The following is a 56753-nucleotide window of genomic DNA, read 5'->3' as shown; positions in this document are numbered from 1 at the left end:
GCCGGGCGGTGAACAGCGGTACGTCCCCCGCCCACAACTGGGCGATCTCCTCGTCCTCCAGTCCCGGATGCCCGGCCGGTCCGAACCGGTCGGTGCGCAGTGTCTCCAGGATCCGCTGCCGTTCGGCGGCGTCCTTCATCAGCGCGGGGTGCGTCGACTCGTCGAGCAGGGTGCTGTACACCCACGTGGGGCGGGCCACCACGCGTACCTCGTCGTCCGCGAACGCCCGCAAGGGGCCATCCGGGCGGAGCAGTTCCTCACGAGCCCGGACGAGTGCCGTGTACCCGGCGCGGAACCCGGCGCACAGCGCCTCGACGTGGGCGCCCGGATCCACCGGCCTTCCGTCCTCCAGGCGCGGCCGGTTGGCGGACTCCCCGAGCGTCCCGGGCCTGCGCACCAGGCGCATCCGGTCGGTGCCCGCGTCGGCCCAGTCGGCCCGGACCACCGGGGACACCGCCTCGCGGCCCCCGCCGACCGCCGACATGTCCAGCGCCTCCTCGTCGCCCACCAGCAGCTGGGGCAGCAGCCCGACCCGGTGCACCGAGTCGTGCAGGGCCCGCGCCGCCGGGTCGTCGGCCGCCGCGCCCGGCAGCGGCGGATGAAACAGCGTCTCCACGTCGACCAGCACCGGGTCGTCACCGACGGCGATGAGGTTCTCGTGGTGCAGGTCGGTCCCGTCCAGCAGGTGCAGCAGCGCCAGCAGCGCTCCCTGACGGCGGTAGAACGTCTCGATCCCCGCCTCCGACGCGCAGGGCCGCGCCGCCACGAACTCGACCCAGCCGTAGCGTCCCCGGTCGAGCAGTCCGAGGGTCCGCAGACCGACGGTGCCCGGCAGCCGGCCGAACCAGGCGACAAGGTGGTTGAAGTGCCGGTGCACGGCCTGCGGCCGCGGCTTGTACACCAGCCTGGCCCCGCTCGCGAACGTCAGCAGCATCACGCTCCGGCCGCCCCCGTGGCCGTCCCCGGCGCCCGGCTCGACCCCCACCAGGCGCCCCGGATCCCCGTCGGGCTCCCACGGCAACTCCGCCTTCAGCAGCCGGTGGTCGTCCGCCAGCCGCTCCAGCATCTCCGCGACCGCCCCGGCCGCGTCGAGTGCCGCCCGCCCCAGGATCCGTGCCAGCACCGGCCGCCCGGCCAGCAGCGCCGCCAGCCCGCGCCGCGAGCCGGTGTGCCGCAGGAAGTCACGGAACCGGGCACGGGCGTCCGCCCCTTCGAGCCGCCCGGCGCGCCGCGCCTCGTGCAGGTCCAGGACGAGCGTGCGAGCCGCCATCCTGGCCAGTCTGCGGCTCAACTGCCGCTCCATGTCGCAGCGTACGGCCGGGAGGTCCACCAGCGGCCGTACCCGCTCGGGAACGGCCCGCTCCAGGCGGTCCCCCGCTCCGCCCGTGAGCGGGGCCAGCACCCGCTCGAACCCGGTGAGCCCCGGAAGGTCTCGACCGGGAAGCTCCGCTGCCTCCGGCGCGCCCGCCACGGCCTGCTGGACGAAATCGGCCCAGTCCGGAAGGGATCCGGCCACCGGCCCCGGCCCTTCACCGTCCGGTACGGCGACGAGCCCCGGTTCCCACCACCGCGCGGTGAACCATCCCTGCTCCGCCACCCCGCCGGCACAGCCGGGTCGGGCCCCCGTGGGCGGCTGCGGACGGCCCAGGACGGTTCCCGCCCCGCCACGTGCGCTCTCGGCTGCCATCGCCCCTCCTCCGCCGCTCCCGGACCGGCCGGCCCCCGTCGTGTCCCCATCCTGTGACGGGCGACGCCGCCGGGACATGGGGGAGAACCCCCCATCTTTCCGGGGTCGGGGGCGGGCCCGGCTCAGGCAGGGGGCGGGGGAGCGGGGAAGACCGCGTCCACCTCGGCACGGGTGGGCGGCTCGGCTCCCCGCCGCGTGCAGGTGAGGGCGGCGACGCCTGACGCGGCCCGCAGCGCCCCCCGCAGCTCCTCCGCCCCGATCACGGCCAGCCGCGCCCGCCCGTCGCCGCCGAGCAGTCCGGCCCGGCCGAGCCGGTCGAGCAGCCCGGCGGTGAAGGCGTCCCCGGCGCCCACCGTGTCGACGACGTCGACCGGTGACGCGGCCACCCGCACCTCCCCGGCCGCCGCCGTCATTCCGTACGCGCCCGCCCGGCCGAGCGTGACCACGACCAGACCGGGTCCGGAGGCCAGCCACCGCCGGGCCACGTCCGTGTCCGGTACCCCCGGATACAGCCAGCCGAGGTCCTCGGCGCTGACCTTCACCACGTCCACCATCGCGACCTGCCGCTCGACCCGGGAGACGACCTCGCGCCGCTCCGGCAGCAGCGACGGCCGCACGTTGGGGTCCAGCGACAGCGTCACGGCGCCCCGCGCCCGCTCGGCGGCGAGAAACGCCTCCACGGCGTCCGCGCCCGGCGCCAGCCCGGCGGCGAGGGACCCGGTGTGCACGGCCAGGCAGCCCGGGCCGGGCGGGGGAGGGGTCCGCACGTCCCAGGTGATCCGGAAGTCGTAGTCGGCGCGGCCCTCGCCGTCGACGGTCGCGATGGCCAGGCTGGTCGGCGCGGGCGCCCCGCCGAGCTGCCGCAGCACGACCCCGCTGCCCTCCAGATGCCCGCGCACCAGGTGGCCGAGGGTGTCGTCGCCGAGGTGGGTGGCCAGGACCACCTCCTGTCCCAGCCTGCCGAGCCCTACCGCGACGTTGGCGGGGCTGCCGCCGGGAAGGGCGGTGAAGTCCCGCGGTCTGCCGGCTGTGCCGACCAGGTCGACGAGGGCCTCGCCCACGACAGTGATCACGTCAGCTCGCTCCTTCGCGGTCCGGCCCGCCCGGAGTCCGAGGTGCCGGGTCCGGTCCCGGGCGGGGGAGAATCCCCCCGTCCCCAGCCTCCCGCACATGCCGCCCGATGCGGGCGACGGCGCCCTCCACGCCCTCGTACAGGTGCCCCCGCATCCCCAGCGCCCGCGCCGCCTCGACGTTCACCGCCGCGTCGTCGACGAACAGGCAGTCCTCCGCCCGCACGCCCAGCCTGCCGAGCACCAGGTCGAACGCCCGTCGGTCGGGCTTGTTCACGCCGGTCTCGTGCGAGTAGACGATCACCTCCACCAGCGCGTCGAAGCCGTACGCCGCCGCCTCCCGCTCCCTGGCCCCGACGAAGCTGTTGCTCAGGATGCCGAGGCGGCAGCGCCCTCGCAGCCCCCGTACGTACGCGAGGAGTTCCTCGTTCGGCGTGCCGAGGTACTCCTCCCACAGGTCCTCCATGAAGGCCTCGGTCTGCCGCGCGTCGAGGCCGAGCCGGGCCGCGGCCTGCTCATGGACCTCCCGCTCGCTGACGTCCCCGACGGCGCCCGCCGCCCAGACGTCGTGCATCCGGTCCCGCACGGCGCCGGGCGCGAGCCCCAGCCGTCGCTCCCAGCGGTCCACCCAGCCGGTGTCGGGAGTGAGTTCCAGTGCGCCGCCGATGTCGAGGATGACGCAGGGCGTGGCCGTTCCGGTCGCGGGCATGGTGGTTCCCCTTCACTCGTCCCGGCAGTCTGCCGTGACGTTCGTCTGAGCGGCGTCAGGATGCGGAGCACCGGCACGCGTCCCACACTGGCGGGAGGCGCCGAGAGACCGGAGGGGCAGGACGTGACCAGCGAGAACCGGAACCAGGGCCCCGGCGCACCGGGAGACGCCCCGCCCGCGCGGAAGCGGATCGTCGTGCGGGGCGTGGTGGCTGCCGACCCGCCCTTCCGCGTCGTCGAGATCAACGGGGAGGTGGCCGGGACGGCCCACGACCTGATCGACGTGGTGAAGATCGCCCACCAGTCCGGTATCACCCACCTGGACGTCGACGACCCCGCCTCCGTGCGCTGGGTCGGCGGTGGCAAGTACCACTGGAAGGCGTGACCGCGGCACCGCGGTTCGTCACCCGGACGCCGAGGCGAGCTGCTTCAGACAGCCGGCCAGGCTGCGCGTGAACTCCTCGTGCCGTTCGACGAGATAGAAGTGCCCGCCCGAGAACACCTCAAGGCCGAACGGCCCCTCCGTGCACTCCGCCCAGTGACGTAGTTCCGCCACCGGCACGCGCGGGTCCGAGACGCCGGTGAAGGCGTGCACGGCGCAGTCCAGGAGCGGTCCCGGGGCATGGCGGTACGAACCGACCGCCCGGTAGTCGCTGCGGATCGAGGGCAGCACCATCTCCAGCAGCTCGGGGTCGTCCAGCACACCTGCCGCGGTGCCGCCGAGCGCCAGGACGTCCTCGACCAGCTCCCGGTCCGAGAGCTCGTGCCGCCCGTGGTCCACGCTCCGGTGAGGCGCGGTCCGCGCCGACACGAACAGCGCCGCCGCTCCACGTCCGTCGGACCGGAGCCGCCGCGCGACCTCGTACGCGAGCGTCGCGCCCATGCTGTGGCCGAAGAGCGCGAAGGGCGCCGTCCCGCTCAGCGCCGGGCGCAGGGCCTCGGCGGCGCGGTCGGCCAGCCCGGCCAGGTCCGGGATGTTCGGCTCGCCCCGCCGGTCCTGCCTCCCGGGGTACTGCACCGCCAGCACCTCGGCCCCGGGCGCCAGGTCCCGGGACAGCCGGTGGAAGAACCCGGCCGAACCTCCCGCGTGCGGAAAACACACGAGCCGGACACCGGCGTCGGGAGACGGATGGAACCGCCGTATCCAGGCACCGCCACCGGCATGACTCTCGGACATCGCCACCTCGTTCGGATCTCGTCGCTCGGGCCTCAGGACGATGGCAGGCCGGAAGCGCTCACCGCAACTCGCACCGCAGGTCAGCACCCATGAACCGGACGGCCGGCGTCCGTGACGGCGACGCGGGTACGGGGAAGGCTGGCGGTGGCGGAACCGCGCGGCCACGCTCGCGGACGGCGCCCGTGCACGCGGCGACGAGACGGAGACGTACATGCCCATCCCCGTGATCCTGGACTGCGACCCCGGCCACGACGACGCCTTCAACATCCTCCTGGCCGCCGCCCACCCCGCCGTCCGGCTCCTCGGCATCACCACCGTTGCGGGCAATCAGACGGTGGACAGGACCACCCTGAACGCCCGCCGTGTCTGCACCGTCGCCGGCATCCGCGGTGTGCCCGTCGCCGCCGGGCTGGCCCGGCCGCTGCACGGGCCCGGGATCGCCGCGCCGGACATCCACGGCGAGTCCGGGCTCGACGGGCCCGGGTTCGGTGCGCCGACCGTTCCGGTGGACGGCCGCGACGCCGTCACGTTCCTGAGGGACACGCTGCTCGCCCACCCCGAACCCGTGACGCTCGTACCCACCGGACCGCTCAGCAACATCGCCGCGCTGCTGCTCGCCCACCCGGAGGCGGAGGCCCGGATCGAGCGGATCGTGCTCATGGGCGGCTCCACGGGGCGCGGGAACCGCACACCGGCCGCCGAGTTCAACATCCTCGCGGACCCGGAGGCCGCCGACATCGTCTTCAGCAGCGGTCTGCCCGTCACCATGATCGGTCTCAACGTCAGCCACCGCGCCCTGGCCACCCCCGACGTCGTGGCCCGTATCCGGGCGCTCGGCACACCGCTGGCCCGGTGGTGCGGCGAGCTGCTGACGTACTTCGGCGCCGCCTACCGCGAGGTGTACGGATTCCCCGCGCCGCCCCTGCACGACCCGCTCACCGTCGCCCATCTCGTCGACCCGGACCTGATCACCCTGGTCCACGCTCCCGTGGCCGTCGAACTCACCGGCACCCACACCCGGGGCGCCACCGTCGTCGACCTCGACGGTGTCACGGGCGCCCGCCCCAACGCGTACGTCGGCGTCGACGTGGACGTCCCCGCGTACTGGGACCTCGTCACCGACGCCGTACGCACGCTCGGCGGGTGACGGCAGGCGGCCGGCGCGCCGAGGGCACAGACTGGCGGTGACCCCCTGACCGGGAGCGAGGAGGTGGCGACATGGCGGCGATGCGTGTGGTGCGCCGGCCGGAGCTGCCGGGGGACGCCGTGCTGTGGGAGCCGAGCGAGAGGTGGGTGCGCGGGACCCGGGCGGGGGTGACCGTGGTGGACAGCAGACGGCCGGTCCTCGTATGGGAACCGGACCGGCCCGTGCCGCTGTACGCGTTTCCGCCGGACGACGTCCGGATGGACCTGCTGCGCCCTGCCGAGCGTCCCCCGGCCGGCCGGCACGCCCGGGCGGCGGGCTTCCACGACCTCGTGATGGGCGTCGACACCGTCCCCAACGCCGCCTGGTCCCTCCCGGACGACGACGCGGCGGTCGGCGGGTACCTGGTCTTCGCGTGGTTCGGCCGGAGCGTCCTCGACCACTGGTACGAGGAGGAGACCGAGATCTTCGTCCACCCCCGCGACCCGCACAAGCGTGTCGACGCGCTGCCGAGCAGCCGCCATGTGCGGGTCGAGATCGAGGGCATCACCGCCGCCGAGAGCCGGGCGCCCGTGGTGCTCTTCGAGACGGGCCTGCCCGAGCGGTACTACCTGCCCCGGGACGCCGTACGGTTCGAGCTGCTCGCCCCCACCGGTCACCGCACCCGCTGCCCCTACAAGGGCGTGGCGAGCGACTACTGGTCCTGGACGGGCCCCGGGCGGGTGCCGCCCCATCTGGCCTGGAGCTACCCGGACCCGCTGCCCGCCGTCGAGGTGATCACCGGCATGGTCGCGTTCTGCAACGAGTTCGTCGACCTGACCGTCGACGGGGAGCGGCTGGAGCGCCCGGTCACCCACTTCAGCCGACTGGCGGGCGGAGGCCCGGCGCCCCGTCAAAGCTGAGGAGCCGTCAGGGGATGTGACCCGTCGGACCCGAAGGCCCGTCCCCTGACGGCTCCCGGAGCGTGCCGTGTTACCAGGTCGCGCCCATGAACGAGCCCTCCTTGGCGGCGGCGCCCGCGATGACGGCACCGCCCGCGGACTCCAGGTAGTGCATCTTCGAGGCGCTGTACTCGCCGGCGTGGAAGCTGCCGCCGCCGTCGTCGCTCGCCGCGGCGGGGGCGGCGGCGACGGCCATGGCGGCGGTGACGAGGGCCGCGCAGGCAAGGGCCTTCCTGATCATCTGTTCTCCTCCGAATCCTCGGTACCCGACCGGGCCTGCCGATCGGGCGGTTCCGGAGTCAGGGGTTCCCGCACCCCGGGCGCGTCAGGGGTGTACGGGCCGAACCCCACTCTTTCGTGCGCCGCCCGCCCGTGTGGCCCGCGCCTCCGCGCCCGGTCCGGCACGGATCGCGTCACGCCATCTGGCCCCGTCGGCGGGCCCGCGGGCTGGACCGCCGCGGCATCCGCAGCTCGTCGCCGTCGATCAGGACGGTGCACTCCGGGGTCCCGATGCCCGGCACGGGCTGCCGGATCCGGAGGGTGAACGGGCGGACCGGGTCCCCGGCCAGCTCGCCCTCGACGAGGGTGGTCCGGCTCGCGCGCTCGCGCACATAGCCGATGACCTTGCCGTCGACGAGCAGCTCGGCCCAACCAGCGCGACCGGGCCCGAGGTTCAGGGTGACCGAGTGGTCACCGATGTCGATGTGGAACTGGCGGCTGCCGTGCATGGCGTACCTCCGTGGCTGCCCGTGCCTCCAGCGTAGAGCGGCCGGTGACCGGTGGCACACCGCGGGACTCGGTCCGGTCACCCGGCGGCCGGAGGCCCGGGAGGATGACGGCCGGTGAGGGACGCTAGAGTGCCCGGGCGCGTATGGATGTTCGAGGCGATGGTGTGGTGGAGGCGGAGGTCATGCACACGGAGCTGCGAGAGGCGGCGGCCGAGCTGGGCTTGCTGCTGTGGCGGGAACACACGCTCTACCGTGAGCGGGGCGGTGGTGTCGTCATTCGCGGCGAACACGTCGCCCGCTGGATCAGCCTCGCACCCCGGGGCACCCGCGACGAGATACTCGTCCGTGCCGGGCGCATCCTGGACGGCGGTACGACGGCACCCGCGCGCGCCGAGACGGTGGTGAGCCTGAGCGTGAGCCGCGCCGAACTGGCCGCGGTGTGCCGCCGCCTGCTGGCCGACACCGCGCACGGCTCCGAGCCGCACCGGTCCGGCGCCGCTTCCGGGCCCCGGGCCGGGGCGAAGGGCCGCACCCGGGGCGAGCGGCGGTCCGCGAAGGCGGCGGCCCGGGACGAGCGGCGAGCCGCGCGCGAACGGCGGAAGGCGGTACGCGCCGCACGGTCGCCGCACACGAGCCCGTCGTCCTGGCTGATCCTGATCGCCATCGCGAGCGCGGTGCTGGGCGGCCTGTACGTGTACCTGGTGGCATAGATCCCGGGACGGGAGTCCTGTGCCCCTGGGCGGCCCCGCCCGCCTCGCCGCACGGTTCGTGCCCGCGGGGCCGGGGGCCGGCCCGCCGTCCTGTCCGGGCGCCGGGGGCGGGGCGCGCCCGTCCAGGCCAAAAGCCCCGCCTCAGCCCGGCGGCGCCGCCCGCAGCCGCCCCGCCACCGTGCCGATCGCCTCCGGGCCCACCCGGCAGCAGCCGCCGATCAGCTGTGCTCCCGCACGCCGCCACCGCTCCGCCCGGTCCGCCGTGAACGCCGGCCGCCCGCGCCAGCGCCGTGCCGCCGCGTCCCAGGCCTCGCCGCTGTTCGGGTACACCACCACCGGCTTCCCGGTCACCCGCGCCGCCACCTCGACCGCCGGCCGCGCCTCCTCTGGGGCGCAGCAGTTGACGCCCACCGCGACGATCTCGTCGCCGCCGGCGTCCGCGAGGAGCCCGAACGCCTCCTCCAGCGGCTGCCCCGCACGCGTACGGCCCCCGGCGACCGTGTACGAGAGCCAGGCCGGCACGCCCAGCCCGCGCACCGCCCGCAGCAGGGCCCGTGCCTCGTCCGTGTCCGGCACGGTCTCCAGGGCCAGCACGTCCGGGCGGGCGGCCGCCAGGACCTCCAGGCGCGGGCGGTGGAACGCCTCCAGTTCGGCCACACTCAGGCCGTAACGGCCCCGGTACTCCGAGCCGTCCGCCAGCATGGCCCCGTACGGCCCCGCCGACGCGGCCACCCACAGAGGGCGGGTCACCCCGCGCGCGTGCGCCCGGCGGGCGGCCTCGCGGGCCAGGTCCACGCTCAGCGCGATCAGCTCGGCGGCCCGCTGCCGGCCGATGCCACGCCGGCCGAACCCCTCGAAGGTGGCCTGGTAGCTCGCGGTGGTCGCCACATCGGCCCCCGCCCCGTAGTACGCGAGGTGCGCGGCGACCAGCGCCTCCGGGGCCTCCGCGAGCAGCCGAGCCGACCACAGCGCATCGCCCAGATCGTGGCCCGCGGCCTCCAGTTCGTTGGACAGACCGCCGTCCAGGACGACGACGGAGCCGGGAGCGGCGACGGCCCCGACGAGGGACGGGGGAGGGACGGCAGCGCTCATGAGACCGACGGTAGCGCGGTCGGAGGCCCGGACGGCGGCTCGGCCTCGGCCTCAGGAGCGCGACCCGACCCCCGGCACCGTCCACGCCGGGGCGGTCCCCGTGAGCTGGCAGACCATCAGGTAGAGCGGGATGGGCGGAGTGTACGGGGACGTGCAGTCGGCTCGCCGGATGAGCCGGGGCCGCCGGTCCGGGACGAACGCGTCCGGCGCGTAGCAGGAGGGCAGTGGCCAGCGCAGGTCGGCGTCGGACCCGGCGGGTACGAGCCACCACCACCAGTCGGGGTCCGCGAACACGCAGCCGTTGCCCGGCAGCCTGGCGAACAGCCGTGCCCCGTGCCGCGCGGGCACCCCGACTGCGTCGCACCCCAGCGTGGCGGCCAGGTCTCCCGGCGGCGCCAACTGGACCTCCCCAGTGCCCGAGGTCCCGCCGGCCCCCCGGATCACGGCGATTCCCCTCATGGATCCCCCGACCGAACCGGTCTTCTCCACCCCACCTCCCGACGGCGTCCCCGTCCTCACCCTCCCGGCCCGCCTCGCGGTCCCGGCGGGTTCCGCCACCCCGGTGTGCCCTCGCGTCCCGGTGGCTCCCGCCCTTCCGGGCCGTGCAGGGCCGGCTTCCGGTGCCGTCCCGCCCCCGCCGGTCCCGGGTGTCCCCGCGAGCCCCGTCCGCTCCCCGCGGTCCCGTCCTCGCGCCAGCAGGCTGATCACGGACCTCAGCACGGGCCGGGCCTCAGCACGGCTCCGTCCCGTCGTGTGTCAGTTCCGCCCATACGACGCGGCCCGCGTCGTACCGCGCGTCGTGCGCCCCCCACGCGCTGCACACCGCGTCGACGATCAGCAGGCCCCGGCCGCACTCCTCGGCCGCCACCGGGCGTGGGCGCGGGGTGTCCACCGGGAGGCCCTCGTCGTGCACCGCGAGCCGCAAACGGTCGCCGCGGTCCCGGAGTTCGCACACGACCCGGCTGCTCGCTGTGTGCAGGACCGCGTTGGTGAACAGCTCGGAGACGACGAGTTCGGCCGAGTCCCGCAGCCGCTCCCCGACCTCCCACCGCCGCATCCGGTCACCGATCAGCTCCCGGGCGCGGGCCACCGACTCGGCGCGGGCGGGCAGTTCGAAGGCGAATCGCCGCAGGTCGGCGTCCTGTCCCGGCTCGCCCGCACGGCCGGTCACCGGACCGGCGGCCACGGCGGGAGCGGCGCGCAGCCGGGTCCGCGGCTGCGGGATCGCGCTGTCCGGCCGTGGCGCCATGAGCTGGGGGGTGAGCGCGTTACCAGGTGCCACGACCGATTCCTCACATGGGGGCGCGGCCACAGCCCGCCACGTCGTCCCGGAGCGCAGCGAGCGGCAGCCGCGTGAACAGGTTCACGAACTGGTTCAGCGGAATACTTTCCTCCCGTCACGGACACTTGGCAAGTGGCACTCTGAAAATTGCAGAGTGCTGTGTTCTCTCTGGCGATCACATGGCACACTCGACGCACGCATCCGCACGTGGGAGGTCAGAAGTGAGCGAGCCGCGGTCCGCCCCCACGGTCGGACAGGTCGTCCTCGGCCGACGCCTCCAGGATCTGCGCGAGGGCGCGGGACTCAAGCGTGAGGAGGCCGCCAAGATCCTCCGCGTCGCCCCCGCCACCATCCGCCGGATGGAGACCGCCGAGGTCGCGCTGAAGATCCCGTACGTCCAGCTGCTCCTCCAGGCGTACGGCGTCGCCCCCGACGAGGCGGACGGCTTCGTCCGGCTCGCCGAGGACGCCAACAAGCCCGGCTGGTGGCAGCGGTTCCACGACGTCCTGCCCAGCTGGTTCAGCATGTATGTGAGCCTGGAGGGCGCCGCGAGCCTGATCCGGGCCTACGAGCCGCACTTCGTCCCGGGACTCCTCCAGACCGCGGACTACGCCAGAGCCGTGCTCCGGGCCGGGGCGGTCGGCCAGGTCGGCCCGGACGAGACCGAACGCCATGTGGCCCTGCGCATGGAACGGCAGGCCCTGCTCACCCGCGAGGACCCCCCGCGGTTCTGGGTGATCATGGACGAGACGGTGCTGCGCCGTCGCCCGCCGGGCACCGGCCCCGCCGTCATGCGGGCCCAGACCGACCGGCTGCTGGAGGCCGCCGAGCTGCCGCACGTCACCCTCCAGATCGCGGAGTTCGCGACCGGCCACCACCCCGGCACGTACGGCCCGTTCGTGCTCTTCCGGTTCGCCGTGCCGGAGCTTCCGGACATGGTCTACAGCGAGTACCTGACCGGCGCCGTCTACCTGGACGCGCGGCCCGAGGTGGCCTCCCACCTCGAGGTCATGGACCGCATGGCGGCCCAGGCCGCCACAGCGCAACGTACGAAGGAGATCCTCCGGGCTCTCCGCAAGGAGCTGTGAATGGACCGCATCTACAACGGCATGCCGGCCGCCGACCTCGGCGCCGAGGGGTGGCACAAGCCGTGGAGCGGCGGCAACGGCGGCAACTGCTTCGAGGCCATGAAACTGGCCGACGGCAGGGTCGCCGTGCGGCAGTCCGCCGACCCGGACGGCCCCGCCCTGATCTACACCCCCGACGAGATCGCCGCCTTCATCGAGGGCGCCAAGTCCGGACAGGCCGACTTCCTGCTCACCCCGGCCAGGTGAGCCGGCCGCACCGGAGTGCATGATGGTGCGTCAACCGAACACGTAAGCCCACAGCGTGACGTGCAACCGTGATCCACGACCATGACCACGGCTGTGACCCCGACCCCACACCACGGGAGCGTCAGATGACCGGTACCGACGACGCCGTACGGCCCGCCCCTCTCATCGACACGAGCAAGCCGCACCCTGCCCGGATGTACGACTGGTTCCTCGGCGGCAAGGACAACTACCCGGTCGACGAGGAGATGGCGCGTCAGCTCCTCACCATCGACGCGCGCGGTCGCGACATGGCCCGGGTCAACCGGGCCTTCATGCACCGGGCGATCCGCTGGCTCGGCACCGAGGGCGGCATCCGCCAGTACCTCGACATCGGCACCGGCATCCCCACCGAGCCCAACCTGCACCAGATCGCCCAGCGGACCGAGCCGACGTCGCGGATCGTCTACTGCGACAACGACCCGATCGTGCTGGCCCACGCCGAGGCGCTGCTGCGCTCCACGCCCGAGGGCGTCACCTCGTACATCCAGGCCGACGCCCGCGAACCCGACGCCATCCTGGAACGCGCGGGCGACGTCCTGGACTTCAAGCAGCCGATGGCGCTGTCGCTGCTGGCACTGCTGCACTTCGTGGACGACGAGGACGGCGCCTACGAGCTGGTGGGGCGGCTGGTGGAGCGGCTGGCGCCGGGCAGCTACCTGGTGCTGTCCCATGTGACCGGCGACTTCGACCCGGAGGGCGCGGCCAAGGCACGGGCCGTGTACCAGGGGCGCGGGCTGACGCTCCGGCCGCGCAGCCGCGACGAGTTCGCCCGCTTCTTCGACGCGCTGGACCTCGTCGAGCCGGGGGTGTCGCTGACCGCCGAATGGCATCCGGAGCTGGGCGAGGCCGTCCCCGTCGCCGGAGACGGCCCCATCCCGGGCTACGCGGCTGTCGCGCGCAAGAGGTGACACACCCTCAGGACTGCGCCGGGGGCACCAGTGTGACGAGGAACCTTCCCGCCGTACCGGTGTTCCCGGCCGGGTCGACCGTGCGGTACTCCACGGTATGCGTGCCGTACTCCGGTGTCGCGTCGTCCCAGGGCACCACACGCGCCGTGCCCAGCTTCCCGTACACCAGCCCGTCGATCTCCGTCCCTGACGGGGTGAACAGGAACGGCGCCCCGGCGTCCGTGGGCCAGCCGTAGTAGCTGTACCAGCCGTCGCCGTTCACCCGGAACTCGGTGACGACATGGCCGTCCTGGTCGTCCCGGGCGCTCAGCCGCATCGTGAACGGCCCGTCGTACACGTACTCCACGGGCCGGCCAGGCTCACGCACGGTCCGCAGCGGCTCCGACAGCTCGTACGAGGCGGAGGCCGGCGTCGCGTCGACGGTCCACCGCAGCATGGGTCCGGCCCCGTCCCCGATGCGGGCGGTCAGGGCGTGCGTGCCGGGGGAGAGCCCCAGCGCCGACAGGTCCAGGTCCCGGTCGTTGCCCGGGTTCGCGACCGGCCGCCCGTCCAGCGCCCAGCGGACGGTGAGCGCCCGGTCGTAGGGGTGCGTCGTGTCCGCGTACACCGTCGACCACGCGCCCACCGGCTCCCCGGTCGGCGTGTGCCCGGTGAACGAGGCCGTCACAGGCGGTTCGGGCCGGGTCACCGCCCGCGTGTGGACCGTCCACGACACCGTACGGGTCAGCGCCTCCGTCCCGCGCAGCGCCGGGTCCCGGACGAACGGCGTCGGGTCCGTCACCGTCGTCGTCAGTGTGTGCCGCCCTGCCGGGATGCTGAGCCCCCGCAGGTCGAGCGTCCGCGCTCCCTCCACCGGCAGGGGGCGGCCGTCCAGCCGCCACACCACGTCCAGTTCACCGCCCTGCGGGTGCAGTGTGTCGACCCACACCGTGCGGTCCGTGCCGATCGGTGCCGCGTTCGGGGTGTGCCCCTGCACCAGATCCACCTTTCCCGAGATCGCGCCGACCATCACCTCCCGCCCCACCTGGTCGAACGCGTAGCCGAGCGTCTTCATGATCGAGTGTGCGCTGGGCCGCCAGACGCCCTTCGTGGAGTACAGCCCGCCCTCGTGGCGGCCGATCGCCCCGCCCGACACGCTCTTCTCGCCCAGCCAGCGCCACCACTTGGCGCGCTGTTGCCGCATCTGTTCCTCGGTGAGCGTGGTGTGGTGTGCCGACGAGGGCTCGGCGCCCGTGTACGCCCCGCCGGGCACGCCGCGCCCGTAGTAGTCGTACTCGTCCTGGAGCCCGCCGAGCGAGTGGCCGATCTCGTGGGGGGTGATGAGCGCCGACAGCGCGTTCCCGCCGGAGGCCGTCGCGTAGGCGCCGCCCGCACCCCCGTACGTACCGCTGTTGGCGAGGGCCACGATCTGCCGGTTCCCGGCGGAGGTCCCCGCCACCAGGTCCGCGTACCGCCCCGCGGCCCCGCTGTCCACGCTCAGCAGCCGCTGCACGCTCCGCGCGTCGCAGCCGCCCCAGAACCCCATGTCCAGCGGCGTGTCCCGGCGCGGCGCGTCCAGCGACGGGTCGCAGTCGACACCCGACTCGCGGGACGGTGTCTCCACCGCCCACACGTTGATGTACGAGCGGTACGAGCGGAAGGGCTCGATGCTCCACAGCACCTTGAGGTGTCTGTCGACATCCGTCCGGAACCGGGGCAGCTCCCCGGCGGTGTACCCGTCCCCGAGGAAGATCATGTTGAACCGTTTCGCCGCGGGCCCCGTGATCTCCAGGGGCACCACGGCCGCCGCGGCGTCGGGGGGCGCCGCGGCGGCCGTGCTCTGCCGGGCGGCGGACGCCCCGCCACCCAGCATCCCGCCCCACAGCAGGCAGGCCGCGGCGAGCAGCGCGGCGCCCCTCCTCACCGAACGAAACGGACGGTGCCGTGCTCCGTCAGCAATCATGGGGACGGAGCGTAGGGGTGCTCGAACTCCCCGTAAAGTAGCGGGTATTGGCCGTCAGGCCGACAGGTGCGCCAGCTCCGGGTGTTCGGCGGTGTACGCGGCCAGGAGCCGTCGGGCCACCGCCACCGAGTCCACCAGCGGGTGCAGCGCGAAGGCCTTCACCGCCGCATCGCGTGAACGGCTCTCCGCCGCCGTCAGGACCTCGCGCTCCACCGCCTTGACCGCCGTCACCAGGCCCACCGCGTGGTAGGGGAGCGGGGTCACGGTCACCGGGTGGGCGCCGTTCGCGTCGACCAGGCACGGCACCTCCACCACCGCGTCCGCGTCCAGTTCCCGCAGCGCGGACCGGTTGCGGACGTTCAGGATCAGGGTGGCCCGCTCGTCGCGGGCGATGGCCCGCATGAGCGCCAGCGCCACCTGCTCGTAGCCGCCCGGCTCCAGGTCCGCCTCCGCGCGGCCCGCGCCGTCACCGGCGGCCTCCCGGTTGGCCGCCATGTAGGTGGCCTCCCGGTCGGCCAGCGTCCGGAGCCATGCGTCCAGGGCGGGCACGCCGGGAGCGAGCGCGTCCCGGTAGAACCCGGCCTGCTGCTCCCGCAGATACGCACCGCGCGTCCCGCCCGTCCGCAGGGCGTCCTGGTAGGCCCCTACGGTCTCCCGGCCGAAGTAGTAGTAGTGCAGGTACTCGTTGGGCACGGCGCCCAGCGACCGCAGCCAGTCCGCCCCGAACAGCCTGCCCTCCTCGAACGATCCGAGCCGCTCCGGGTCCGCCAGCAGCTCCGGCAGCAGGTCGCGGCCGCCCGCCTTCAGCCCGCGCAGCCAGCCCAGATGGTTCAGGCCCGCGTAGTCGAACCAGGCTTCCGCCGGGTCCACGCCCAGCACCCGGGCCACCCGCCGCCCCAGCCCGACCGGCGAGTCGCAGATGCCGATCACCCGGTCGCCCAGCACCCGCGACATCGCCTCCGTCACCAGGCCCGCCGGATTGGTGAAGTTGATGACCCAGGCGTCCGGCGCCAGCGCGGCCACCCGCCGGGCGATCTCCACCGCGACCGGCACGGTCCGCAGCCCGTACGCGATGCCTCCCGCGCCGACGGTCTCCTGGCCCAGCACCCCCTCCGCCAGCGCCACCCGCTCGTCCGCCGCCCGGCCGGCGAGCCCGCCGACCCGGATGGCCGAGAAGACGAAGTCGGCTCCGCGCAGCGCCTCGTCGAGGTCCGTGGTCGCCGTCACCGCGGGTGCGTCCGGCACGCCCTCCGCCTGCGCGGCCAGCACCTTCCCGATCGCCGCCAGCCGGTCGGCGTCCACGTCGTGCAGGACCACCCGGGTGACCCGCCCCTCGGCCCGGTCGGCCAGCAGCGCCCGGTACACCAGCGGCACCCGGAAACCGCCGCCGCCAAGAATCGTCAGCCTCATGCCCGTACGCTACTGGGCCCCGCCGGCGCCCGGGCGGCGCCGCCCGGCGGTGAGCGGGGCTGCCACGGTCCGTCCGGTCCGCTGCCGGTGTCCCCGGCGGCGCCGTGGTCCAGTGGATCAGAGGTCACCCCAGGTCGAGTGCGTTCGGCAGTCCCAGGCGGTAGCGGAGGAGGTCGTGGCGGCGGGCGGCCGTCAGTTCGGGCGGGCGGAACAGGGAGTGGACGGCGCAGCGCGGGGCGTCGGAGGCGATGCGGTCCAGGAGGGCGTTGACCGCCTGGCGGGCGGAGGCGTTGGCGCCCTCCATGGTGGCCAGGTCGATGTCGACCGCCACGTAGTCCCCTGCCAGGAAGAGGTTCGGGACGCGGGTCGTCGCCCGGGGGCGGTTGTGCAGGGTGCCCACCGGGTGGATCAGCAGCTCGTCCTCGTTCGTCGGGTGCGGGGTGCCCAGGCCGTCCACGGCCGGGTCCAGGAACCAGGAGTGCAGGGCGCCGTCCTTGAGCGCCGGGTGCCCGGTGTCGTTGAGGGCGGCCTTCAGCTGTGCCCACACCTCCCGCGCCACCTGCTCCCGGGTGCACTGCTTCGCGGTCTTCCCGTACAGGATCCCGGGCCGGTCCCACTCCGAGATGTCCACGGACAGACAGTCCACGGCCACCCCGTCGCCGTAGTCGGCGGGGAAGTCCCGCCCGGACCAGTGGTGTGCCTGCGCGATCGCGGTCAGGGCCCACGGCGAGTCCAGGCAGTTGACATGGCCCCGGACCAGCGGGGGCCGCTCCGTCAGATAGAACTGGATGCCCGTCATCCAGTCCGTGCGGAGCCGGTCGCACCGCGCCAGCTGAGGATCCGCCGCACGCAGCGCGGGCCCCCAGGTCCGCCGGGCGTGCTCCACCGGCAGCGCGCAGACGTAGTGGTCGGCCGTGACGCCGTGCCGTACGCCCTGCGGGTCGTCGACGACGGCCGCGGTGATCCGCCCTTCCCCGTAGGCGAGTTCACGCAGCGTCCAGCCGATCCTGAACTCGACGCCCAGCGAGCGCAGATGGGCTTCCCACGGATCGATCCACGCCTCGTTCGTGGGTGCGTCGAGGATCCGGTCGGGCGGGCCGTCCGCGCCCCGGCCGAGCGCGTTGAACACGAACGCCTCGCCGAGCGTCCCCACCGTGCGGGTGCTGGCCTCCTCCGCCTTGGTGGCGACGATGTTGCGGGTGACGCCGATCGCCAGGATCCGCTGGTAGTCCACCGACATCCGGGCCGCGCGAGTGAACTCCCACCAGGGCACGCGCTCCCACTCGTCGTCGCGCCGCTCCGCGCAGCTCGTCAGGAAGACCAGCGCACGGCCCACGAAGTACGCCGCCTCGTGGAGGGGGAGGTGGACGGCCGTCTCGACGAAGGCCGTCAGCGCGCGGCGCAGCTCGTCGAGCGTGAGCTGCCCGGGCCGGTGGCCGGGCCACGGGACCGGAAGACGGAGGTCCTCGCGCCCGTTGCGGGCGAACATCATCTCGCGGGGCGCCACGAGGTTGTCGAAGACGCCGTTCGGGTTCCCGGGGAACGGGATGCGGCGCATCGTGTCCGGGAGGTTGTGGTAGATGCCCGGGATGAACCGGAAGCCGTGTTCGGCGGGAAGCGGCCCGCGCCCGCCGCGCGCGCTGCCTGGTACGCCCATGCTGCGGGCCTTGCCGCCGAGGGCGCGGCGCTCGAAGACGGTGACGCGGAAGCCCCGTTCGGCCAGCTCGTGCGCGGCCGTCAGACCGGCGACGCCGCCGCCGAGGACGGCCACGGAAGGGGTCTCGGCCCTGGTCGCCTGCGCCGCCTGGGCGGTGCCCGGGGTGAGCCCCGCGGTTCCTGCTGCGGTGACGGCGGCGCCCGCCGCCATGAACGTGCGGCGCGTCGAACCCCTGTGCTCCATGTCCCACCCCTTTACCGGCGGTAACTACCCTGTGTGGCGCAGGAGAATAGAGCGGCGAGGCAGGACTCGGAAGCACCCTGCGGGCAGCTCCGCAGAATGGCCGGTTCCGCGTACCGCGGGGGACTCCGGTCCCGCCGTGCCTGTGCGGGTGAGCAGCGGAGCCGCGAGGTCCGGGTGCCCGGGTGCCCCGCCCCTTCACGCGGCGGAGGCGCGGTTCGGCGCAGCCGGGGAGGGGCGGGGAGGCGGACGGGCCCGGCCGGGCACAATGGCGGCATGTCCCGACGCAAGGCCCGCCCCCCGAGGCGACCGACCGCTCCCGCCGCACCCGCCGTCCCGGGCGACGCGCCCTGCCCGTGCGGACTCCCCGCCCCGTACCGCGCCTGCTGCCACCGCTTCCACACCGGCGAGGCGACCGCCCCGACGGCCGAGTCGCTCATGCGCTCCCGGTACAGCGCCTTCGTCGCGTGTGACGAGCCGTACCTGCTCCGCACCTGGGCGGCGGCCACCCGCCCCCGCACCGTCGAGCTCGACCCGGACACGCGCTGGACCGGCCTGGAGATCCTGGACACCACGGACGGCACCCTGTTCCACACCACCGGTACCGTCACCTTCGCCGCCCACTACACCCACCAGGGCCGCCCCGGCGCGCTCCGCGAGCGCAGCCGCTTCGAGAAGGCCGGCGGCCGGTGGGTGTACGTGGACGGTACGTTCGACTGACCTCAGCGGATCCCGCCGCCGGGCTGCAGCACCAGCCCCGGGTTGTACGCGGCGAGCACCTTGTTCGCCCGGGCCAGCGTCGACAGTGCGTGCTCCCGGTCCGCCTGGTCCTCCGGGCACAACGGCCCCCGGAACCGCCGCACCTCGCGGGCCGCGCACTCCGCGTCCATCTCGGCGTGCAGGACACCCAGCGGCATGCAGGACCCGATCATGGCGGCGACGCTGTCGGGGATCGGGACGGGGATGAGACGCGACACGGTCACGTGAGGTCCTTCTCTGCTGCTGTCCTGCTTGTGGCAGGCGTCCGGCTGCTGGGTGTACCCCTCCATGGTGACGGTTCCCGGGCCCCGGTTTCGCCCCGGGGCCGTATCAGTCCCGCAAGGGTTTCGTCCGCGGGCCGTCCGCGATCACCGTCGCGCGGCGCCAACGCGTCCGCCCCGCAACACGGCTGACACGGCAGGGGCGTGCCTCAGCCGCCCGACAGCACCTCGTCCAGGTCGTACGAGACAGGTTCCTCAAGCTGCCCGTAGCCGCAGCTCTCCGGTGTGCGGTCCGGCCGCCAGCGGCGGAACTGCGCCGTGTGCCGGAACCGGTCGCCCTCCATGTGGTCGTACCCGACCTCGCACACCCGCTCCGGCCGCAGTGCCACCCATGACAGGTCCTTCTTCCCCGACCAGCGGCTCGGCGCCCCCGGCAGCCGCCCCTTCTCGCGTGCTGCCGCGTCCGCCCAGGACGCCCACGGGTGCCCGTCCGGCGGGTCCATCACCAGCGGCTCCAGCTCCGCCACCAGTTCCGCGCGGCGCCGCGCGGTGAACGCCGCGCACACACCCACATGCTGGAGGGCGCCCCGCTCGTCGTACAGCCCCAGCAGCAGCGAGCCGACGACGGGTCCGCTCTTGTGGAGGCGGTAGCCGGCCACCACCACATCGGCGGTCCGCTCATGCTTGATCTTGTACATGACCCGGGCGTCCGGCCGGTAGCGCAGATCCAGCGGCTTGGCGATCACCCCGTCGAGCCCGGCGCCCTCGTACCGCTCGAACCATTCCTGGGCCACCGCCACCTCCCGCGTCGCGGGCGCCAGGTGCACCGGAGGCCGTACGCCCGCCAGAACGCGCTCCAGCTCCGTGCGCCGCTCCGTCAGCGGGGCGTCCATCAGCGACCGGTCACCCAGCGCCGGCAGGTCGAAGGCCACGAACCGCGCCGGGGTCCGCTCGGCCAGCATCCGGACCCGGGAGTCGGCCGGGTGGATCCGCTCGGTCAGCCGGTCGAAGTCGAGCCGGCCGCCGTGGGCGACGACGATCTCGCCGTCGACGACGCAGCGCTCCGGCAGCCGCTCCCGCACCGCCTCCACCAGCTCCGGGAAGTAGCGGGTCAGCGGCTTGCCCGTGCGGCTGCCGATCACCACCTCGGCCCCGTCGCGATGCACGATGGCCCGGAAGCCGTCCCACTTGGCCTCGTACTGCATCCCCGGCGGGATCGTCTTCACACTCCTGGCCAGCATCGGCTTCAACGGCGGCATCACCGGCAGGTCCATGGCACGATTCTGCCCGAGTCACCCGGAGGTCACCCGATATGCGCGCTCTGTCCCGGCCGCATACCGTGGCGCGTATGGCAGATGCGGTGGAGTTGGAGGCGGGCGGCCGGAAGGTGCGCCTCACCAACCCCGACAAGGTCTACTTCCCGGAGCGCGGCTTCACCAAGCTGGACGTCGCCCGCTACTTCCTCGCCGTCGGAGACGGCATCACCCGGGCCCTGCGCGACCGGCCCACCACCCTGGAGCGCTTCCCCGACGGAGTCGCGGGCGAGTCCTTCTTCCAGAAGCGTGCCCCGAAGAACCTCCCCGACTGGATCCCCACCGCCCACATCTCCTTCCCCAGCGGCCGCTCCGCCGACGAGATCCGCCCCACCGAGACCGCCGCCGTCCTGTGGGCAGCCAACCTCGGCACCCTCACCTTCCACCCCTGGCCGGTGCGGGGCGACGCCACCGAACGCCCCGACGAGCTGCGCATCGACCTGGACCCCCAGCCGGGGACCGGCTTCACCGAGGCGGTGCGCACAGCGCACGAGCTGCGCGCCCTGCTCGACGAGTACGGGCTGCGCGGCTGGCCCAAGACCTCCGGCGGGCGCGGGCTGCACGTCTTCGTGCCGATCGAGCCGCGCTGGACGTTCACACAGGTGCGCCGCGCCGCCATCGCCGTGGGGCGGGAGCTGGAGCGGCGGATGCCCGGGCGGGTCACCACCGCCTGGTGGAAGGAGGAGCGCGGCGAGCGGATCTTCGTCGACTACAACCAGACCGCCCGTGACCGGACCGTCGCGTCCGCCTACTCCATCCGCCCCCGGCCGCACGCCCCGGTCTCGGCGCCGCTGCGCTGGCACGAGCTGGACAGCGTCGACCCGCGCGACTTCGACCTGGCGACCATGCCGGTGCGGTACGCGGACGAGGGCGACGTCCACGCGGACATGGAGGAACACGCGTTCGCCCTGGACAGCCTGCTGGAGCTGGCCGAACGGGACGAGCGCGAGCACGGCCTCGGCGACCTGCCGTATCCGCCGGACCACCCGAAGATGCCGGGCGAACCCAAGCGGGTGCAGCCGAGTCGCGCGAAGAAGGACCAGTAACCCCCGGGCGCGGCCCCCGACCGCCGCCGCAGACACACGAAGGAGTGCCGCTCCCATGCTCACCACCCGCTTCGTCACCGGCTCCCCGAACTGGGTCGACCTGGGCACCCCCGACCTCGACGGCGCCCGGTCCTTCTACCGGGGACTCTTCGGCTGGACGTTCCAGGACTCCGGGCCCGACTTCGGCGGTTACGGCATCTTCCAGCGCGGCGGCAGCACCGTCGCAGGCGCCATGACCATCCCGGCGGAACACGGCCGTTCCGCGTGGACGCCGTACTTCCAGACCCCGGACGCCGAGGCCACCGCCACCGCCGTGCAGGAGGGCGGCGGCAGCGTCGGCATGGAGCCCATGGAGGTCAGCGACCTCGGCCGGATGGCCCTGTTCAGCGACCCGACCGGGGCCGGGTTCGGCGTCTGGGAGCCCGGCACGAACAAGGGCCTCGACGCGGTCGGGGAGCCGAACGCGCTCTGCTGGGTGGAGCTCTACACGCCGGACCCGGTGGCCGACCTCTCGTTCTACGACATGGTCTTCGGCACCGAGGCGCATACGGCAGGGGCGCCGGTGACCGGTGCCGGATACACGCTGCTCCAGCCGTCCGGCACCGGCCGCGCCTCGATGGAGGACGCGTTCGGCGGGGTCGTCCCGCTGGGCGACGACCCGTCCGAGGCCGAGAGCGGTCCGTCCTGGGTCCCGTACTTCGAGGTGGCGGACCTGGCCGGGGCGCTCTCCCAGGCCGAACGGCTGGGCGGCGAGGTGCGGCGCGGACCGGGCGACCTGGCAGGGCTCGGGCGGTCGGCCAAGCTCACGGACCCGTACGGGGCGCGGTTCGCGATCCTGGAGCGGGCGGCGCGCACCCCGTGAGCGGGCGGCGCCGCGTCCGGCCGCTCACGGACCCGGTTCCCGGACCCGGGACACGCGCGGGAACTCCTTGCCCGGCCGCCCGGCGCGGGCCCATGCTGGCAGGGCGCGAGCGGCCTTCTCCGCCGCGCCCGGGCCGTTGAACATCTGTTGACCGGTCGTTTATCGGCGTGGGGCAGCGTGTGGGACATGCCGATCAACCCCGCCGCAGACCGCACCATGTCCAGCCTGACGCTCGTCCCCGACTCCGGCGCCGGATCCGAGCTGCCCTGGCAGGAGACCGCCCTGTGCGCCCAGACCGGGCCGGATCTGTTCTTCCCGGAGCCCGGCTCGTCGACCAGGGAGGCGAAGTTCCTCTGCGGGCGCTGCCCCTCCCGCGGCGCCTGCCTGGAATACGCGCTGACGCACGACGAGCGGTTCGGGGTGTGGGGCGGGCTGTCGGAGCAGGAACGGCGCGCGTTGAGGCGGAGCCGCCGCCAGGGCGCCCCGAGGCCCGAGCGGCAGCCCGCCTGACCGCCGCTGCGGATCACCTCAGGCGTGCGGGCGTCAGCTCGCGGCGGCGCGGGCCGCCAGCCGGGCCTTGCGGGCCGCCAGCTTCTCGTCCAACTTCGCCGCCTCGGTGTCCAGGCCGCCCATGAACAGGCCCAGCTCCTCCTGCGCCTTCAGGCCCTCCGGGCCGAGGCCGTCGATGTCCAGGACCCGCAGGAAGCGCAGTACCGGCTGGAGCACGTCGTCGTGGTGGATCCGCAGGTTGTAGATCCCGCCGATGGCGATCTGGGCGGCGGCCCGCTCGAACCCGGGAATGCCGTGGCCGGGCATCCGGAAGTTCACGACGACGTCCCGGACCGCCTGCATGGTCAGGTCGGGCGCGATCTGGAACGCGGCGCCCAGCAGGTTCCGGTAGAAGACCATGTGCAGGTTCTCGTCGGTCGCGATCCGCGCCAGCATCCGGTCGCACACCGGGTCGCCGGACTCGTGCCCGGTGTTTCGGTGCGAGATCCGGGTCGCCAGCTCCTGGAACGCCACATAGGCCACGGAGTGGAGCATCGAGTGCCGGTTGTCGGACTCGAACCCCTCGCTCATGTGGGCCATCCGGAACTGCTCCAGCTTGTCCGGGTCGACGGCCCGGGAGGCCAGCAGGTAGTCCCGCATCACGATGCCGTGCCGCCCCTCCTCGGCGGTCCAGCGGTGCACCCAGGTGCCCCAGGCGCCGTCCCGGCCGAAGAGGGTCGCGATCTCGTGGTGGTAGCTCGGCAGGTTGTCCTCGGTCAGCAGGTTCACCACCAGGGCGATCCGGCCGACGTCCGAGACCTTCGACTGGTCGGGGGCCCAGGCCTCCCCGTCCTCGAAGAGCCCCGGGAAGTTCCGGCCGTCCGACCACGGGACGTACTCGTGCGGCATCCAGTCCTTCGCGACCTTGAGGTGGCGGTTCAGCTCCTTCTCGACCACCTCTTCCAGCGCGTACAGCAGCCGGGCATCGGTCCACTCCGCCGAACTGCCGAGGTGAGGAGAGGTGAGGGTCACGGGGGCTCCTGGGAACGGGTTCACTACCTACGGATTCGTAGGTTACGAAACCGTAGGTTAAGCGCCCCGTAAGGGTGTGGCCAATACCTGCCGTAGCATTGCCCCATTACATTCAGTTATGTGTAGAGGTGTCCGGTCCTCCTTGCATGCCCAGTGTCACCGACGTGTTCTGCGTCACAGCCCATCCAGTGACAGCCTGCGGGTGACGCCGATGGACTCCAGGAACGGCTCGTCGTGGCTCGCCACGACCAGCGCGCCCTCGTACGCCTCCAGCGCCCCCGTCAGGCTTCGCGCGCTCGCCAGGTCCAGGTTGTTCGTCGGCTCGTCCAGCAGCAGCAGCTGCGGCGCGGGCTCGGCCAGCAGCAGCGCCGCCAGCGCGGCCCGGAACCGCTCGCCCCCGGACAGCGTCCCCGCCCGCTGGTCCGCCTTGGCGCCCCGGAACAGGAACCGCGCCAGGCCTGCCCGGATCTGGTTGGGTGTCGCCCGCGGGGCCCGCAGCGCCACGTTCTGCGCCACGGTCAGCTCGTCGTCCAGGACGTCGAGCCGCTGCGGCAGGAAGCGCAGCGGCACCCGGGCCTCGGCCTCACCCGCCAGCGGGGCGAGTTCCCCGGCGACGGTCCGCAGCAGCGTCGACTTGCCGGACCCGTTCGGCCCCACCAGTGCGACCCGCTCCGGCCCGCGTATCTCGAACACACCTTTCAGACGCGTACCGTGGCGGAGCGTCAGTTCGCGCAGCAGCAGGACGTCACGGCCCGGCGGCACGGCGGTGTGCGGCAGCTCGACCCGGATCCCGTCGTCGTCCCGAACCGCCTCCGCCGCCTCGCCCAGCCGCTCCCGCGCCTGCTCCAGCCGCTGCTCCTGCACGGCGCGGTGCCGGCCCGCCGACACCTGGGCGGCGCGCTTGCGCTCGTTGGCGACGATGCGGGGGACCACCTTGTTGGCTGATGCCTTCTGGCCGGTCCTCTTGCGCTTCGACAACTTCTGCTGTGCCTCGGCGAGTTCGCGCCGCTGGCGCCGTACGTCGGCCTCGGCGGCGCGCACCGTCCGCTCGGCGGCCTGCTGCGCCACGGCGAGGGACTCCTCGTACGCGGAGAAGGGACCGCCGTACCAGCTGACCTCGCCGTCGCGCAGCTCCGCGATCCGGTCGACCCGCTCCAGCAGCTCCCGGTCGTGGCTCACCACGACGAGGACGCCCGGCCAGGCGTCGACCGCGGCGTAGAGGCGGCGCCGGGCCCGCAGGTCCAGGTTGTTGGTCGGTTCGTCCAGCAACAGCACTGAGGGCCGGGCCAGCAGCAGCGCGGCGAGCCGCAGCAGCACACACTCGCCGCCCGACATCTCCCCGACCGCACGGTCCAGGCCGATGTGACCCAGAGTCAGTTGGTCGAGCACGGCGAGAGTCCGTTCCTCCACGTCCCAGTCGTCGCCGACGGCCGCGAAGTGCTCCTCGCCGGCGTCGCCCCGTTCGATGGCGAGCAGTGCGGCCCGGGTGCGGGCGATACCGAGTACCTCGTCGACGCGCAGCGCGGTGTCGAGCGTGGCGTCCTGCGGCAGGTATCCGACCTCGCCCGCCGCGCGGACGGACCCGCCGCCCGGGGTGAGCGTCCCGGCCAGCAGTTTCAGCAATGTCGATTTCCCGGACCCGTTGCGCCCGATCAGCCCGGTCCGTCCGGCCCCGACGGACAGGTCGAGCCCGTCGAACGCGACGGTGCCGTCGGGCCAGGTGAAGGAGAGGGCGGTGCAGGTCAGGGCGGGGGCAGCGGTCACAGGGGTCTCCCGGTCGCGTGAGAAGGAGGAAGGAGAAGGGGACAACGGTGAGACACCGGGAGAACGGCGTGGGTGCGGCCCCGGACCTCCGGCCCCTCGTGCGCCCCGGGCGCCGGGACATCAGGCCGTCCCGCGTTCGGGGGTGAGCGCCGTTCCGGGGCGCCCTCTGCTCGAAGCGCTTGGGGAGCGGTACGGGGGACGGGGCGCGAAGGCCCCGGTTCCGGGAGGGAGGGCGATCGGGGAAAGACCCGTCACCGGACATGCTCGGACGTCCAGGCCGCACACGGCGTCAGGCAGGCTCGGCGCAAAGAAGGCGCGCGGCCACGCGGCGTCTCAGGACCTCAGTCGAGCAACGTCCACTCCGATCGGCGGCAACAGGGCGTGGACGACGTTAGAGGTCACGCGCCGCGTCCGGCAACGCATTTACGGATCAGCGCGCATCCCTCAGCAGCCGGGCCAGGTCATGGTCCAGGTCCAGGTACAGATGCTCGAAGCCCACCGGCACCACCTGCAGTGTCCGCTGGGCGAACCGCCACAGCTCCGAGCGGCACACCTGCACCATCGCGACACCCTCGGGCACGTGGAACTCCAGCACCGCCCGGTCCCGGCCCCACGGCCGCACCCGCACGTCACCGGACCCGGCAGGCCGCCTCAGGCCCGCAAGGAGCAGCTCGCGCGAGAACTCCCAGACCACCTCGACGCCCTCCAGCGCCGCTGCCGCCGGGAAGGACATCCGTACCGCGAAAGGATCGCGCCGGTCGTACCGCAGCGTGGCGGGGACGGTCTCCATGCGGGGCGCGGACGCGACGAGGCGGGCTTCCACGGCCTGCTCGATGACGGTCGACAAGTCCTGCTCCCTGAATCGGTCTCCCTCGTACCCGGAAGGACGAGCGTTCGGGGCGAGGCGTGCACCGTGAAGTCATGTGACCTGCATCACAGTACGGGGTGTCCTCACAGGGTGCCCCGCCGTAAGGTGAGGTTCATCATGAAGATCATCGAAACGCCTGCCGACTGGCCCTCCGACGAGACGGAGGCGCTCGCGGCGCAGGACGCGCTGCGGGGCCGCGTCGTCCTCGACGAGCCCGGACCGCCGCCCGGCAGGGGGCTGGTGACCGGCGTGGACGTGGCGTACGACGACGAGCGCGACCTGGTCGCGGCGGCGGCCGTCGTACTGGACGCGCGCACCCTGGAGGTCGTGGACCGCGCCACCGCCGTCGGGCGGGTCTCCTTCCCGTATGTCCCGGGGCTGCTGGCCTTCCGGGAGCTCCCGGCCGTGCTCGCCGCGCTGGAGGCCCTCAGCGCCGCACCGGGGCTCGTCGTCTGCGACGGATACGGGCGGGCCCATCCGCGCCGGTTCGGGCTCGCGAGCCATCTGGGCGTGCTGACCGGGCTGCCGGTCATGGGTGTGGCCAAGAACCCCTTCGCTTTCACCTGCGAGCCGCCGGGGGAACGGCGCGGCGCCTCCTCGCCGCTGCTCGCGGGAGACGAGGAGGTGGGGCGGGCGCTGCGTACCCGGGACGGGGTGAAGCCCGTGTTCGTCTCCGTCGGTCACCGCGTCACGCTGGCGAACGCCTGCGCCCACACTCTGGCCCTCGCTCCCCGCTACCGCCTCCCGGAGACCACCCGTCACGCCGACTCGCTGTGCCGCGAGGCGCTGAAGGAGGCGACGGCGGGGGCGGCGTGACGGGGGCGGCGTGACGGGCGCTCCGGCTCGGCGGGGTTGGCCACAGGCCTTGTGTGCGGGGGGACGCGTTTCTAGCATCATCACTGTTACAGCAGTACTGTCACAGTGACGTGGCGGTGGCGAGGGGAGCCGGAGCCTCATGACGACCACGACAGCCCGCCCTCAGGGCGAGGGCCATGGGCAAGGCCCGCTCGCCGGCGTGCGCGTGGTCGAGCTGGCGGGCATCGGTCCGGGTCCCTTCGCGGCCATGCTCCTCGCGGACCTCGGCGCCGACGTGGTCCGGGTCGACCGCCCCGGAGGCCCGGGCCTCGGCATCGACCCGGCGTACGACCTCACCAACCGCAACAAGCGCTCCGTCCTCGTCGACCTCAAGGCCGAGGGCGGACCGGCCCGGGTCCTCGACCTGGCCGAGCGTGCCGACATCCTCATCGAGGGCTACCGGCCCGGCGTGGCCGAACGCCTCGGCATCGGCCCGGACCCCTGCCTCGCCCGCAACCCGAAGCTGGTCTACGGCAGGATGACCGGCTGGGGCCAGGAAGGCCCGCTCGCCCCCCGCGCCGGCCATGACATCACCTATCTCGCCGTGAGCGGCACACTCTCCCTCACCGGCGGCGCCCCGGGCACCCCGCCCCCCGTGCCCGCGAATCTCCTCGGGGACTACGCGGGCGGCGCCCTCTATCTCGTCACCGGCGTCCTCGCCGCCCTGCACCACGCCCGCACCCCCGGGGGCACCGGACAGGTCGTCGACGCCGCCATCGCCGACGGTGCCGCCCACCTCGCCACGATGATCCACGGCATGCTCGCCGCGGGGGGCTGGCAGGACGGCCCGCGAGGCGGCAACCTCCTCGACGGCGGCTGCCCCTTCTACGGCACGTACGAGACCGCCGACGGCCGCCACATGGCGGTGGGCGCGCTGGAGGAGCGCTTCTACGCCGAGTTCGCACGGCTCCTCGGCCTGACTCCCGGGCAGGCCGGGGCCCGCGACGTCCCCGCCCGGTGGGGCGAACTCCGCGAGGCGGTCGCCGCCAGGTTCCGCACCCGCACCCGCGCCGAGTGGTCGACTGTCTTCGCGGGCACGGACGCCTGTGTGGCGCCCGTGCTGTCGCTGCGGGAAGCACCCGCGCACCCGCACCTGGCGGCCCGGGGCACGTTCACCGATCACGGCGGCCTCACCCAGCCCGCCCCCGCGCCCCGGTTCTCCGCCACGCCCGGTGCCGTACACCGCCCGCCCGCCCGGCCGGGCGCCGACTCCGCCGAGGTCGCCCGCGACTGGGACGTACCGAGCGTCACCACCGAACCCCACAGGAGGCCGCAGTGAAGCGCCGGATCTACAGCGACGGACACGACGCGTTCCGCGGTACCGTCCGTACCTTCCTCGCCAAGGAGGTCCTGCCGCACTACGCGCAGTGGGAGAAGGACGGCATCGTGTCACGTGAGGTGTGGCGCGCCGCCGGCCGGCAGGGACTGCTCGGCCTCGCCGTCCCCGAGGAGTACGGAGGCGGCGGCACTCCCGACTTCCGCTACAGCGCCGTCCTCGCGGAGGAGTTCACACGCGCGGGCGTGCCCGGCCTCGCCGTCGGCCTCCACAACGACATCATCGGCCCCTACCTCACGTCCCTCGCGACCGACGAGCAGAAGAGACGCTGGCTGCCCGGCTTCTGCAGCGGCGAGACCATCACCGCCATCGCCATGACCGAGCCCGGCGCGGGCTCCGACCTCCAGGGCATCCGCACCACCGCCGAGGACAAGGGCGACCACTGGCTGCTCAACGGCTCCAAGACGTTCATCTCCAACGGCATCCTGGCTGACCTCGTCGTCGTCGTCGCGAAGACCACCCCCGAGGGCGGCGCCCACGGGCTGTCCCTCCTCGTCGTCGAGCGCGGCACGGCCGGATTCGAACGCGGCCGCAACCTCGACAAGATCGGCCAGAAGGCCCAGGACACCGCCGAGCTGTTCTTCCACGACGTCCGCGTCCCCAAGGAGAACCTGCTCGGCGAACTGAACGGCGCGTTCGTGCACCTGATGACCCAGCTCCCGCAGGAGCGGCTGGCCATCGCCGTCGCCGCTGCGGCGGGCGCCGAACACCTGCTGGAGATCACCACCGCGTACGTCAAGGAGCGCGAGGCGTTCGGCCGCCCCCTGGCCGGGCTCCAGCACATCCGCTTCGAGGTGGCGGAGCTGGCCACCGAGTGCGCCGTGACCCGGGCCTTCGTCGACCGCTGCATCGAGGACCACGCGGACGGTGCCCTCGACGCGGTACACGCCTCCATGGCCAAGTGGTGGGCCACCGAACTCCAGAAGCGGGCCGCCGACCGTTGCCTCCAGCTGCACGGCGGATACGGCTACATGACCGAGTACCCCGTCGCCCGCGCGTTCACCGACGGCCGGATCCAGACCATCTACGGCGGCACGACCGAGATCATGAAGGAGATCATCGGCCGCTCCCTGCTCGGCTGACGCCCACCGCCCGCGCGCCCACTCTCCGCCCCCCCGCACCACCCTCCCCTCGCGACGCGAAAGGCCCGACCAGTGACCACCGAAGCGTACGTGTACGACGCGATCCGCACCCCCCGCGGCCGCGGCAAGGCCAGCGGTGCCCTGCACGGCACCAAGCCCATCGACCTCGTCGTGGGGCTCATCCACGAACTCCGCGGCCGCTTCCCCGGTCTCGACCCGGCCGCGATCGACGACATCGTCCTCGGCGTCGTCGGCCCCGTCGGGGACCAGGGCTCCGACATCGCCCGGATCGCGGCCATCGCCGCCGGGCTGCCCGACACCGTCGCAGGAGTCCAGGAGAACCGCTTCTGCGCCTCCGGCCTGGAAGCCGTCAACCTGGCCGCCGCCAAGGTCCGCTCCGGCTGGGAGGACCTGATCCTCGCGGGCGGCGTGGAGTCGATGTCCCGCGTCCCCATGGCCTCGGACGGCGGCGCCTGGTTCGCCGACCCGATGACGAACCTCGACACCAACTTCGTCCCGCAGGGCATCGGTGCCGACCTCATCGCCACCATCGGCGGCTTCACCCGCCGCGATGTCGACGAGTACGCCGCGCTGTCCCAGGAGCGCGCCGCCGCGGCCTGGAAGGGCGGACACTTCGAGCGCTCCGTCGTCCCCGTCACGGACCGCGCCGGACTGACGGTCCTCGACCACGACGAGCACATGCGCCCCGGCACCACGGCCGACTCCCTCGCCGGGCTCAAGCCGTCCTTCGCGGACATCGGCGAACTCGGCGGCTTCGACGCCGTCGCCCTCCAGGAGTACCACTGGGTCGAGAGGATCGACCACGTCCACCACGCCGGCAACTCCTCCGGCATCGTCGACGGAGCCTCCCTCGTCGCCATCGGCACCAGGGAGGTGGGGGAGCGGTACGGGCTGACGCCACGCGCCCGGATCGTCTCCGCCGCCGTCTCCGGCTCCGAGCCCACCATCATGCTCACCGGCCCCGCCCCCGCCACCCGCAAGGCCCTCGCCAAGGCCGGGCTCACCATCGAGGACATCGACCTCGTCGAGATCAACGAGGCGTTCGCCGCCGTCGTCCTGCGCTTCGTCAAGGACATGGGCCTGTCCCTGGACAAGGTCAACGTCAACGGCGGTGCCATCGCCATGGGCCACCCGCTGGGCGCCACCGGTGCCATGCTCCTCGGCACCCTGGTCGACGAACTGGAGCGCCAGGACAAGCGGTACGGACTGGCCACGCTCTGCGTCGGCGGCGGCATGGGCATCGCCACGGTCGTCGAGCGCGTCTGACCCCGTCCCCTCCCACAGGCCGTACCCGGCCGGACCTCTTACGGAGAACCAGGAATGAGCGAGAGCACCACCATCCGCTGGGAGCAGGACGAGACCGGCGTCGTCACCCTCGTCCTCGACGACCCGAACCAGTCCGCCAACACCATGAACCAGGCGTTCCGCACGTCGATCACCGCCGTCGCGGACCGTGCCGAGGCGGAGAAGGACTCCATTCGCGGCATCGTCTACACCTCTGCCAAGAAGAGCTTCTTCGCCGGCGGCGACCTCAAGGACATGGTCAAGGCGGGTCCCGCCGAAGCCCAGGAGGTCTTCGACGCCGCCGCAGGGATCAAGGACGCGCTGCGCCGCATCGAGACCCTCGGCAAGCCCGTCGTCGCCGCCGTCAACGGCGTCGCGCTCGGCGGCGGCTACGAGATCGCCCTCGCCTCCCACCACCGCATCGCCCTCGACGCACCCGGTTCCAAGATCGGCCTGCCCGAGGTCACCCTCGGCCTGCTTCCCGGCGGCGGCGGGGTCACCCGCACCGTCCGCCTCATGGGCATCGCGGACGCCCTGCTGAAGGTCCTGATCCAGGGCACCCAGTACAGCCCGCGCCGCGCCCTCGAGAACGGCCTTGTCCACGAACTGGCCGCCACGCCCGAGGAGATGACGGCCAAGGCCCGCGCCTTCATCGACGCCCACCCCGAGTCGCACCAGCCCTGGGACGTCCCCGGCTACCGGATCCCGGGCGGTACACCGTCCAACCCGAAGTTCGCCGCGAACCTGCCCGCTTTCCCCGCGAACCTGCGCAAGCAGCTGGGCGGTGCCCCCTACCCGGCCCCGCGCGCCATCCTGGCAGCGGCGGTCGAGGGCTCCCAGGTCGACTTCGAGACCGCCCTGACCATCGAGGGCCGCTACTTCACGGAGCTGGTCACCGGCCAGATCTCGAAGAACATGATCCAGGCGTTCTTCTTCGACCTCCAGGCCGTCAACGCGGGCCGCAGCCGTCCCCAGGGCGTCGAGCCCCGGACCGTCCACAAGGCCGCCGTGCTCGGCGCGGGCATGATGGGCGCGGGCATCGCGTACGCCTGCGCGAAGGCGGGCATCGACGTGGTCCTCAAGGACGTGTCGGCGGAGGCGGCCCGGAAGGGCAAGGCGTACTCGGAGAAGCTGTGCGCGAAGGCCGTGCAGCGGGGCCGCACCACCCAGGAGAAGGCCGACGCGCTGCTCGCCCGGATCCACCCGACGGCCGAGGCGGCAGACCTGGCGGGCTGCGACGCCGTGATCGAGGCGGTCTTCGAGGACACCGCGCTCAAGCACAAGGTGTTCCAGGAGATCCAGGACATCGTCGCCCCCGACGCCCTGCTCTGCTCCAACACCTCCACCCTCCCGATCACCTCCCTCGCGGAAGGCGTGGACCGCCAGGCCGACTTCATCGGTCTGCACTTCTTCTCGCCCGTCGACAAGATGCCGCTCGTCGAGATCATCAAGGGCGGGCGGACCGGCGAGGAGGCCCTGGCCCGCGCCTTCGACCTGGTCCGGCAGATCAACAAGACGCCGATCGTCGTCAACGACTCGCGCGGTTTCTTCACCTCGCGGGTCATCGGCCAGTTCATCCACGAGGGCGTCGCGATGGTGGGAGAGGGCGTGGAGCCCGCCTCCATCGAGCAGGCCGCCGGTCAGGCCGGATACCCGGCCCGGGTGCTCTCCCTGATGGACGAGCTGACCCTCACCCTCCCCCGCAAGATCCGCAACGAGTCGCGGCGCGCGGTGGAGGAGACGGGCGGCACCTGGCAGACGCACCCGGCGGAGGCCGTCATCGACCGCATGGTCGACGAGTTCGGCCGCCCCGGCCGCAGCGGGGGCGCCGGCTTCTACGACTACGACGAGAACGGCAAGCGGACGGCCCTGTGGCCGGGCCTGCGCGAGCACTTCGCGAGGACCGGCACGGACATGCCCTTCGAGGACATGAAGGAGCGCATGCTCTTCTCGGAGGCCCTGGACTCGGTCCGCTGCCTGGAGGAGGGCGTCCTCACGTCCGTAGCGGACGCCAACATCGGATCGGTCATGGGCATCGGCTTCCCCGCCTGGACCGGCGGCGTCCTCCAGTACGTCAACGGCTACGACGGTGGCCTCCCCGGTTTCGTGGCCCGGGCCCGCGAGCTGGCGGCCCGCTACGGCACCCGCTTCGAGCCCCCGGCGCTGCTGCTGGAGAAGGCGGAGAAGGGAGAGACGTTCAGCGACTGACGTCAGCCCGTCGGGGCCCCTCCGCCCGGGGAGCCTGAGTGGGGGCGGCGAAGCCCCGCCGTGGTTCCCGGGGGCCGGAGCCCCCGGTTCCCGGAAGGCGGGGGCGCGGGGAGAACGCCACCCGCGCTCCTACCGCCCGCCCTCTCCCGGCGCGCGGAACGCGCCCCGCAGCTCGTCCTTCAGCGACCGCTGGAACGCCGTGACCAGCGCCTGGACCACCAGCGGCTGCATATGCGCGGACAGCGACTTCATCGCCCGCACATGGGCAGGGTCCTCCGGGTCCGCCTCCCGCTCCCGGTACGGGTTCCACACCTCCTCCCGGAACAGCCGGGACAGCTCCTGGGCCGTGGCCCGCGCGTGATCCAGCAGGACCGTGCGGGCCGTCAGGATCGTCTCGTGCGCGATCGGCACGTCCAGCAGCTGCACACCCAGTCGCAGCGTCCCGAGATCGACCCGGTAGAGGCCGCCGTCCGCGCTGTCCGCCCCCTCGACCGGATGGAGCACGTCCATGGCGGCCAGCCGGTCCAGGTCCTCGCCCGACAGGCCGCGACCCGCCCGCCGCTCCAGCTCGGTGTGGCTCAGCTCCTCGGTGGTGTCGGGCGCCCAAGTGGCCACGAGGGCCCGGTGGATCGCCAGGTCCTGCGGGTTCAGCTCGGGCGGCAGCCGCTCCAGGTACCGCTCGATCGCCGCGAGAGTCATGCCCTGCTGCTGCAGTTCCTCGATCAGGGCGAGCCGCGCCAGGTGGTCGTGCCCGTACCGGCCGATCCTGCGGGGCCCGATCACCGGGGGCTGCAGCAGGCCCCGCGTGCTGTAGAAACGGATGGTCCGCACGGTGACCCCGGCACGGGCGGCGAGTTCGTCGACGGTGTAGGCCGGCTGCGGCTCGGTGTCGGTCGCCATGGATGCCTCGCTTCCGCTGTGGTGTCGCACCAGTGCAACAGTATTGCTGTCTCACCACAGCTGCGAAATGCCCTGGGCGATGTCAGTGTCCTCTCGTACGGTAGTTCGCATGACGGGGATCACGTACGTACGAGGCGACGCCACGGCTCCGACCGGCAAGGGCGTCAGGATCATCGCGCATGTCTGCAACGACATCGGCGGCTGGGGCAAGGGCTTCGTGCTCGCCCTCTCCCGCCGCTGGCCGGAGCCGGAGGCCGCCTTCCGCCGCTGGCACCGCGACCGCGCCCGCAACGACTTCGCGCTGGGCGCCGTCCAGCTGGTTCAGGTGGGCCCGTACCTGTGGGTCGCCAACATGGTGGGCCAGCACGGCATCCGCAGCGTCCGCACGGGCGGCGAGGGGGTCCCGGTCCGGTACCGGGCCATCGACACGGCCCTCACCGCGCTGGCCGGCCGCGCCGCCGAGCTGGACGCCTCCGTCCACATGCCCCGGATCGGCTGCGGTCTGGCGGGCGGCAGATGGTCTCGCGTCGAGCCCCTGGTCCACAACCGCCTGGCCGCCCGCGGCATCCCGGTCACGGTCTACGACCACGGGGGCTGAGGTCCGGCTCGCGGCGGCGGTTGCCGTCCCCGGGCCGTTCCCGGCCGGGGCTTCCCGGAGCCCCCGGGGCGACGCCGGGGACGCGGGCCGCCCGGCTCGGGCGGCCCGGCACCGCCACCCCGTGCCACTACGAGCCCGCGACCACCGGGTAGTGGTCCGACAGGTTCGTGTACGTGTATGACTTGCCCCAGCTGGACACCGTCCAGGGCGCGCTCTGTTCCTCGACCACGTCGTTGGTCCAGCCGGCCGGGCGGGCGTGACCGGCGCGATGCAGCACGTAGTCCAGGTCCTCGCGCGGGTCGCTCGGGTAGCGTTCCGCCGCGATGGAGTTGTCCCGGGTGTCGAAGGAGTACGGGTGCCCGGTGCGCGCGTCCGCACCCACCAGGCCGGCGTCGGTGAGCATCGTCCCGTACTCGGCCGTGCGCGAGTCCACGTTGAAGTCGCCCGCCACGAGGACCTGCTCGGACGCCGGGATGTTCTTCCGGTCCAGGAAGGCGTCCAGCTCCTTGAACTGCTTGCTGCGGACCTGCGCCGCCTCGCCCGCCGCGCAGCCCGGGTCGGTGGACTGCGCGTGCGTGCCCACCACGTGCACCCGGGTCCCGTTCACGTCCAGGACCGTGTACACGAACCCCTTGTTCGAGTACCAGTCGGCGCCGCACGCGTCCTTGTAGACGTACTGCTCCTTGCGCACGATCGGCCACTTGCTGAGCACCGTGACCCCGCCGTCCTCCGGGGTGAACGACGAGTACGCCCCGCCCGTGGCGTCCCAGCCGCTCTTGCCCCGCCCCATCACGGGCGTCTGGTGGGGGTACTGCGCGCGGGCGTTGTCCATCAGCGCCTCCGACGAGGAGTTGTCGAAGGCCTCCTGGAGCACGACGACGTCGTTGCCCTGGAAGAACGGCGTCTTCGGGATCTCCTTCGCCCGGTGGTCCTGCCCCCAGTTCGGGTACAGGCTCTTGCTGAACAGGAAGACGTTGTAGGAGAGGACCCGCAGCTCCGGCGTCGTCCCGGTGGCGGCGGCCGGGGGAGCGGCGGCGGTCAGTCCGGCGGCGGCGAGCACCGCAGAAGTCGCTGCGGACATGACAATAGATCCGATTCGCGGCACGGGAACTCCCAAGGAAGAGTGGGGGGGTTTGTGTGTGGCGCCGCACATCAAATCAGCCGCAGTTACCCCCGGGTAGCCCTCGGGTGGAGAAAATCTTGCGACGGCGGGGCGCACGGAAGAAGAACCCTCCGGCCGCGCCCGCGCCACCTCCGCCTGGCAGTGATCGCATACTGGAAGAAGACCGCCAGGCGACCACCACGAGAACATCCGGAGCAGCCCCCATGACCGAGGCCGAAGCAGTCCACCCCGCCCCGCCCCCGCCCGGCGGCGTGCTGTGGACCCTGGCAGGCGACATCCGCGCCCTGCTGATGCTGCCGGCCGCGCTCGCCCTCCAGGTGGCCCACCCCGCCGTCGGCGCCGGAGTCGACGACCACTCCGTCTTCCGCACCGACCCCTGGGGCCGGGCCGAGCGCTCCCTGCGCTCCCTCCAGCTCTGGACGTACGGCGGCGACGAAGCCGCCGAGGAGGGGCGTCGCCTGCGCCGCCTCCACCGCACCATCCAGGGCACCGACACCCGGGGCCGCCCGTACCACGCCCTCACCCCTGCCCACTACGCCTGGGTGCACGCCACAGGCTTCCCGGTCCAGCACCACGCCTTCCGCTACCTCGTCCGTCCCCTGACCGAGGCACAGGAGCGCCGGCTCTACGCCGAGTGGCTCCAGGTCGGCCGGATCCTCGGCATCCGGGACCGGGACATGCCCCAGACGATCGAGGAGTTCTGGCCCTACTACCGCAAGGTCCTCGCCGACGAGATCGAGCCGACCCCCGTCCTGCGGGAGCTGGTGGCGACCGACACCCGGGTCCCGCCCCCGGACCGGGGACCGCTCCCCGTCCTGATCCTCCTGCGCGCCCTGTGGCCGGTCCTGGGCCCCCGTTTCGTCCGGCTGCGTGCGTTCCTCACCATCGGTTTCATGCCGCCCGAGGCCCGCGAGGCCCTCGGGCTGGAGTGGACGGACGCCCAGGAGCGGACCCTTCGGCGCTTCGCCCGGGCCGTACGCCTCGTGGTGCCCGCGCTCCCCGAGCGGCTGCGCTACCTCCCCTACGCCTACCGGGCCCGCAGGGCACGCCGGCTCAGCCGTCGGTGAGCCCGTTGTGTGCGATGACCTGCGCGTACCAGCGGGCGCTGTCCTTCGGGGTCCGCCGCTGCGACGCGAAGTCCACGTGCACGATGCCGAACCGCTTGCCGTAGCCGTACGCCCACTCGAAGTTGTCGAGCAGCGACCACAGGAAGTACCCCCGCACGTCCACACCCTCGCCGAGAGCCCGGTGTACGGCTCCGACGTGCTGCCGCAGATAACCCACCCGCTCCGGATCGTGGACGTCGCCCTCCGGGTCGGCGTAGTCGTCGTAGGCGGCACCGTTCTCCGTGATCACCAGCGGGACACCCGGCAGTTCGTCCCGCAGCCGCACCAGCAGCCCGTACAGCCCGTCGGGGTCCACCGGCCAGTCCATCGCGGTACGCGGCCCCGGCGTGGACGCGAACCGCACATGCGGTTCGGCCCCCGGCCACGGCGAGGGCCCGTCGTGCGACCCGGCGGCCACCACCGTGGGCGCGTAGTAGTTGATGCCCAGCGAGTCGAGCGGCGCGGCGATCACTGCCAGGTCCCCGCCCTCCACGAACCCCCAGTCCGTCAACCGGGCGGTATCCGCCACCAGATCCTCCGGCAGCCGCCCGTGGAACACCGGGTCCAGGAAGAGCCGGTTCCCCAACGCGTCCACACGCCGTGCGGCGTCCCGGTCGGCGTCGGACCCCGTCAACGCCCCCACGGCATGCGGGTTGAGCGTCAGCGACACCTCGGCGCCCGCCGGAAGGGCGGCCCGCAGGGCCCGCACGGCCAGCCCGTGCGCGAGGTTCAGGTGGTGCGCGGCCCGCAGCGCGGCGACCGGTTCCGTACGCCCCGGTGCGTGCACCCCGGATCCGTATCCGAGGAACGCGGTGCACCACGGCTCGTTGAGCGTGGTCCAGGTGGCGACCCGGTCGCCCAGCGCGTCCGCGACGAGCCCGGCGTACTCCGCGAACCGCTCCGCGGTGCGCCGCTCCGGCCATCCGCCCGCCCGCTCCAGCTCCTCCGGCAGGTCCCAGTGGTAGAGCGTGGCGACGGGCCGTATCCCGGCGTCCCGCAACGCGTCGGCCAGCCGCCGGTAGAAGTCCAGCCCCTTCTCCGACACGGGCCCCCGCCCGCTGGGCTGCACGCGGGGCCAGGCCACGGAGAACCGGTAGTCCGTGACGCCCAGCTCCTTCAGCAGGGAGATGTCCTCAGCCGTCCGGTGGTAGTGGTCGGCGGCGATGTCGCCGGTGTCACCGTTGCGGACCTTGCCCGGTACCCGGCTGAAGGTGTCCCAGATGGACGGAGTGCGTCCGTCCTCCGAGGCGGCGCCCTCGATCTGGTAGGCGGCGGTGGCGGTTCCCCAGCGGAACCCTTCGGGAAAACGAAGCATCGACGACTCCGGCGAATCAGAGAGGGAGAGGAGAGGGAGAGGGAGAAGGGTCAGCCCTTGACGGCGCCCTGCATGATGCCGCCGACGATCTGCCGCCCCAGCAGGCCGAAGACGAGCAGCACGGGCAGGGTCCCCAGCAGAGTGCCCGCCATGATCACGGACTGGTCGTGGACGTAGCCGCCGCCGAGCTGGCGCAGCGCGACCTGCACGGTCGGGTTCTGCGAGGTCAGGGCCACGATGGGCCAGAAGAAGTCGTTCCAGGCGGCCATGAAGGTCAGCAGCCCCAGCACGGCCATCCCCGGCCGGGCGACCGGCACGACGATGGACCAGAAGATCCGTGCCGTGGACGCCCCGTCGACCCGTGCGGCCTCGATGAGCTCGTCCGGCAGGGCCTGCACAAGGAACTGCCGCATGAAGAAGACTCCGAAGGCCGACACGAGCCCCGGCAGAATCACCGACTGCAGCTGGTTGACCCACCCCAGCTCCGCCACCAGCATGAACAGCGGGATCACCCCGAGCTGCGGCGGGATCATCATCGTCCCCACGGTGATCGCCAGCAGGGCGTTGCGGCCCCGGAACCGCAGCTTGGCGAAGGCGAAACCGGCGAGCGTGCAGCACAGCACGGTGCCGAGCGTGATGGAGCCGGACACGATCAGCGAGTTGACCAGGGCCAGCCCGATGTCGGCCTCCTCCGTCACCGCCTCGAAGTTCCGGAACAGGTCGGGCCCGGGGAGCAGCGCCGGCGGCACCTGCGCCAGCTCGGCGTTGGAGCGGCTGGCGGCGACGACGGTCCAGTAGAACGGGAAGGCGAAGACCAGCACAGCCGTGATGAGCACCGCGTACGCGAGCCTGCCCCCGTGCAGCGTACGCCCGGCACGTGACCTCACTGTCCGCCCTCCTTGCGTGAACGGCGCTGCGCGACGAGGGCGTTGACCCCGACGAGCACCAGGATGAGCAGGAACATCACCCAGGCGATGGCTGCGGCCCGCCCGAGATGGAAGAAGCCCCAGCCCTGCTCGTACATGTAGAGCCCGAGGGTCTGGTACTGGTGCGAGATGCCGCCGCTCACGGACCCCTCGTACAGCAGCGGTTCACCGAAGAGCTGCGTGGCACCGATCGTCGACACCACGACGGTGAACACGATGGTGGGCCGCAGCCCCGGCAGGGTGACGTGCAGGAACTGCCGCCACCGCGAGGCCCCGTCCACCTCGGCGGCCTCGTACAGCTCGCGGGGAATCGACTGCATTCCCGCCAGATAGATGAGGGCGTTGTAGCCCGTCCACCGCCAGATGACGATGGTGGACACGGCGATCTGCGAACCGACCGTCGAGGTCTGCCAGTCGACGGGCCCGATTCCCGCCATCCCCAGCACGGTGTTGACCAGCCCGAAGTCCCGGCCGAAGAGCTGGGCGAAGACGAGGGTGGCGGCAGCCACCGAGGTCGCGTACGGGAGCAGCATCGCGGTCCGGAAGAACGTCCGCCCGCGCAGCCGGTAGTTGAGCAGATGGGCGAGCCCGAGTGCCATGACCAGCTGCGGGACGGTCGAGAGGACCCCGATCGTGAAGGTGTTGCGCAGCGCGGTCCAGAAGAACTCGTCCCCGAACAGCGCGACGTAGTTGCCCAGGCCCCGCCATTCCATCTCGCCGGGGGACTGCAACTCGACGCGGTACAGCGAGACGAACGCGGTGTAGACGAGCGGGAAGAGCCCGAAGGCGGCGAACAGGGTGAAGAACGGGGTGATGTAGGCGTACGGCGAGACGGCGCGCCAGGCGCGTCGCACGTCGAGCATCAAGGTGCGGCCTTTCTCGTAGTTCCCGGACAGGAGGACGGGAGATCACTCCGCGCCCCGCAGGCGCATCGCCCGCGGGGCGACGGCAGTGAGGGGAGCGCCGCCGTGGGACACGGCTCCGCGGGAGCCGTGCGAGGAGATGAGCCCCCGGAGCGAGCCCGGTTCCCCCATCGCACGGTGGGCGCGGCGACCGCATGGCCGGGATGCGCCCGCGGCGGGCACCCGCCACCGGTGGTCCCGAGGACCCGGCGGGTCTTGCCCGGCCGCGGGTACCGGCACGAAGTCCCCCGTGCCCTCGGCCGCGCCCGGCTGGGGGCGGCGCCCTCCTCCGCCGTGCGGCCGCACGCACCGGACCCCGCGCCCCGCGCACCGGCGGCGAGAGCGCACCCGGCCCGGACGCCGGCACGGCCGGGCGCTTCCTAACCCATCACATTGGCCACGCCGGCCTTCGCGTTGGACCAGGCCTCGGCCGGATCCGTGCCCTTCCGCTCCACCTCGCTCAGCGCGTTGGTGATCTGGTCCGCCACGTTCTTGTCGTGCACCCCCAGCACCTGCACCGGCGCCGCCTTCGCCGCGTCACCGAAGATCCTGCCGATCGGCGCATCGGAGAAGTACGGGTCCACCGCGTCCGCGACACGCTCGATCGCACCGGTCGAGGACGGGAAGTTGCCCTGCTTCTCGAACAGCACGGCCTGCTGCTCCGGCGCCGTCAGCCAGGCGATCAGCTCGTACGCCTCCTTCTTGTGCTGCGCCGCCCGCGGCACCGCCAGATACGACCCGCCCCAGTTGCCCGCGCCACCCGGCAGCTTCGCGATGTCCCACCTGCCCTTCCCGGCCTCACCGGCCTGCCCCTTGATGTACCCGAGCATCCACGCGGGGCACGGGATCGTCGCGAACGACCCCGCTGCGAACGCCTGGTTCCACTGGGGCGACCACTGGTCGAGCTTGGCGCTCAGCCCCGCAGCCGCGGCCCGGGCCGCCGCGTCCCAGGCGGCCAGGACAGCCGGGTTGTCCTCGTAGACGAGCTTTCCGGACGCGTCGTAGTACCGTTCCTTCTCCTGCCCGATCATGATCGTGAACAGGCTGCCCACACTGTCCAGCCACGCGCTGCGCCCCGGCGCCTTCGCCCGGTACTGCCGGCCCAGCTGCAGATACCCGTCCCACGTGGCCCACCGCCTCGCGAGTTCCTCGCGGTCGGTCGGCAGGCCCGCCTGCTCCAGCAGGTCCCGGCGGTAGCACATCGCCTCGGGCCCGACATCGGTGCCGAGCCCGAGTATCCGCCCGTCCCGCGTGGTGGCAGCGGACCACTTGGCCTCGGCGAACTGCCCCTTCAACTCCCCGGCGCCGTAGCGGCCGAGGTCCTCGAACCTGTCGGCCTGCTGCTGGGTGACGGACGCGATCCGCCCCACCTCGATGCCCTGGACGTCCGCGAGGCCTCCGCCGCCCGCGAGCCGGGTCTGCAGGGACTTCCAGTAGTCCTGTTCGTCCTCGGTGTCCGTCTGCTTGATCTTGATCCCGGGGTGCAGCTTCTCGTACTCGGCGTACAGCCCGGCCTCCTTGTAGCCGAAAGAGCCGAAGAGGTCGACGGTCAGCGTGACATCGCCCCCGGAGGCGTCGGACGCCCCGTCCGGAGCACCGGATCCGCAGGCGGCCAGCAGGGCCGCGGCGAGGGCGGCCGCACCCAGACGTACGGCCGCTCTTCTGGTGGCTCGGGCGATGGGCATGAGAAGCCTCCCTTGGCTTCGACGGAGCAGGGGTCCGTTCTGAGAGCGCTCTCATGAACTGTCTGGAGCGTGCCCCGGAGGTCCGTGTCCCGTCAAGACTCGAACGGACATCGGCCTGGTTCGCCCTCAATTCGCGATGTCGTCCCTCCTGTTGACAGTCCCGTTTCAGGAGTTTTACGTTCACGGCATCTGAGAGCGCTCTCTCCTGCTCCTCCTCACCGTGAGGCGACCTCCATGAGAACCCCGCGCACCCCCCGCACCAGTCTCCTCGCCCTCGCCGCCGCCCTCGCCGCGCTCGGCCTCACCGGCCCCGGCGCAGTCCCGGCCTCAGCCGCCACGGTCCCCGTGGGCGCGGGCAGTTACTCCGACACCCGCCCGCCCGGCACGTCGGGACCCGCCACCGACACAGGCGCCCCGGTCACCCCCAAGGTCACCCCGGCCGCCCGGAGCAGGCCGGTCCCCACCAACGACTGGTGGTCGTCCCTCGCCTTCCAGCGCTACGGCGACAACCCGCACTCCACCCCCATGTACGGCCACCCCCTCACCTACCAGGCCACCTCCGCCGGCCTGGACATCGGCTACCCCACCACCCCCGCGGTCGTCGGCGACGGCCGCCAGTACGAGTACGCGCACAAGCGGGACCTCACCCTCGGTCTCACCGGCCTCGACTCACCCGACACCAAGGCCGACTCCTGGTCCGACTGGACCGTCACCCCCTACTGGTCCGACGGCACCCGCACCCTCCGCGCGACCATCGGCCACGGCCTGCCCTTCGTGTACGCCAAGGGCACCGGCGGCAGCGCCCGCGTCACCACCGCGGCCTCGCCCACGGTCTTCTCCGACCGGGGCAACGTCCTCGGGATCACCGTCGCGGGCCACCATTACGCCCTGTTCGCCCCGACCGGCACCGACTGGACCGTGAACGGCTCCACCCTCACCGCCGACCTGCGCGGCAAGGACTACTTCTCCCTCGCCGTGCTCCCCTCCACCGGCGCCCTCCCGGCCTACGAGAAGTACGCGTTCAGCTTCGTCACCGGCTCCCGCGCCGACTGGAGCGTGAACGCCGGAACCGTCCGGGCCGCGTACACCCTCACCACCCAGCCCCAGGAGGGCACCGAGACGGGCACCCTCCAGGCGCTCTACCGCCACCAGTGGCTGAACACCACCGACCCGCTCACCCCGTACACGTACGTCTCCCCGCGCGGCACCATGAAGGTCCGCGAGTCCCGTACCTTCACCACCAACCAGCCCGCCGCCCCGGTGCTGCCCGCCCTGCCGCAGGCGTCCGGCACCGACGCCGCCCGGCTCCGCGGCTATCTGGACGAGGTGGTGAACGCCCCCGACCCCTTCTCCGGAGCCACCGACACGTACTGGACCGGCAAGGCCCTCGGCCGCCTCGCCCGCCTCGTCCCGCTCGCGGACCAGACCGGGGAGACGGCCGTCCGCGACCGGCTGCTCGCCCTCCTCAAGGGCCGCCTCCAGGAGTGGTTCACCGCAGGCGGCAGCGCGGAGTTCAGCTACGACCGCACCTGGCGGACCCTCATCGGCTACCCCGCCTCCTTCGGCAGCGACACCGAACTCAACGACCACCATTTCCACTACTCCTACTACGTCCACGCTGCGGCGATCGTCGCCCAGTACGATCCCGCCTGGGCCGCCGACGCGGCATGGGGCGGCATGGTGAAGACCCTCGTCCGCGACGCCGCCAACCCCAGTCGCACCGACTCCGACTTCCCCTTCCTCCGCGGCTTCGACGTGTACGCGGGCCACAGCTGGGCCTCAGGCCACCAGGGCTTCGCCGCCGGGAACAACCAGGAGTCCTCGTCCGAGTCCACCAACCTCAGCGCGGGCCTCGTCCTGTGGGGCGCGGCCACCGGGGACACCGCCCTGCGCGACCTCGGAAGTTACCTCCTCACCACCGAGTCCGAGGCGATCGCCCAGTACTGGTTCGACGCCGACCGGCAGGTCTTCCCCGGCTCCTTCGGCCATGACATCGTCGGGATGGTCTGGGGGAGCGGCGCCGCCTACGCCACCTGGTGGACGGCCAACCCCGAGGAGATCCACGGCATCAACGCCCTTCCCCTGACCGCCGGGAGCTCGCTCCATCTGGCCGCCCGCAAGGACGCGGTCCGCCGCAGCATCGCCGAGATGGAGCGCGAGAACGGCGGCCCGGCCGTCGAATGGAGGGACATCCTCTGGGAGTTCCGGTCCCTGGCCGACCCGGCCGCCGCCAAGGCGGAATGGGACGCCCAGCACACCGCGTACACCCCGGAGCGGGGCGAGTCCAGGGCGCACACCTACCACTGGCTGACCACCCTGGACGCCCTCGGTGCCCCCGACCTCTCGGTGACCGCCGACCTGCCGACCTCCGCCGCCTTCACCAGGAACGGTGTACGCACCTACGCGGCCCACAACCACGGCGCCACCACCCGGACGGTCACCTTCAGCGACGGCGCCGTCCTCAGTGTGCCGCCCCGCTCCACCGCCACGCGCACCGGCGCCGCAGACCCGGACGACCCCGGTCCCTCCACCGGAGACACCTTCCGGCTCCGCTCCGGCGGGACCCTCACCACGGCCACCGACGGCGCCCCAGGCAGCGACACCATCCCGTCCGCCGACGGCGCCAACCACGACGGCAGCCCGTACCGCCCCCTCGTCTACGAGGCCCGGAACGTCACCGGCACCCTCAAGTCCGGTGCCACGACCGCCTTCCGCCTCCAGGTCGACGCGGGCACCACCGTCGCCCTCGGCCAACAGGCCCGGGTCGGCTACGACCTGACCGGCGACGGCACCTTCGACCGTGTCGAGACGTACCACTACTTCGCCACGGACCCCGTCCCCGGCTGGGAGCAGTACACCCAGACCCGCGGCCTGAAGTCGGCCACCGGCACCCTCGGTGATCTGCGGAACGGCACGGTGCGCCTGGAGATCTGGCCGGCCATCGGCGACGGGACCGCGCGACTCCGGACGGGCACGGACCAGTCGGTCCTGGTCATCCCCTACGAGTAGTGGTCGCCCGTCTCACGCCGAGGCCCGGCGTACCAGCTCCGTCGGCGTGATCACCGAGCCCGGGGCGGCGCCCGCCGCCCCGGGTCCGGCGTTCACGCCGATGGTCCGCATCAGCAGCCGGACCATCAACCGGCCCATGCCTTCGATGTCCTGACGGACCGTCGTCAGCGGCGGGTCCGTCCTCTCCGCCACCGACGCCATGTCGTCGAAGCCCACCAGCGCCACGTCCTCCGGCACCCGCAGCCCCCGCTCGCGCAGTACCCGCAGGGCGCCGGAGGCCATCAGGTCGTTGCCGGCGAACACCGCGTCCAGGTCCGGCCGGCGCTCCAGCAGCTCCGCCATGGCGCGGGCGCCGCTCTCCACGGTGAAGCCGCCCTGGGCCACCAGCGCCGGGCCGGTGTGCGGCGTCACCGCGTCACGGTATCCGTCCAGCCGGTCCAGGGCCGACGCCTGGTCGCGCGGGCCCGCGATGTGGGCGATCCGGCTCCGGCCCAGAGCGACCAGGTGCCGGACGGCCTCCCGCGCCCCGCCCCGGTTGTCCGCGTCCACGTACGGCACGGCTGGCTCGCCGCGCCCGCCCGCCCAGCCGGGACGTCCGCCGAACACGACCGGGACCCGGGTGCGGTGGATCACCGACGGCAGTTGGTCGTCGTTGTGGACCGAGAACGCCAGCGCCCCGTCGACGTGTCCGCCGCCCAGATAGCGGGCGATCCGGTCGTACTCGCCGGGGCCTTCCACCCACAGCAGCACCAGCTGCGAGTCGTGCACGGTCAGTTCCCGGCTGATGCCGCGCACCTGCTGCTCGAAGAACGGGTCCGAGAAGATCCGGAACTCCGGCTCCGCGATGATCACCGCCACGGCTCCGTTGCGCCGGGTCACCAGTGTGCGCGCCGCGTGGTTCGGTATGTAGCCGAGTTCCTCGACGGCCCTGCGCACCTTGTCCACCAGGGGTTGCCGTACCCCCGCCCCGCCGTTCACGACGCGGGAGACCGTCGCCCGGGACACCCCGGCACGGGTCGCGACGGCTTCGAGGGTGGGACGGGCCGCGGGGGTCGGTTCGGGCAACGGAGGCTCCTCAAGGCGGTGCGGCGGGGCGTACACCGGCCAGAGTATCCGGTCGCAGACATTCTGAGAGCGCTCTCACTGCGGTGCCCCGCCGCCTCCGCCGCCGGTCAGTGTCCGCGGCGTCCGTGTCCGGTGTCGTGGACCGTGTCCGTCGCGGCGATCCTCTTCCAGGACCTCGGCTCGGCCGCCCGCGGGGATGCCGCCGTCTCCGCCCGCAGCGGCCCGGCCGCCCCGCCCGGCTTCGACGGCCGGTACAGCCAGGTGTCGAACAGCGTGTCCAGCTCCCTGCCGGAGATCCGCTCCGCGTACGCCACGAAGTCGGCCACCTTCGCGTTCCCGTGCGCCCGCTCGGTGGGCCAGCCCTTGAGGATTCGGAAGAAGTCCCGGTCCCCGACCGTGTCGCGCAGCGCCTGGAGGGCCAGCGCGCCCCGGTCGTACACGGCGAGGTGGAACAGCCGGTCCGGCCCCGGGTCGCCCGGTGTGACCGTCCAGAACGGGTCGTCGGCCTCCCGCTGGCCGTACACCCAGTCCGCGATCTCCCGTGTGGTGCCCTCGCCCTCCTTCTCCGACCACAGCCACTGGCTGTACCGGGCGAAGCCCTCGTTCAGCCAGATGTCCCGCCAGCCGTCCACGGAGACGCTGTCGCCGTACCACTGGTGGGCCAGCTCGTGCACCACCACCTGGAGGTTCGCACCGCTGCGGAACTGCCGGGGGCTGTAGAAGGGGCGGGTCTGGGTCTCCAGCGCGTAGCCGGTGTCCGTGTTCGGCACGTAGCCGCCGAGCGCGTTGAACGGGTACGGGCCGAACACCTCCTCCAGCCACTCCGCGACCTCCGCCGTCCGCTCCAGGCTCGCCCGCGCCGCGCCCGCGTCCGCCCCGAGGTCCTTGCTGTAGGCGTTGAGGACGGGCAGTCCGTTCGCGGTGGTGTCCGTGGTGATGTCGAACCTGCCCACCGCCAGCGTGGTGAGATACGTCGCCTGCGGTCTGTCGGAGCGCCAGTTGAAGCGGGTCCAGCCGCGCTGCGAACGCTGCGACACGAGCACCCCGTTGCTGATCGCCTGGGTCCCGTCCGGGACGGCGACCGAGACGTCGAAGGTCGCCTTGTCGCGCGGGTGGTCGTTGGACGGGAACCACCACACGGCGGACTCGGGTTCGTTCGCCGCGACACCGCCGTCCGGGGTGCGGTGCCAGGCCGTGTAGCCGTCGACCTTCACCTGGGACGGCTTGCCCGCGTACCGCACGACGACCGAAACCGGCCGGTCCTTCGGCAGCGGTACGGCCGGTGTGACCTCCAGCTCGTGCGTGCCGGTCGTGCGGAACCCGGCCTTTCGGCCGTTCACCCGCACCTCGCTGACCTTCAGCCCCATGTCCAGGTTGAAGCGCGAGAGGTTCTGAGTCGGGGTGGCCAGGAGGGTCGCGGTCCCCTCCAGCCGGTCGGTCGCGGGCTGGTACCTCAGCCGCAGGTCGTAGTGCGAGACGTCGTAGCCGCCGTTGCCGCCGGCCGGGTAGTACGGGTCACCGATGCCGGGTGCGCCCGGCTCGAAGCCGGCGGCCGACGCCGGGATCGCCAGCATCAGGGAGGCCGCGATCGCGCCCGGGACGATCAGTCTGCTGCGGTGCACGGAGAACTCTCCAAGTCGTAGGGCGACAGGATCTCTGGCCGCCATTCAGCGGGTTGCACCCCGGTCGTGTCCATGACCCCCGCCGTCCCGTGACCGCCATTCGGCCGACTTGGCGATCTCGAGCCCCCGCGGTGTCCCCTCTGCCGTCCTCGTCCCCTCCTCACCCTCAATCGCCCTCTTTTACAAGGGAGTTGACTCAAGTACCTTCCGGCCCATGCCGATACTGACGCCGAAGCGCCGACGGAGACGCCTCCTGTCAGGCAGAGCCCTGACAGCCGTCGCCGGGGTCGCCCTCCTGTCCGTCCTCGTCCCGGCGGCCGGTGCCCACGGCACTCCGCCCCCGCGCCCGCAGCCGCGGGAGTCGGCGCCTGTCTACTCGTACGAGAACGCCGTCCGTGAGTCCGTGTGGGTCGACACCGGTCTCGACGGCGACGGGGACGGCAGGACCGACCGGGTGGCCGCCGACATCATCCGGCCGCGCGAGGCCGCCCAGCGGGGCCGCAAGGTCCCCGTCATCATGGACGCCAGCCCGTACTACTCCTGCTGCGGGCGCGGCAACGAGAGCCAGAAGAAGACGTACGACGAGAACGGCGACCCGGTCCGCTTCCCGCTGTTCTACGACAACTACTTCGTGCCGCGCGGATACGCCTTCGTCGCCGTCGACCTGGCCGGAACCAGCCGCTCCGACGGCTGTGTGGACGTCGGCGGCCGGTCCGACGTCCTGTCCGCCAAGGCCGTCGTCGACTGGCTGAACGGCCGCGCCCGCGCGTACACCGGCCGCACCGGAGGCGAACAGGTCCGGGCCGCCGGCTGGACCACCGGCGCCACCGGCATGATCGGCAAGAGCTGGGACGGCACCATCGCCAACGGCGTCGCCGCGACCGGCGTCGAGGGCCTCCGGACGATCGTGCCGATCGCCGCGATCTCCTCCTGGTACGAGTACTACTTCTCGCAGGGCGCCCCGCTGTACGGATCCGGCCCCGACTGGCTGTCGGACTACGTGAACAGCCCCGAGGCGCGGGCCCGTTGCCAGGCCGTCCAGGACCGGCTCGTCGAGGGCGCCCCGCGCTCGGGAGACTGGACACCCCTGTGGGACGGGCGCGACTACGTGCCCGACGCGTCCCGGGTGCGGGCCAGCGTCTTCGCCGTGCACGGCATGCAGGACCTGAACGTCCGCAGCGGGCACCTCGGCCGGTGGTGGGACGCGCTGGCCGCGCGCGGCGTGGAGCGCAAGCTGTGGCTGTCCCAGACCGGACACGTCGACCCCTTCGACTTCCGCCGAGCCGCCTGGGTCCGCACCCTGCACCGCTGGTTCGACCACTATCTGCTCGGCTACCGGAACGGGATCGACCGGGAGCCCATGGCCGACGTCGAGCGCGCCCCGGACCGGTGGACCACCGACCGGGCCTGGCCGCCGTCCGGCACGGCGGCCACCACCCTGCGCCCGGGGCCGGGCGCCGCGCCCGGTGTCGGCACGCTGGGGCTGCTTCCCGCGCCGGGCGGGGCCACCGAGACGTTCACCGACGACCCGCGGCTGGGGGAGTTCGACTGGGCGGCGGACGTCGACGCGTCCACCCCCGCCAAGGCGGGCTTCGTGACCCGGCCGCTCGCGACGGAGCTGCGGCTGTCGGGATCCTCGCGCGTCACGGTCACCGTCACACCGACGGCCACGAGTGCGCATCTGACGGCGGTGCTCGTCGACCTCGGTCCCGCGACCGTCCGCGACTACCTCGCGCCCGGCGAGGGCATCACCACGCTGCCGCACCGCACCTGCTGGGGCGCGAGCGCCGACGGCGACAGCTCCTGCTACAAGGAGACCGAAGCCAGGACGGTGGACGTCGACCACGACGTGATCAGCCGGGGCTGGGCCGATCTCGGCACCTGGGCCGACCCGCGCCAGGGGCGTCCCCTGACGCCCGGAAAGCCCCACACCCTCACGCTCGACCTGCACATGACGGACCACGTGGTTCCGGCGGGGCACCGCCTGGCCCTCATCATCGGCGGCACCGACCGCTACCTGCTCGAACCTCCGGCGTCCACACCGACGCTGACGGTCGATCTGGCCCGGTCCAGGGCCGAACTGCCCATCGTCGGCGGCACCCTCGCCTACCTGCTGGCCACGCTGCCGTACGGCGGTGCCGACCGGGGCGCCGCCCCGGACAGGGCCGCGCGACAGGGCGTGAGCACGCCGCACCCGAGGGACCGGGTGCCCGGCGGCTGAGCACACGTCCGTACCTGCTCCGCCCTCTCCCGGCCGTGCGGACGGGGTCTGCCGCCGGGTGAGGGGCCCGGCCCCCCGGGCGGCGTCATCGCGGCCCCGCCGCCCCCGGGCGCCGGACGGGCCGCCTTCAGCCCGTCCGGCGCCTGACCGGGGCGATGCCCTGTCAGCGGCGGCCCTTGTCCTGCCCGCCCAGCAGGCCGGCCTTGCGGAGCGCGTCCGCCATGGCGCCGCCGGGCGGCTGCGGAGCCTTGCGGTCCCCGCCCTGCCGCCGCTGCCGCGGCGGCTTGCCGCCGCCCCGTTCACGGCGCTGACCGCCGCCACCGGCCGACTCGTCGTCCAGCCGCAGCGTCAGCGAGATCCGCTTGCGCGGTACGTCGACGTCCAGGACCTTCACCTTCACCACGTCGCCGGGCTTCACCACGTCCCTCGGGTCCTTGACGAAGGTCCGCGACATGGCCGACACATGCACCAGACCGTCCTGGTGGACACCCACGTCCACGAACGCCCCGAACGCGGCCACATTGGTCACGACGCCCTCCAGCACCATCCCGGAGGCCAGGTCACCGATCTTCTCGACGCCCTCCTTGAAGGCCGCCGTCCGGAACGCGGGTCGCGGGTCGCGGCCCGGCTTCTCCAGCTCGCGCAGGATGTCGGTGACCGTCGGCAGGCCGAACTTCTCGTCCACGAAGTCGTCCGGGCGCAGCGAACGCAGCACGCCCGTGTTGCCGACGAGGGACGCGACCTCGCCGCCGGTCCTCTTCACCATCCGCCGCACCACCGGGTACGCCTCCGGGTGCACCGCCGACGCGTCCAGAGGGTCGTCGCCGCCCCGGATCCGCAGGAAGCCCGCGCACTGCTCATAGGCCTTCGGGCCGAGCCGCGGCACGTCCTTCAGCCCCCTGCGCGAGCGGAAGGGGCCGTTCGCGTCCCGGTGCGCCACGATGTTCTCCGCGAGCCCGGGGCCGATGCCGGAGACCCGCGAAAGCAGCGGCGCCGACGCCGTGTTGACGTCCACCCCGACACCGTTCACACAGTCCTCGACGACCGCGTCCAGCGAGCGGGACAGCTTCACCTCGGACAGGTCGTGCTGGTACTGGCCGACGCCGATCGACTTCGGGTCGATCTTCACCAGCTCGGCCAGCGGATCCTGGAGGCGCCGCCCGATCGACACCGCGCCCCGGAGCGACACGTCGAGGCCCGGAAGCTCCTGCGCGGCGAACGCGGACGCCGAGTACACCGAGGCGCCCGCCTCCGACACCAGTGCCTTCGTCAGCTTGAGCTCGGGGTGCTTCGCGATCAGTTCCCCGGCCAGCTTGTCGGTCTCGCGGGACGCGGTGCCGTTGCCGACGGCGACCAGCTCGACCGCGTACTCCTTCGCCAGCCGGGCCAGCGTGGCGAGCGACTGGTCCCACTTGTTCTGCGGCACATGGGGGTAGACCGTGTCGGTCGCGACGACCTTGCCGGTGCCGTCCACGACGGCGACCTTGACACCCGTACGGTAACCGGGGTCGAGGGCCAGCGTCGGCCGGGTCCCGGCGGGCGCCGCCAGCAGCAGGTCCCGCAGGTTCGCGGCGAACACCCGCACCGCCTCGTCCTCGGCCGCCGTCCGCAGCCGCTGCCGCAGGTCCAGGCCCAGATGCACCAGGATCCTGGTGCGCCACGCCCAGCGGACCGTGTCGCTCAGCCACCTGTCAGCGGGGCGGCCCCGGTCCGCGATGCCGAACCTCCGGGCCACCATCCCCTCGTACGTGGACGGACCCCCGGCCGCCTCCTCCGGCTCCAGGGTCAGCTCCAGCACGTCCTCCTTCTCCCCGCGCAGCATCGCCAGCACGCGGTGCGAGGGCAGCTCGGTGAAGCCTTCCGCGAAGTCGAAGTAGTCGGCGAACTTGGCGCCCGGCCCCTCCTTGGCGTCGCCCTTGCCGTCCCTGACCTTCGCGACCAGCCGCCCGCGACCCCACATCCGCTCGCGCAGCTCACCGATCAGGTCGGCGTCCTCGGAGAACCGCTCGGTGAGGATCGCCCGCGCGCCCTCCAGCGCCGCCGCCGGATCGGCCACGCCCCTGTCCGCGTCGACGAACGCCGCCGCGGCGGCCTGCGGCTCCACCGACGGGTCCGTCAGCAGTCCGTCGGCCAGCGGCTCCAGGCCCGCCTCGCGGGCGATCTGCGCCTTCGTGCGGCGCTTCGGCTTGAACGGCAGGTAGATGTCCTCCAGGCGGGCCTTGGTGTCGGCCTCCCGGATCCGCGCCTCCAGCTCGTCCGTCAGCCTGCCCTGCTCCCGTACGGACTCCAGGACCGCGGCACGCCGGTCCTCCAGCTCGCGCAGATAGCGCAGCCGCTCCTCCAGGGTGCGCAGCTGCGTGTCGTCGAGCATCCCGGTCGCTTCCTTGCGGTAGCGCGCGATGAACGGCACGGTGGAGCCGCTGTCCAGCAGCTCCACGGCCGCCCTGACCTGTCGCTCCCGTACGCCGAGTTCCTCGGCGATCCTGCCTTCGATGGACGTCGTCACGGTGTGTCCCGACCCGCCTTCTCGTACCTGTGTGCTGCTTCCAGGGTGCTTTCCCGGGTGTGCCCGCATTCTCTCAGTCCCGGCTGCCGCCGATCCGGTAGGTGAAGTGCGGGGCGCGGCGCTCCAGGAAGGCAGCCACGCCCTCCGCCCGGTCGACGCTCGCCAGGGCCTCCTTCGCCCAGTGCTCCTCCCGCCCCCGGCGGCCGTCCGCGAACTCCTTCGCCGCGGCCTGGGTCAGGAGTGACCGCGACAGCAGGACCTGCACGAACCGGGCGACGCGCCCGTCCAGCTCCCCGGCGGGCAGCACCTCGTCCACCAGGCCGGTGCGCAGCGCCCGCTCCGTGCCGATCAGTTCGCCGGAGAAGAGCAGGTACTTGGCGGCGGCCGGGCCCACCAGGTCCACCAGCCGTCGGGTGGAGGACGCGGCGTACACGATCCCCAGCTTCGACGGGGTGATCCCGAACCGCGCTCCCTCCTCCGCGAACCGCAGGTCGCAGGCTGCGGCGAGCTGGCAGCCGCCGCCCACGCAGTAGCCGCGCACGGCCGCGAGCGTCGGCTTCGGGAACGCCGCCAGAGCCTCCTCGGCCCGTACGGCGAGGGTCTGCTGCTCGTCGTCCGGTTCACGCAGCGTGGAGATGTCCGCCCCGGCGCAGAACGTGTCGCCCTCACCCGTCAGCACCAGCGCCCGTACGGCCGGGTCGGCGGCCAGCTTCGCGAGCAGTTCGGGCAGCCGCCGCCACATGGCGGCGGTCATGGCGTTGCGCTTGGCGGGGTTCGCGATGGTGACGGTGGCGACACCGTCGCCGGTCAGCGAGTGTGCGAGCTGGGGCTCCATGCGGCGGATGCTATCCGGGAGGCCCGACCGTACGATCAAGAAGGGGGGCGCCGTGTGACGCACGCACCGAGGGAAACGAGGCGCTCTGATGACCGCTGCCACCCATGAGGACCCGGCCGCCCGCGCGGGCCGGAAGCTTCGGCGCAGCTTCGGCTGGCTGACTCTGCTGGGAGCGATCCTGGCGGTCGGCGGCGTCTTCGGGCTGCTCTACACCGCCGTCGCCACGATCACCTCGATGCTGTTGTTCGGCTGGCTGCTGCTGATCGGCGGCGCGGTCGGCCTGCTGCACGCCCTGGAGTCCCGGGGGACCGGTTTCTACTGGCTGGCCGTGGTGGTGGCGGCGCTCAACATCGCCGCCGGGTTCATCATCATCCGGCACCCGGAGGAGTCGGCGGCGGCGTTCACCATGTTCGCGGCGCTGCTGTTCCTGACGGGTGGGCTGTTCCGGCTGGTGGGCAGCGTCGTGGTGCGGGGCCCGCAGTTCGGCTGGACGCTGTTCCAGGGGGCCTTCGGGATCCTTCTGGGGCTGCTGGTGCTGTTCGACTGGCCGCACAGCAGCCTGTACGTGCTGGGGACGTTCTTCTCGCTGGCGCTGCTGTTCGACGGGCTCGGGCTGATCGCGATGGGTGTGGGCGGGCGCCGGATCGTCGGCCTGGTGACCGATCAGATGCTCCCGTCCGAGGATCCGGGGCCGGGCGGACCGGAAGCGGGTGCCCCGGGGACGGGCAGTCCGCAGCCGCCAGGGTCAGGACCCGATCAGTCGAAAGAGTAAGACCTTCACTCCCAGGCGATCGGAAGTGCTCTGAAAGGCGACACTTGTGTTCAGTCTTCCGGCCTCGACGCCTCTGGCCCAACACTCGGACCCGTGGCGACAATCGAGCACGAGGGTGAGCGTCGGACCAACGGGGGCCACGAAGGCGACCTGTCCCGGCCACCGTCGTACAAAGGGGTCTGGCGTTTCACCGCACCCGCGGTCGACGCCTCCGTGCCGCAGGCCCGGCACGCCGTGCGCGACCTGCTGCACCGGCAGGGGGTACCGGCCGGGGACGAGGTCGTCCAGGGGCTGCTGCTGATCGTCTCAGAGTTGGTGACCAACGCCGTACGGCATGCCGCGCTGCTCTCCCCGGAGGTCGCGGTGGAGGTGGCGATCGGCCCGGAGTGGATCCGCGTCTCCGTCGAGGACAACCATCCCTACCGCCCGAAGGCGCTGGAGACCGACTCCGCGCAGACGGGCGGCCGGGGACTGCTGCTGGTCCGGGAGATCACCCAGGAGGCGGGCGGTAGCTGCGACGTCGAGCACACCGCGACCGGCGGGAAGATCATCTGGGCCGCGCTGCCGCTCCAGCGCCGCCGCCCGTGAGCGCGGCCCAGGGGAGTCACCAGCCGCCTGCGGCGCCCGTCAGTTCCTTGACGGCCGGGCGGGCCGCGTCCAGGACCGTCATGAACCAGGCGGAGAAGGGCGCCGACGCGTGCCGCTCGGCCAGTTCCTGAGCGGTCACGAACGCGGTCTCCTCCACCTCCTGAGGGTCCGGCCGCAGCGGGGCCTGCACCATCCCGACGAACAGGTGGTTGTACTCCTGCTCCACCAGGCCCGATGCCGGGTCCGGGTGGTTGTAGCGCACCGTGCCGGCCTCCGCCAGCAGCGAGGGGGACACTCCCAGCTCCTCGTAGACCCTCCGGGCCGCCGCCGCGAACGGGGCCTCACCGGGGTACGGGTGCCCGCAGCAGGTGTTCGACCAGACGCCGGGGGAGTGGTACTTGCCGAGCGCGCGGCGCTGGAGCAGCAGCCGGCCCTCCTCGTCGAAGAGGAACACCGAGAACGCCCGGTGCAGCCGTCCGGGCGCCTGGTGCGCGGAGAGCTTCTCGGCGGTGCCGATGGTGGTGCCGTTCTCGTCGACCAACTCCAGCATGATCGAGGGCGTCGTTCCGCTCGATGAGGGGTTCGTCGCGGTGGCGGGTGTGGTCGGCATAACCATCCTTCGCATCGGTTCTCAGCCCTGTGGGGCATTCCACAGTCTGCCGTACAAAAGCCGCTTGTCGGCACACCTCACACGCCGAACCCGGGCGGGCAGGTACGTGATCGTGCCCGCGCGCCCCCGCCCGCAACCACCGCGCCGGGCGGTCTCCGGCGGCCTGCGGATCCCCCCGGAGGCCCCTCAGTGGCAGAGCCCCGCCTCGTGCGCCGCGTGGCCGCTCGGTTCCAGCTGGAACGTGCAGTGTTCCACGTCGAAGTGACCCACCAGGCACTCCTGGAGATCGTGGAGCATCTTCTCGTGGCCGATGCCGTCCAGCGCGGTCGCGTCCACGACCACGTGGGCCGACAGCACCGGCATCCCCGAGGTGATCGTCCACGCGTGCAGGTCGTGGACGTCCTCCACCCCGGGCAGGGCCAGCAGATGGGCCCGCACCTCGGTCATGTTCACGTCCTTGGGGGCGGCCTCCAGCAGGACGTCCAGCGTCTCCCGCAGCAGCTTGAGCGTGCGCGGCACGATCATCACGCCGATCACCAGCGACGCGATCGGGTCGGCGGCCTGCCAGCCGGTGAGCAGGATGACCCCGGCCGCGACGATCACGGTGACGGAGCCCAGAGCGTCCGCCATCACCTCCAGGTAGGCGCCCCGCACGTTGAGGCTCTCCTTCTGTCCTCGCATCAGCAGCGAGAGGGAGACGATGTTCGCCACCAGACCGACCAGTGCGAACACGATGGTCATGCCGCCCTTGGTCTCGGCCGGTGTGACGAACCGCTGAACCGCCTCGATCAGGACGTAGCCCCCGGCGCCGAGCAGCAGCAGGCAGTTGGCCAGCGCCGCCAGGATCTCGGCGCGGGCGTAGCCGTAGGTGCGGTTCGGGGTGGGCGGGCGGTTCGCGACATGGATGGCGAGCAGGGCCATGCCCAGGCCGACGGCGTCGGTGGCCATGTGGGCGGCGTCCGCGATCAGCGCCAGGGAGTCCGCCATGAGGCCGCCGACGATCTCCACCACCATCACGGAGAGTGTGATCGCCAGTGCGACGCGCAGCCGCCAGCGGTGCGCGGCCCCCGCGGTTCCTGTGAGCGGTGTCCCTCCGTGCACGTGCCCATGGTCGTGTCCAGCGCCCATGAAGTCGCCTCCACCCCTGTCGGTCCTGGTCCGGAATCGCCGTCAGTCAACTACGGGTGGGGGGTATCTGCAAGCTGGTGCTGAACACCGTTGTCATATGCTCTGACCTGCGCATTTGCTGCCTGCATCGATGGTGTGACGATCACGGTTTGTGGCGTGGGGCGGTGATCGACGATGATGATCGCGGCGCGCCGGCCGGTGGGCGCGGCGGCGAAACCTCGGTGAACTCGGGCTTCCGGTCATCCGATAGCCTCTGCCGACATGCCGCTGCGCGCGCGTTGCAGCCGTGATTTCTCCAGGGAGTGAGTTCGTCTGTCGACCGCCATCCTCACCGGTCCTCCGGTCCCCGGATCGCCGCTTGAGGGCGATCTGCGGTCACTGGGCTTCGACGTCCGCGCCGCCGACGAGGTGAAGGACGCCGCCGCGCTCCTCGCCGCCGTACCGGCCGGCGAGCGCGTCGCACTCGTGGACCCCCGCTTCGTCGGCCACCTCCACGCCCTCCGCCTCACTCTCACGGATCCCCGCTTCCCGGCGGCGGCGGCGCCCGGCGCGCTGACCGCCCGGCCCGAGGCGCGGGCGGCCCTGTCGGCCGCCCTGTCGGCCGTGACGGCCGAGCCCGCCGCGGTGCCCGGC

The 56753-nt window shown here is 72.8% G+C and carries 51 protein-coding genes and 1 pseudogene (1 of these 52 running past the window's edge); 23 read left to right on the top strand and 29 right to left on the bottom strand.

From position 1 onward, the window contains the following. The 3 genes from I3F58_RS19675 to I3F58_RS19665 all read right to left on the bottom strand — a co-directional run. Positions 1-1687: part of a type 2 lanthipeptide synthetase LanM family protein coding region (locus tag I3F58_RS19675; RefSeq protein ID WP_240109954.1), annotated on the bottom strand (this coding region is incomplete at its 3' end). The annotated region extends 738 nt beyond the left edge of the window; the window shows 1687 of its 2425 annotated nt. 122 nt (positions 1688-1809) lie between these two features. Continuing rightward, entirely contained in the window at positions 1810-2760 is a 951-nt protein-coding gene (locus tag I3F58_RS19670; RefSeq protein ID WP_240109953.1) for a carbohydrate kinase, read from the bottom strand. A 1-nt stretch (position 2761) separates the two neighbouring features. Next, complete coding sequence (locus I3F58_RS19665; protein WP_240109952.1) at positions 2762-3466, bottom strand: HAD family phosphatase; 705 nt, start codon at positions 3464-3466, stop codon at positions 2762-2764. Positions 3467-3589: 123 nt separating this feature from the next. Here I3F58_RS19665 and I3F58_RS19660 point away from each other — a divergent pair, with 123 nt between their 5' ends. Beyond that, on the top strand, positions 3590-3850 hold the full coding sequence (locus I3F58_RS19660; protein WP_374208005.1) for a hypothetical protein: 261 nt from the start codon (positions 3590-3592) through the stop codon (positions 3848-3850). An 18-nt stretch (positions 3851-3868) separates the two neighbouring features. Here the strand turns inward: I3F58_RS19660 and I3F58_RS19655 are convergent, their stop codons facing one another. Continuing rightward, positions 3869-4642, bottom strand: a complete 774-nt coding sequence (locus tag I3F58_RS19655; RefSeq protein ID WP_240109951.1) for a thioesterase II family protein — start codon at positions 4640-4642, stop codon at positions 3869-3871. Positions 4643-4853: 211 nt separating this feature from the next. Here I3F58_RS19655 and I3F58_RS19650 point away from each other — a divergent pair, with 211 nt between their 5' ends. Continuing rightward, positions 4854-5789 carry a nucleoside hydrolase gene (locus I3F58_RS19650; RefSeq protein ID WP_240109950.1) on the top strand — a complete coding sequence of 312 codons (936 nt, stop codon included), beginning with the start codon at positions 4854-4856 and terminating at the stop codon, positions 5787-5789. A 71-nt stretch (positions 5790-5860) separates the two neighbouring features. Beyond that, positions 5861-6688, top strand: coding sequence for a DUF427 domain-containing protein (locus I3F58_RS19645; protein ID WP_240109949.1), 828 nt, complete (start codon positions 5861-5863; stop codon positions 6686-6688). 70 nt (positions 6689-6758) lie between these two features. Here I3F58_RS19645 and I3F58_RS19640 read toward each other — a convergent pair whose 3' ends face one another. Continuing rightward, positions 6759-6968, bottom strand: a complete 210-nt coding sequence (locus I3F58_RS19640; protein ID WP_240109948.1) for a hypothetical protein — start codon at positions 6966-6968, stop codon at positions 6759-6761. 172 nt (positions 6969-7140) lie between these two features. Continuing rightward, on the bottom strand, positions 7141-7455 hold the full coding sequence (locus I3F58_RS19635; RefSeq protein WP_240109947.1) for a hypothetical protein: 315 nt from the start codon (positions 7453-7455) through the stop codon (positions 7141-7143). Positions 7456-7598: 143 nt separating this feature from the next. Between I3F58_RS19635 and I3F58_RS19630 the strand changes: the two genes are divergently transcribed. Next, positions 7599-8165 (top strand): hypothetical protein, encoded by a 567-nt coding sequence (locus I3F58_RS19630; RefSeq protein WP_374208004.1) that lies wholly within the window; start codon positions 7599-7601, stop codon positions 8163-8165. A 141-nt stretch (positions 8166-8306) separates the two neighbouring features. Here I3F58_RS19630 and mmuM read toward each other — a convergent pair whose 3' ends face one another. From mmuM to I3F58_RS19615, 3 genes are all read right to left on the bottom strand, one after another. Further along, positions 8307-9257 (bottom strand): homocysteine S-methyltransferase, encoded by a 951-nt coding sequence (gene mmuM, locus I3F58_RS19625; RefSeq protein WP_240109946.1) that lies wholly within the window; start codon positions 9255-9257, stop codon positions 8307-8309. Positions 9258-9308: 51 nt separating this feature from the next. Next, the gene (locus tag I3F58_RS19620) at positions 9309-9716 is read right to left on the bottom strand and encodes a hypothetical protein (RefSeq protein WP_240109945.1); all 408 of its coding nucleotides are present in this window, start codon (positions 9714-9716) and stop codon (positions 9309-9311) included. 271 nt (positions 9717-9987) lie between these two features. Then, the gene (locus I3F58_RS19615; RefSeq protein WP_275678715.1) at positions 9988-10506 is read right to left on the bottom strand and encodes an ATP-binding protein; all 519 of its coding nucleotides are present in this window, start codon (positions 10504-10506) and stop codon (positions 9988-9990) included. Between the two features lie 254 nt (positions 10507-10760). Here I3F58_RS19615 and I3F58_RS19610 point away from each other — a divergent pair, with 254 nt between their 5' ends. The 3 genes from I3F58_RS19610 (at position 10761) to I3F58_RS19600 (ending at position 12820) form a co-directional block, all read left to right on the top strand. After that, positions 10761-11627 (top strand): helix-turn-helix transcriptional regulator, encoded by an 867-nt coding sequence (locus tag I3F58_RS19610; protein WP_240109943.1) that lies wholly within the window; start codon positions 10761-10763, stop codon positions 11625-11627. Further along, entirely contained in the window at positions 11628-11873 is a 246-nt protein-coding gene (locus tag I3F58_RS19605; protein ID WP_240109942.1) for a DUF397 domain-containing protein, read from the top strand. A 125-nt stretch (positions 11874-11998) separates the two neighbouring features. Further along, positions 11999-12820 carry an SAM-dependent methyltransferase gene (locus I3F58_RS19600; protein ID WP_240109941.1) on the top strand — a complete coding sequence of 274 codons (822 nt, stop codon included), beginning with the start codon at positions 11999-12001 and terminating at the stop codon, positions 12818-12820. Between the two features lie 7 nt (positions 12821-12827). Here the strand turns inward: I3F58_RS19600 and I3F58_RS19595 are convergent, their stop codons facing one another. From I3F58_RS19595 to I3F58_RS19585, 3 genes are all read right to left on the bottom strand, one after another. After that, a complete protein-coding gene (locus tag I3F58_RS19595) occupies positions 12828-14723 on the bottom strand; it encodes a M64 family metallopeptidase (protein ID WP_240109940.1) in 1896 nt (631 codons plus the stop codon). 93 nt (positions 14724-14816) lie between these two features. Then, positions 14817-16172: a 6-phospho-beta-glucosidase gene (locus I3F58_RS19590; RefSeq protein WP_240109939.1), complete on the bottom strand. Its 1356-nt coding sequence runs from the start codon at positions 16170-16172 to the stop codon at positions 14817-14819. A 124-nt stretch (positions 16173-16296) separates the two neighbouring features. Continuing rightward, entirely contained in the window at positions 16297-18072 is a 1776-nt protein-coding gene (locus I3F58_RS19585; RefSeq protein WP_240109938.1) for an FAD-dependent oxidoreductase, read from the bottom strand. Positions 18073-18345: 273 nt separating this feature from the next. Between I3F58_RS19585 and I3F58_RS19580 the strand changes: the two genes are divergently transcribed. After that, on the top strand, positions 18346-18789 hold the full coding sequence (locus I3F58_RS19580; protein WP_240109937.1) for a YchJ family protein: 444 nt from the start codon (positions 18346-18348) through the stop codon (positions 18787-18789). A 2-nt stretch (positions 18790-18791) separates the two neighbouring features. On the opposite strand, the gene I3F58_RS19575 is transcribed toward I3F58_RS19580, so the two are convergent. Both I3F58_RS19575 and I3F58_RS19570 read right to left on the bottom strand, forming a co-directional pair. Next, positions 18792-19052, bottom strand: a complete 261-nt coding sequence (locus I3F58_RS19575) for a hypothetical protein (RefSeq protein ID WP_240109958.1) — start codon at positions 19050-19052, stop codon at positions 18792-18794. A gap of 206 nt (positions 19053-19258) precedes the next feature. Then, complete coding sequence (locus I3F58_RS19570; RefSeq protein WP_240109936.1) at positions 19259-20323, bottom strand: ATP-dependent DNA ligase; 1065 nt, start codon at positions 20321-20323, stop codon at positions 19259-19261. Between the two features lie 74 nt (positions 20324-20397). On the opposite strand from I3F58_RS19570, the gene ligD reads away from it, so the two are divergent. From ligD to I3F58_RS19555, 3 genes are all read left to right on the top strand, one after another. After that, the gene (gene ligD / locus I3F58_RS19565) at positions 20398-21408 is read left to right on the top strand and encodes a non-homologous end-joining DNA ligase (RefSeq protein WP_240109935.1); all 1011 of its coding nucleotides are present in this window, start codon (positions 20398-20400) and stop codon (positions 21406-21408) included. A 55-nt stretch (positions 21409-21463) separates the two neighbouring features. Then, the gene (locus I3F58_RS19560; protein ID WP_240109934.1) at positions 21464-22270 is read left to right on the top strand and encodes a VOC family protein; all 807 of its coding nucleotides are present in this window, start codon (positions 21464-21466) and stop codon (positions 22268-22270) included. 216 nt (positions 22271-22486) lie between these two features. Then, positions 22487-22780: a WhiB family transcriptional regulator gene (locus I3F58_RS19555; protein ID WP_240109957.1), complete on the top strand. Its 294-nt coding sequence runs from the start codon at positions 22487-22489 to the stop codon at positions 22778-22780. 33 nt (positions 22781-22813) lie between these two features. On the opposite strand, the gene I3F58_RS19550 is transcribed toward I3F58_RS19555, so the two are convergent. The 3 genes from I3F58_RS19550 to I3F58_RS19540 all read right to left on the bottom strand — a co-directional run bounded on the left by I3F58_RS19550 (position 22814) and on the right by I3F58_RS19540 (position 26402). After that, complete coding sequence (locus I3F58_RS19550; RefSeq protein WP_240109933.1) at positions 22814-23791, bottom strand: acyl-ACP desaturase; 978 nt, start codon at positions 23789-23791, stop codon at positions 22814-22816. A 174-nt stretch (positions 23792-23965) separates the two neighbouring features. Beyond that, positions 23966-25555: an ABC-F family ATP-binding cassette domain-containing protein gene (locus I3F58_RS19545; protein ID WP_240109932.1), complete on the bottom strand. Its 1590-nt coding sequence runs from the start codon at positions 25553-25555 to the stop codon at positions 23966-23968. Between the two features lie 430 nt (positions 25556-25985). After that, the gene (locus tag I3F58_RS19540) at positions 25986-26402 is read right to left on the bottom strand and encodes an SsgA family sporulation/cell division regulator (protein WP_240109931.1); all 417 of its coding nucleotides are present in this window, start codon (positions 26400-26402) and stop codon (positions 25986-25988) included. A gap of 138 nt (positions 26403-26540) precedes the next feature. Between I3F58_RS19540 and I3F58_RS19535 the strand changes: the two genes are divergently transcribed. The 5 genes from I3F58_RS19535 (at position 26541) to I3F58_RS19515 (ending at position 33209) form a co-directional block, all read left to right on the top strand. Continuing rightward, positions 26541-27239 carry an endonuclease V gene (locus tag I3F58_RS19535; protein WP_240109930.1) on the top strand — a complete coding sequence of 233 codons (699 nt, stop codon included), beginning with the start codon at positions 26541-26543 and terminating at the stop codon, positions 27237-27239. Positions 27240-27378: 139 nt separating this feature from the next. Next, entirely contained in the window at positions 27379-28557 is a 1179-nt protein-coding gene (locus I3F58_RS19530) for a CaiB/BaiF CoA-transferase family protein (protein WP_240109929.1), read from the top strand. Next, positions 28554-29696 (top strand): acyl-CoA dehydrogenase family protein, encoded by a 1143-nt coding sequence (locus I3F58_RS19525; RefSeq protein WP_240109928.1) that lies wholly within the window; start codon positions 28554-28556, stop codon positions 29694-29696. Before I3F58_RS19530 ends, I3F58_RS19525 begins: the two co-directional genes overlap by 4 nt. 72 nt (positions 29697-29768) lie before the next feature. Continuing rightward, the gene (locus I3F58_RS19520) at positions 29769-30983 is read left to right on the top strand and encodes an acetyl-CoA C-acetyltransferase (protein WP_240109927.1); all 1215 of its coding nucleotides are present in this window, start codon (positions 29769-29771) and stop codon (positions 30981-30983) included. Positions 30984-31037: 54 nt separating this feature from the next. Beyond that, positions 31038-33209: a 3-hydroxyacyl-CoA dehydrogenase NAD-binding domain-containing protein gene (locus I3F58_RS19515; protein WP_240109926.1), complete on the top strand. Its 2172-nt coding sequence runs from the start codon at positions 31038-31040 to the stop codon at positions 33207-33209. 129 nt (positions 33210-33338) lie between these two features. Here the strand turns inward: I3F58_RS19515 and I3F58_RS19510 are convergent, their stop codons facing one another. Continuing rightward, positions 33339-34109 carry a MerR family transcriptional regulator gene (locus I3F58_RS19510; protein WP_240109956.1) on the bottom strand — a complete coding sequence of 257 codons (771 nt, stop codon included), beginning with the start codon at positions 34107-34109 and terminating at the stop codon, positions 33339-33341. Positions 34110-34218: 109 nt separating this feature from the next. Here I3F58_RS19510 and I3F58_RS19505 point away from each other — a divergent pair, with 109 nt between their 5' ends. Then, entirely contained in the window at positions 34219-34707 is a 489-nt protein-coding gene (locus tag I3F58_RS19505; RefSeq protein WP_240109925.1) for a macro domain-containing protein, read from the top strand. Positions 34708-34834: 127 nt separating this feature from the next. Here I3F58_RS19505 and sph read toward each other — a convergent pair whose 3' ends face one another. Next, positions 34835-35788, bottom strand: a complete 954-nt coding sequence (gene sph / locus I3F58_RS19500) for a sphingomyelin phosphodiesterase (RefSeq protein ID WP_240109924.1) — start codon at positions 35786-35788, stop codon at positions 34835-34837. A 245-nt stretch (positions 35789-36033) separates the two neighbouring features. On the opposite strand from sph, the gene I3F58_RS19495 reads away from it, so the two are divergent. Beyond that, positions 36034-36897: an oxygenase MpaB family protein gene (locus I3F58_RS19495; RefSeq protein WP_240109923.1), complete on the top strand. Its 864-nt coding sequence runs from the start codon at positions 36034-36036 to the stop codon at positions 36895-36897. Here I3F58_RS19495 and I3F58_RS19490 read toward each other — a convergent pair. The 4 genes from I3F58_RS19490 to I3F58_RS19475 all read right to left on the bottom strand — a co-directional run bounded on the left by I3F58_RS19490 (position 36884) and on the right by I3F58_RS19475 (position 41764). After that, positions 36884-38251 (bottom strand): GH1 family beta-glucosidase, encoded by a 1368-nt coding sequence (locus I3F58_RS19490; protein WP_240109922.1) that lies wholly within the window; start codon positions 38249-38251, stop codon positions 36884-36886. The two genes, I3F58_RS19495 and I3F58_RS19490, sit on opposite strands and share 14 nt — an antisense overlap. A gap of 50 nt (positions 38252-38301) precedes the next feature. Then, entirely contained in the window at positions 38302-39138 is an 837-nt protein-coding gene (locus tag I3F58_RS19485; RefSeq protein WP_240109921.1) for a carbohydrate ABC transporter permease, read from the bottom strand. Next, positions 39135-40040, bottom strand: coding sequence for a carbohydrate ABC transporter permease (locus I3F58_RS19480; RefSeq protein WP_240109920.1), 906 nt, complete (start codon positions 40038-40040; stop codon positions 39135-39137). The genes I3F58_RS19485 and I3F58_RS19480 overlap by 4 nt, the downstream gene beginning before the upstream one ends. A 419-nt stretch (positions 40041-40459) precedes the next feature. Next, positions 40460-41764, bottom strand: coding sequence for an extracellular solute-binding protein (locus I3F58_RS19475; RefSeq protein ID WP_240109919.1), 1305 nt, complete (start codon positions 41762-41764; stop codon positions 40460-40462). Between the two features lie 234 nt (positions 41765-41998). Between I3F58_RS19475 and I3F58_RS19470 the strand changes: the two genes are divergently transcribed. Next, the gene (locus I3F58_RS19470) at positions 41999-44773 is read left to right on the top strand and encodes a glycosyl hydrolase (protein ID WP_240109918.1); all 2775 of its coding nucleotides are present in this window, start codon (positions 41999-42001) and stop codon (positions 44771-44773) included. Positions 44774-44785: 12 nt separating this feature from the next. Here the strand turns inward: I3F58_RS19470 and I3F58_RS19465 are convergent, their stop codons facing one another. Beyond that, positions 44786-45838: a LacI family DNA-binding transcriptional regulator gene (locus tag I3F58_RS19465; RefSeq protein WP_240109917.1), complete on the bottom strand. Its 1053-nt coding sequence runs from the start codon at positions 45836-45838 to the stop codon at positions 44786-44788. A 107-nt stretch (positions 45839-45945) separates the two neighbouring features. Next, positions 45946-47460 (bottom strand): M1 family metallopeptidase, encoded by a 1515-nt coding sequence (locus I3F58_RS19460; RefSeq protein ID WP_240109916.1) that lies wholly within the window; start codon positions 47458-47460, stop codon positions 45946-45948. A gap of 214 nt (positions 47461-47674) precedes the next feature. Here I3F58_RS19460 and I3F58_RS19455 point away from each other — a divergent pair, with 214 nt between their 5' ends. Next, positions 47675-49681, top strand: coding sequence for a Xaa-Pro dipeptidyl-peptidase (locus I3F58_RS19455; protein WP_240109915.1), 2007 nt, complete (start codon positions 47675-47677; stop codon positions 49679-49681). A gap of 163 nt (positions 49682-49844) precedes the next feature. Here the strand turns inward: I3F58_RS19455 and I3F58_RS19450 are convergent, their stop codons facing one another. Both I3F58_RS19450 and I3F58_RS19445 read right to left on the bottom strand, forming a co-directional pair. Beyond that, the gene (locus tag I3F58_RS19450) at positions 49845-52187 is read right to left on the bottom strand and encodes a Tex family protein (protein WP_240109914.1); all 2343 of its coding nucleotides are present in this window, start codon (positions 52185-52187) and stop codon (positions 49845-49847) included. Between the two features lie 73 nt (positions 52188-52260). After that, complete coding sequence (locus I3F58_RS19445; RefSeq protein WP_240109913.1) at positions 52261-53022, bottom strand: enoyl-CoA hydratase/isomerase family protein; 762 nt, start codon at positions 53020-53022, stop codon at positions 52261-52263. 88 nt (positions 53023-53110) lie between these two features. Between I3F58_RS19445 and I3F58_RS19440 the strand changes: the two genes are divergently transcribed. Together I3F58_RS19440 and I3F58_RS19435 are read left to right on the top strand one after the other, a co-directional pair. Then, entirely contained in the window at positions 53111-53794 is a 684-nt protein-coding gene (locus tag I3F58_RS19440) for an HdeD family acid-resistance protein (protein ID WP_240109912.1), read from the top strand. 93 nt (positions 53795-53887) lie between these two features. Continuing rightward, positions 53888-54382, top strand: a complete 495-nt coding sequence (locus I3F58_RS19435) for an ATP-binding protein (protein ID WP_374208002.1) — start codon at positions 53888-53890, stop codon at positions 54380-54382. A gap of 16 nt (positions 54383-54398) precedes the next feature. Here the strand turns inward: I3F58_RS19435 and idi are convergent, their stop codons facing one another. Both idi and I3F58_RS19425 read right to left on the bottom strand, forming a co-directional pair. Then, positions 54399-54992, bottom strand: a complete 594-nt coding sequence (gene idi / locus I3F58_RS19430) for an isopentenyl-diphosphate Delta-isomerase (protein ID WP_240109911.1) — start codon at positions 54990-54992, stop codon at positions 54399-54401. Between the two features lie 186 nt (positions 54993-55178). Further along, on the bottom strand, positions 55179-56120 hold the full coding sequence (locus I3F58_RS19425) for a cation diffusion facilitator family transporter (RefSeq protein ID WP_240109910.1): 942 nt from the start codon (positions 56118-56120) through the stop codon (positions 55179-55181). A 408-nt stretch (positions 56121-56528) separates the two neighbouring features. Here I3F58_RS19425 and I3F58_RS19420 point away from each other — a divergent pair. Next, positions 56529-56753: pseudogene (locus I3F58_RS19420) on the top strand (CDP-alcohol phosphatidyltransferase family protein); the annotation flags it as partial.

This window comes from Streptomyces sp. MUM 203J (assembly GCF_022414595.1).
Classification (GTDB): domain Bacteria; phylum Actinomycetota; class Actinomycetes; order Streptomycetales; family Streptomycetaceae; genus Streptomyces.
Note: the sequence above shows the minus strand (reverse complement) of the source record. Positions and strands in the feature narration are given on the sequence as shown.

Coding starts and splice junctions, on each gene's coding strand:
- idi (WP_240109911.1), bottom strand. CDS start 54,992: ATGCCGACCACACCCGCCACCGCGACGAACCCCTCATCGAGCGGAACG.
- I3F58_RS19510 (WP_240109956.1), bottom strand. CDS start 34,109: ATGGCGACCGACACCGAGCCGCAGCCGGCCTACACCGTCGACGAACTC.
- I3F58_RS19440 (WP_240109912.1), top strand. CDS start 53,111: ATGACCGCTGCCACCCATGAGGACCCGGCCGCCCGCGCGGGCCGGAAG.
- I3F58_RS19470 (WP_240109918.1), top strand. CDS start 41,999: ATGAGAACCCCGCGCACCCCCCGCACCAGTCTCCTCGCCCTCGCCGCC.
- I3F58_RS19505 (WP_240109925.1), top strand. CDS start 34,219: ATGACGGGGATCACGTACGTACGAGGCGACGCCACGGCTCCGACCGGC.
- I3F58_RS19445 (WP_240109913.1), bottom strand. CDS start 53,022: ATGGAGCCCCAGCTCGCACACTCGCTGACCGGCGACGGTGTCGCCACC.
- I3F58_RS19600 (WP_240109941.1), top strand. CDS start 11,999: ATGACCGGTACCGACGACGCCGTACGGCCCGCCCCTCTCATCGACACG.
- I3F58_RS19635 (WP_240109947.1), bottom strand. CDS start 7,455: ATGCACGGCAGCCGCCAGTTCCACATCGACATCGGTGACCACTCGGTC.
- I3F58_RS19655 (WP_240109951.1), bottom strand. CDS start 4,642: ATGTCCGAGAGTCATGCCGGTGGCGGTGCCTGGATACGGCGGTTCCAT.
- I3F58_RS19620 (WP_240109945.1), bottom strand. CDS start 9,716: ATGAGGGGAATCGCCGTGATCCGGGGGGCCGGCGGGACCTCGGGCACT.
- I3F58_RS19570 (WP_240109936.1), bottom strand. CDS start 20,323: ATGGACCTGCCGGTGATGCCGCCGTTGAAGCCGATGCTGGCCAGGAGT.
- I3F58_RS19615 (WP_275678715.1), bottom strand. CDS start 10,506: ATGGCGCCACGGCCGGACAGCGCGATCCCGCAGCCGCGGACCCGGCTG.
- I3F58_RS19495 (WP_240109923.1), top strand. CDS start 36,034: ATGACCGAGGCCGAAGCAGTCCACCCCGCCCCGCCCCCGCCCGGCGGC.
- I3F58_RS19490 (WP_240109922.1), bottom strand. CDS start 38,251: ATGCTTCGTTTTCCCGAAGGGTTCCGCTGGGGAACCGCCACCGCCGCC.
- I3F58_RS19585 (WP_240109938.1), bottom strand. CDS start 18,072: ATGGAGCACAGGGGTTCGACGCGCCGCACGTTCATGGCGGCGGGCGCC.
- I3F58_RS19560 (WP_240109934.1), top strand. CDS start 21,464: ATGCTCACCACCCGCTTCGTCACCGGCTCCCCGAACTGGGTCGACCTG.
- I3F58_RS19645 (WP_240109949.1), top strand. CDS start 5,861: ATGGCGGCGATGCGTGTGGTGCGCCGGCCGGAGCTGCCGGGGGACGCC.
- I3F58_RS19665 (WP_240109952.1), bottom strand. CDS start 3,466: ATGCCCGCGACCGGAACGGCCACGCCCTGCGTCATCCTCGACATCGGC.
- I3F58_RS19650 (WP_240109950.1), top strand. CDS start 4,854: ATGCCCATCCCCGTGATCCTGGACTGCGACCCCGGCCACGACGACGCC.
- I3F58_RS19455 (WP_240109915.1), top strand. CDS start 47,675: ATGCCGATACTGACGCCGAAGCGCCGACGGAGACGCCTCCTGTCAGGC.
- I3F58_RS19530 (WP_240109929.1), top strand. CDS start 27,379: ATGACGACCACGACAGCCCGCCCTCAGGGCGAGGGCCATGGGCAAGGC.
- ligD (WP_240109935.1), top strand. CDS start 20,398: ATGGCAGATGCGGTGGAGTTGGAGGCGGGCGGCCGGAAGGTGCGCCTC.
- I3F58_RS19640 (WP_240109948.1), bottom strand. CDS start 6,968: ATGATCAGGAAGGCCCTTGCCTGCGCGGCCCTCGTCACCGCCGCCATG.
- sph (WP_240109924.1), bottom strand. CDS start 35,788: ATGTCCGCAGCGACTTCTGCGGTGCTCGCCGCCGCCGGACTGACCGCC.
- I3F58_RS19535 (WP_240109930.1), top strand. CDS start 26,541: ATGAAGATCATCGAAACGCCTGCCGACTGGCCCTCCGACGAGACGGAG.
- I3F58_RS19515 (WP_240109926.1), top strand. CDS start 31,038: ATGAGCGAGAGCACCACCATCCGCTGGGAGCAGGACGAGACCGGCGTC.
- I3F58_RS19590 (WP_240109939.1), bottom strand. CDS start 16,172: ATGAGGCTGACGATTCTTGGCGGCGGCGGTTTCCGGGTGCCGCTGGTG.
- mmuM (WP_240109946.1), bottom strand. CDS start 9,257: ATGAGCGCTGCCGTCCCTCCCCCGTCCCTCGTCGGGGCCGTCGCCGCT.
- I3F58_RS19630 (WP_374208004.1), top strand. CDS start 7,599: ATGGATGTTCGAGGCGATGGTGTGGTGGAGGCGGAGGTCATGCACACG.
- I3F58_RS19555 (WP_240109957.1), top strand. CDS start 22,487: ATGTCCAGCCTGACGCTCGTCCCCGACTCCGGCGCCGGATCCGAGCTG.
- I3F58_RS19480 (WP_240109920.1), bottom strand. CDS start 40,040: ATGCTCGACGTGCGACGCGCCTGGCGCGCCGTCTCGCCGTACGCCTAC.
- I3F58_RS19475 (WP_240109919.1), bottom strand. CDS start 41,764: ATGCCCATCGCCCGAGCCACCAGAAGAGCGGCCGTACGTCTGGGTGCG.
- I3F58_RS19425 (WP_240109910.1), bottom strand. CDS start 56,120: ATGGGCGCTGGACACGACCATGGGCACGTGCACGGAGGGACACCGCTC.
- I3F58_RS19580 (WP_240109937.1), top strand. CDS start 18,346: ATGTCCCGACGCAAGGCCCGCCCCCCGAGGCGACCGACCGCTCCCGCC.
- I3F58_RS19605 (WP_240109942.1), top strand. CDS start 11,628: ATGGACCGCATCTACAACGGCATGCCGGCCGCCGACCTCGGCGCCGAG.